Annotated in this window: 54 protein-coding genes and 1 tRNA gene (2 of these 55 running past the window's edge); 34 read left to right on the top strand and 21 right to left on the bottom strand. The window is 52.1% G+C overall.

All coding sequences use genetic code 11. The features are described from left to right. Both DZC79_RS13225 and DZC79_RS13220 read left to right on the top strand, forming a co-directional pair. Positions 1-449, top strand: the 3' portion of a protein-coding gene (locus DZC79_RS13225; protein ID WP_118952066.1) for a MarR family winged helix-turn-helix transcriptional regulator. The gene continues 253 nt to the left of window position 1, outside the view; 449 of the gene's 702 nt are visible here — the last part of the coding sequence; its start codon lies off the left edge, out of view; the stop codon is at positions 447-449. Positions 450-523: 74 nt separating this feature from the next. Further along, the gene (locus DZC79_RS13220) at positions 524-883 is read left to right on the top strand and encodes a SnoaL-like domain-containing protein (protein WP_118952065.1); all 360 of its coding nucleotides are present in this window, start codon (positions 524-526) and stop codon (positions 881-883) included. 579 nt (positions 884-1,462) lie between these two features. Here the strand turns inward: DZC79_RS13220 and DZC79_RS13215 are convergent. Next, positions 1,463-1,536 (bottom strand) — tRNA-Arg (locus tag DZC79_RS13215). Between the two features lie 86 nt (positions 1,537-1,622). Beyond that, positions 1,623-3,740: a gliding motility-associated C-terminal domain-containing protein gene (locus DZC79_RS13210; RefSeq protein WP_157977129.1), complete on the bottom strand. Its 2,118-nt coding sequence runs from the start codon at positions 3,738-3,740 to the stop codon at positions 1,623-1,625. A 155-nt stretch (positions 3,741-3,895) separates the two neighbouring features. Between DZC79_RS13210 and DZC79_RS13205 the strand changes: the two genes are divergently transcribed. Continuing rightward, positions 3,896-5,899: a tetratricopeptide repeat-containing sensor histidine kinase gene (locus tag DZC79_RS13205; protein ID WP_118952063.1), complete on the top strand. Its 2,004-nt coding sequence runs from the start codon at positions 3,896-3,898 to the stop codon at positions 5,897-5,899. A 5-nt stretch (positions 5,900-5,904) separates the two neighbouring features. Then, positions 5,905-6,549 (top strand): response regulator, encoded by a 645-nt coding sequence (locus DZC79_RS13200; protein WP_118952062.1) that lies wholly within the window; start codon positions 5,905-5,907, stop codon positions 6,547-6,549. 104 nt (positions 6,550-6,653) lie between these two features. On the opposite strand, the gene DZC79_RS13195 is transcribed toward DZC79_RS13200, so the two are convergent. Continuing rightward, entirely contained in the window at positions 6,654-8,489 is a 1,836-nt protein-coding gene (locus DZC79_RS13195; protein ID WP_118952061.1) for a T9SS type A sorting domain-containing protein, read from the bottom strand. 349 nt (positions 8,490-8,838) lie between these two features. Here DZC79_RS13195 and DZC79_RS13190 point away from each other — a divergent pair, with 349 nt between their 5' ends. Together DZC79_RS13190 and DZC79_RS13185 are read left to right on the top strand one after the other, a co-directional pair. Then, positions 8,839-9,582: a class I SAM-dependent methyltransferase gene (locus DZC79_RS13190; RefSeq protein WP_118952060.1), complete on the top strand. Its 744-nt coding sequence runs from the start codon at positions 8,839-8,841 to the stop codon at positions 9,580-9,582. 36 nt (positions 9,583-9,618) lie between these two features. Further along, a complete protein-coding gene (locus DZC79_RS13185; RefSeq protein WP_118952059.1) occupies positions 9,619-10,053 on the top strand; it encodes an SRPBCC family protein in 435 nt (144 codons plus the stop codon). 151 nt (positions 10,054-10,204) lie between these two features. On the opposite strand, the gene DZC79_RS13180 is transcribed toward DZC79_RS13185, so the two are convergent. Both DZC79_RS13180 and DZC79_RS13175 read right to left on the bottom strand, forming a co-directional pair. Beyond that, positions 10,205-10,405 carry a hypothetical protein gene (locus tag DZC79_RS13180; protein ID WP_118952058.1) on the bottom strand — a complete coding sequence of 67 codons (201 nt, stop codon included), beginning with the start codon at positions 10,403-10,405 and terminating at the stop codon, positions 10,205-10,207. A 91-nt stretch (positions 10,406-10,496) separates the two neighbouring features. Next, positions 10,497-10,745: a class I lanthipeptide gene (locus DZC79_RS13175; RefSeq protein ID WP_157977128.1), complete on the bottom strand. Its 249-nt coding sequence runs from the start codon at positions 10,743-10,745 to the stop codon at positions 10,497-10,499. 563 nt (positions 10,746-11,308) lie between these two features. Between DZC79_RS13175 and DZC79_RS13170 the strand changes: the two genes are divergently transcribed. The 4 genes from DZC79_RS13170 (at position 11,309) to DZC79_RS13155 (ending at position 14,190) form a co-directional block, all read left to right on the top strand. Beyond that, positions 11,309-11,857: a porin family protein gene (locus tag DZC79_RS13170; protein WP_198666881.1), complete on the top strand. Its 549-nt coding sequence runs from the start codon at positions 11,309-11,311 to the stop codon at positions 11,855-11,857. A gap of 86 nt (positions 11,858-11,943) precedes the next feature. After that, positions 11,944-13,026, top strand: a complete 1,083-nt coding sequence (locus DZC79_RS13165; RefSeq protein WP_118952056.1) for a sensor histidine kinase — start codon at positions 11,944-11,946, stop codon at positions 13,024-13,026. Next, positions 13,023-13,739 carry a LytR/AlgR family response regulator transcription factor gene (locus DZC79_RS13160; protein ID WP_118952055.1) on the top strand — a complete coding sequence of 239 codons (717 nt, stop codon included), beginning with the start codon at positions 13,023-13,025 and terminating at the stop codon, positions 13,737-13,739. Before DZC79_RS13165 ends, DZC79_RS13160 begins: the two co-directional genes overlap by 4 nt. Positions 13,740-13,830: 91 nt before the next feature. Then, the gene (locus tag DZC79_RS13155) at positions 13,831-14,190 is read left to right on the top strand and encodes a hypothetical protein (RefSeq protein WP_157977127.1); all 360 of its coding nucleotides are present in this window, start codon (positions 13,831-13,833) and stop codon (positions 14,188-14,190) included. Between the two features lie 8 nt (positions 14,191-14,198). Here the strand turns inward: DZC79_RS13155 and DZC79_RS13150 are convergent, their stop codons facing one another. Both DZC79_RS13150 and DZC79_RS13145 read right to left on the bottom strand, forming a co-directional pair. Then, positions 14,199-14,825, bottom strand: a complete 627-nt coding sequence (locus tag DZC79_RS13150) for a class I SAM-dependent methyltransferase (RefSeq protein ID WP_118952053.1) — start codon at positions 14,823-14,825, stop codon at positions 14,199-14,201. A 198-nt stretch (positions 14,826-15,023) separates the two neighbouring features. Then, on the bottom strand, positions 15,024-15,482 hold the full coding sequence (locus DZC79_RS13145; RefSeq protein ID WP_198666880.1) for an SRPBCC family protein: 459 nt from the start codon (positions 15,480-15,482) through the stop codon (positions 15,024-15,026). Positions 15,483-15,628: 146 nt separating this feature from the next. On the opposite strand from DZC79_RS13145, the gene DZC79_RS13140 reads away from it, so the two are divergent. The 8 genes from DZC79_RS13140 (at position 15,629) to DZC79_RS13105 (ending at position 21,025) form a co-directional block, all read left to right on the top strand. Next, positions 15,629-15,901 carry a hypothetical protein gene (locus tag DZC79_RS13140; protein ID WP_118952051.1) on the top strand — a complete coding sequence of 91 codons (273 nt, stop codon included), beginning with the start codon at positions 15,629-15,631 and terminating at the stop codon, positions 15,899-15,901. 19 nt (positions 15,902-15,920) lie between these two features. Continuing rightward, entirely contained in the window at positions 15,921-16,106 is a 186-nt protein-coding gene (locus tag DZC79_RS13135; RefSeq protein ID WP_118952050.1) for a hypothetical protein, read from the top strand. A gap of 93 nt (positions 16,107-16,199) precedes the next feature. Further along, positions 16,200-17,168, top strand: a complete 969-nt coding sequence (locus DZC79_RS13130; protein WP_118952049.1) for an SGNH/GDSL hydrolase family protein — start codon at positions 16,200-16,202, stop codon at positions 17,166-17,168. Between the two features lie 317 nt (positions 17,169-17,485). Continuing rightward, positions 17,486-17,983 carry a DinB family protein gene (locus DZC79_RS13125; RefSeq protein ID WP_118952048.1) on the top strand — a complete coding sequence of 166 codons (498 nt, stop codon included), beginning with the start codon at positions 17,486-17,488 and terminating at the stop codon, positions 17,981-17,983. Between the two features lie 64 nt (positions 17,984-18,047). Beyond that, the gene (locus DZC79_RS13120) at positions 18,048-18,677 is read left to right on the top strand and encodes a GyrI-like domain-containing protein (RefSeq protein ID WP_118952047.1); all 630 of its coding nucleotides are present in this window, start codon (positions 18,048-18,050) and stop codon (positions 18,675-18,677) included. Positions 18,678-18,801: 124 nt separating this feature from the next. After that, positions 18,802-19,323, top strand: coding sequence for a DUF2911 domain-containing protein (locus DZC79_RS13115; protein ID WP_118952046.1), 522 nt, complete (start codon positions 18,802-18,804; stop codon positions 19,321-19,323). Between the two features lie 692 nt (positions 19,324-20,015). Beyond that, positions 20,016-20,615 (top strand): hypothetical protein, encoded by a 600-nt coding sequence (locus DZC79_RS13110; protein WP_118952045.1) that lies wholly within the window; start codon positions 20,016-20,018, stop codon positions 20,613-20,615. Between the two features lie 56 nt (positions 20,616-20,671). Further along, the gene (locus tag DZC79_RS13105; protein WP_118952044.1) at positions 20,672-21,025 is read left to right on the top strand and encodes a hypothetical protein; all 354 of its coding nucleotides are present in this window, start codon (positions 20,672-20,674) and stop codon (positions 21,023-21,025) included. Positions 21,026-21,094: 69 nt separating this feature from the next. On the opposite strand, the gene DZC79_RS21255 is transcribed toward DZC79_RS13105, so the two are convergent. Continuing rightward, positions 21,095-21,898, bottom strand: coding sequence for a CFI-box-CTERM domain-containing protein (locus DZC79_RS21255; RefSeq protein ID WP_157977126.1), 804 nt, complete (start codon positions 21,896-21,898; stop codon positions 21,095-21,097). A 198-nt stretch (positions 21,899-22,096) separates the two neighbouring features. On the opposite strand from DZC79_RS21255, the gene DZC79_RS13095 reads away from it, so the two are divergent. Next, a complete protein-coding gene (locus DZC79_RS13095; protein ID WP_157977125.1) occupies positions 22,097-24,490 on the top strand; it encodes an outer membrane beta-barrel family protein in 2,394 nt (797 codons plus the stop codon). Here DZC79_RS13095 and DZC79_RS13090 read toward each other — a convergent pair. Then, a complete protein-coding gene (locus DZC79_RS13090) occupies positions 24,483-25,925 on the bottom strand; it encodes an aminotransferase-like domain-containing protein (RefSeq protein WP_118952041.1) in 1,443 nt (480 codons plus the stop codon). The two genes, DZC79_RS13095 and DZC79_RS13090, sit on opposite strands and share 8 nt — an antisense overlap. A gap of 124 nt (positions 25,926-26,049) precedes the next feature. Between DZC79_RS13090 and DZC79_RS13085 the strand changes: the two genes are divergently transcribed. From DZC79_RS13085 to DZC79_RS13050, 10 genes are all read left to right on the top strand, one after another. Continuing rightward, entirely contained in the window at positions 26,050-26,967 is a 918-nt protein-coding gene (locus DZC79_RS13085) for a DMT family transporter (RefSeq protein ID WP_198666879.1), read from the top strand. Further along, positions 26,964-27,413, top strand: coding sequence for a DUF1572 family protein (locus DZC79_RS13080; RefSeq protein ID WP_118952039.1), 450 nt, complete (start codon positions 26,964-26,966; stop codon positions 27,411-27,413). Before DZC79_RS13085 ends, DZC79_RS13080 begins: the two co-directional genes overlap by 4 nt. Further along, on the top strand, positions 27,410-27,883 hold the full coding sequence (locus DZC79_RS13075) for a GNAT family N-acetyltransferase (RefSeq protein ID WP_118952038.1): 474 nt from the start codon (positions 27,410-27,412) through the stop codon (positions 27,881-27,883). The genes DZC79_RS13080 and DZC79_RS13075 overlap by 4 nt, the downstream gene beginning before the upstream one ends. Before the next feature lie 199 nt (positions 27,884-28,082). Beyond that, positions 28,083-28,253, top strand: a complete 171-nt coding sequence (locus tag DZC79_RS21250) for a hypothetical protein (protein ID WP_157977124.1) — start codon at positions 28,083-28,085, stop codon at positions 28,251-28,253. 24 nt (positions 28,254-28,277) lie between these two features. Beyond that, complete coding sequence (locus DZC79_RS13070; RefSeq protein ID WP_118952037.1) at positions 28,278-28,772, top strand: prolipoprotein diacylglyceryl transferase; 495 nt, start codon at positions 28,278-28,280, stop codon at positions 28,770-28,772. Between the two features lie 83 nt (positions 28,773-28,855). Further along, a complete protein-coding gene (locus DZC79_RS21470) occupies positions 28,856-29,083 on the top strand; it encodes a hypothetical protein (protein WP_198666878.1) in 228 nt (75 codons plus the stop codon). Positions 29,084-29,135: 52 nt separating this feature from the next. Next, complete coding sequence (locus DZC79_RS13065; RefSeq protein ID WP_198666877.1) at positions 29,136-30,476, top strand: two-component system sensor histidine kinase NtrB; 1,341 nt, start codon at positions 29,136-29,138, stop codon at positions 30,474-30,476. Positions 30,477-30,482: 6 nt separating this feature from the next. Then, complete coding sequence (gene nfi / locus DZC79_RS13060; RefSeq protein WP_118952035.1) at positions 30,483-31,196, top strand: deoxyribonuclease V; 714 nt, start codon at positions 30,483-30,485, stop codon at positions 31,194-31,196. Between the two features lie 63 nt (positions 31,197-31,259). Further along, entirely contained in the window at positions 31,260-32,309 is a 1,050-nt protein-coding gene (locus DZC79_RS13055) for a DNA topoisomerase IB (protein WP_198666876.1), read from the top strand. An 18-nt stretch (positions 32,310-32,327) separates the two neighbouring features. Next, positions 32,328-33,536, top strand: coding sequence for an NAD(P)/FAD-dependent oxidoreductase (locus DZC79_RS13050; RefSeq protein WP_118952034.1), 1,209 nt, complete (start codon positions 32,328-32,330; stop codon positions 33,534-33,536). Positions 33,537-33,540: 4 nt separating this feature from the next. Here DZC79_RS13050 and pdeM read toward each other — a convergent pair whose 3' ends face one another. The 4 genes from pdeM to DZC79_RS13030 all read right to left on the bottom strand — a co-directional run bounded on the left by pdeM (position 33,541) and on the right by DZC79_RS13030 (position 39,378). Next, complete coding sequence (pdeM, locus tag DZC79_RS13045) at positions 33,541-34,179, bottom strand: ligase-associated DNA damage response endonuclease PdeM (protein WP_118952033.1); 639 nt, start codon at positions 34,177-34,179, stop codon at positions 33,541-33,543. Beyond that, positions 34,148-36,613, bottom strand: a complete 2,466-nt coding sequence (locus DZC79_RS13040; protein WP_118952032.1) for a ligase-associated DNA damage response DEXH box helicase — start codon at positions 36,611-36,613, stop codon at positions 34,148-34,150. The genes pdeM and DZC79_RS13040 overlap by 32 nt, the downstream gene beginning before the upstream one ends. Further along, positions 36,606-38,204 (bottom strand): ATP-dependent DNA ligase, encoded by a 1,599-nt coding sequence (locus DZC79_RS13035; RefSeq protein WP_118952031.1) that lies wholly within the window; start codon positions 38,202-38,204, stop codon positions 36,606-36,608. Before DZC79_RS13035 ends, DZC79_RS13040 begins: the two co-directional genes overlap by 8 nt. Before the next feature lie 148 nt (positions 38,205-38,352). Next, a complete protein-coding gene (locus DZC79_RS13030; protein WP_118952030.1) occupies positions 38,353-39,378 on the bottom strand; it encodes a ligase-associated DNA damage response exonuclease in 1,026 nt (341 codons plus the stop codon). A 207-nt stretch (positions 39,379-39,585) separates the two neighbouring features. On the opposite strand from DZC79_RS13030, the gene DZC79_RS13025 reads away from it, so the two are divergent. After that, positions 39,586-41,823, top strand: a complete 2,238-nt coding sequence (locus tag DZC79_RS13025; protein ID WP_118952029.1) for a bifunctional alpha,alpha-trehalose-phosphate synthase (UDP-forming)/trehalose-phosphatase — start codon at positions 39,586-39,588, stop codon at positions 41,821-41,823. Here the strand turns inward: DZC79_RS13025 and DZC79_RS13020 are convergent. The 6 genes from DZC79_RS13020 to DZC79_RS12995 all read right to left on the bottom strand — a co-directional run bounded on the left by DZC79_RS13020 (position 41,810) and on the right by DZC79_RS12995 (position 46,284). Beyond that, the gene (locus tag DZC79_RS13020; protein ID WP_118952104.1) at positions 41,810-43,597 is read right to left on the bottom strand and encodes a glycoside hydrolase family 15 protein; all 1,788 of its coding nucleotides are present in this window, start codon (positions 43,595-43,597) and stop codon (positions 41,810-41,812) included. The two genes, DZC79_RS13025 and DZC79_RS13020, sit on opposite strands and share 14 nt — an antisense overlap. 96 nt (positions 43,598-43,693) lie before the next feature. Further along, positions 43,694-44,434: a metallophosphoesterase family protein gene (locus DZC79_RS13015; RefSeq protein ID WP_118952028.1), complete on the bottom strand. Its 741-nt coding sequence runs from the start codon at positions 44,432-44,434 to the stop codon at positions 43,694-43,696. 4 nt (positions 44,435-44,438) lie between these two features. Next, positions 44,439-45,182 (bottom strand): nucleotidyltransferase, encoded by a 744-nt coding sequence (locus DZC79_RS13010; protein ID WP_118952027.1) that lies wholly within the window; start codon positions 45,180-45,182, stop codon positions 44,439-44,441. 96 nt (positions 45,183-45,278) lie between these two features. Then, positions 45,279-45,734 (bottom strand): ferritin-like domain-containing protein, encoded by a 456-nt coding sequence (locus DZC79_RS13005; protein ID WP_118952026.1) that lies wholly within the window; start codon positions 45,732-45,734, stop codon positions 45,279-45,281. 29 nt (positions 45,735-45,763) lie between these two features. Continuing rightward, positions 45,764-46,009 carry a hypothetical protein gene (locus DZC79_RS13000; protein ID WP_118952025.1) on the bottom strand — a complete coding sequence of 82 codons (246 nt, stop codon included), beginning with the start codon at positions 46,007-46,009 and terminating at the stop codon, positions 45,764-45,766. Between the two features lie 32 nt (positions 46,010-46,041). Further along, on the bottom strand, positions 46,042-46,284 hold the full coding sequence (locus DZC79_RS12995) for a hypothetical protein (RefSeq protein WP_157977123.1): 243 nt from the start codon (positions 46,282-46,284) through the stop codon (positions 46,042-46,044). 271 nt (positions 46,285-46,555) lie between these two features. Between DZC79_RS12995 and DZC79_RS12990 the strand changes: the two genes are divergently transcribed. The 4 genes from DZC79_RS12990 to DZC79_RS12970 all read left to right on the top strand — a co-directional run bounded on the left by DZC79_RS12990 (position 46,556) and on the right by DZC79_RS12970 (position 53,168). Continuing rightward, positions 46,556-47,509 (top strand): bifunctional helix-turn-helix transcriptional regulator/GNAT family N-acetyltransferase, encoded by a 954-nt coding sequence (locus DZC79_RS12990; protein WP_118952023.1) that lies wholly within the window; start codon positions 46,556-46,558, stop codon positions 47,507-47,509. A gap of 584 nt (positions 47,510-48,093) precedes the next feature. Further along, positions 48,094-49,380, top strand: coding sequence for a DNA polymerase IV (dinB, locus tag DZC79_RS12985; RefSeq protein WP_118952022.1), 1,287 nt, complete (start codon positions 48,094-48,096; stop codon positions 49,378-49,380). Next, complete coding sequence (locus DZC79_RS12980) at positions 49,364-52,303, top strand: DNA polymerase III subunit alpha (RefSeq protein ID WP_118952021.1); 2,940 nt, start codon at positions 49,364-49,366, stop codon at positions 52,301-52,303. The genes dinB and DZC79_RS12980 overlap by 17 nt, the downstream gene beginning before the upstream one ends. 283 nt (positions 52,304-52,586) lie before the next feature. After that, positions 52,587-53,168: a peptide deformylase gene (locus DZC79_RS12970; RefSeq protein ID WP_118952019.1), complete on the top strand. Its 582-nt coding sequence runs from the start codon at positions 52,587-52,589 to the stop codon at positions 53,166-53,168. Positions 53,169-53,242: 74 nt separating this feature from the next. On the opposite strand, the gene DZC79_RS12965 is transcribed toward DZC79_RS12970, so the two are convergent. Further along, positions 53,243-57,622: a gliding motility-associated C-terminal domain-containing protein gene (locus DZC79_RS12965; RefSeq protein WP_118952018.1), complete on the bottom strand. Its 4,380-nt coding sequence runs from the start codon at positions 57,620-57,622 to the stop codon at positions 53,243-53,245. A gap of 7 nt (positions 57,623-57,629) precedes the next feature. After that, a protein-coding gene (locus DZC79_RS12960) for a choice-of-anchor L domain-containing protein (RefSeq protein WP_118952017.1) crosses the window boundary here: on the bottom strand, positions 57,630-57,671 show its 3' end. Its footprint extends 2,121 nt past the window's final position; 42 of the gene's 2,163 nt are visible here — the last part of the coding sequence; its start codon lies off the right edge, out of view; the stop codon is at positions 57,630-57,632.

The following is a 57,671-nucleotide window of genomic DNA, read 5'->3' as shown; positions in this document are numbered from 1 at the left end:
TAAACGCCATCTACCATTTAAAAGAGGCCAGAAAAACACAGATCATCCAATATAATTTCTCAGAACAAACCACGGGCATTGATGTTATTAACCGGTTGAAGGAGCTGGGATATGTAACGGAACGGGTGGATCCGGGGGATAAGCGGGCTAAGCTGGTACGGATCACAAAGGCGGGCGAAAAATTCCTGTTCAGGCTCTACCAGCTTTTGCATAAGCCCACGCTGCTGCTGTATGAGGGCATAGAGCATAAAGACAAACAGGTCGTCATTAATATCCTTAAGGATACAGAGCAAAAACACCAGGCCTTGCTGGCCGGTTCCAGGAACAAAACGATCGACGAGCTGCTGACAGAAGTGCTCGGCCCCGATAAAGCAGCCCGGCTGGCATCGGAACAGGAAGAAAGGATCGCCCGGTTCTCAGCTGCCAGGCGCGCTAAGGCTAACCGTTAGGATGGGAGCCTGAAAAAGGAAAGCACATAAAGCTATACGTTAATAATTTGATTGTTCATAAAAAAACGAGAACCATGACTGTAGCACAAATTGCCGACCGGCTCGCCGACTATTGCCGCAAAGATGAATTCAGCCAGGCGCAGGCAGAGCTGTATGCTGATGATGCCGTTAGTATCGAGCCTTTCGAAACGCCCGGCTTTGATAAGGAGACCAGGGGCCTAAAGGCATTAAAGGAAAAGGACAAGAAGTTCAGCGCTATGGTGGAATCCAGGCACGGCACTACCGTCTCTGCCCCCCTGGTCGCCGGCAATGCCTTCTCTTTTGTCCTCACGATGGATATTAAAATGAAAGGCAGGGAGCGCGAAAAAATGGAAGAACTTTGCGTGTACACCGTGAAGGACGGTAAAATTATTGCCGAGCAATTCTTCATGTAGCGTCCCGGCCGGTTTTCCGGCACATAGCGTTGCCGGCTAAAGAACATTCTTAATCATCTTTATCATAAAGCCTTCCACATGATGGAAGGCTTTATGATAAGACCGCTATCGGGGTTCCGAACAAATCTATATCCCCTCTTTACAATCATTTTTGTTCTACTACACCTTTCTTTTAGCTTTAGTTAGAAACATGGGAAGGGCGCCTCGCGGGAACGATTCACTGCTTGGTTATCGTCTTTTTCGAATCAAAATAAGATTAAATGTAGATTCAGAGCCAAAAACAATAAATGTGTCAAATTTAAGCTATTGTTTGTTCAAACTGATATAAGACTTGAATTCTTATCCAAAGTTCTTTGCGTTAGCAATTCAAAAAGCTATCGCTATCCTACAATTTGAATTTTATTCCATTGTTGTGTAATGAGTAAGAACTTTTCTTTTAAATCGGGAAGTGCGAACGTTGCGACTAAATTAGATTCGAACCTCAATAGAGTCATAACGAGCGACTTGTCAAATTGCTAAAAGTACTAAAAACAACAAAACCCGCTCTGGTGGCGGGTTTTAAAGGAGTATACAACGCTGTGATCCGGATTGGATTCGAACCAATGACCCTCAGCTTAGAAGGCTGATGCTCTATCCAGCTGAGCTACCGGACCCTACTGAACGGCCGCAAAGGTAACAAAAAAAACAATGCAGCCAATTTTCGGGGCAATTTTCGACTACAGCCGCCCTATTCCCGGAGCTACCGTAGCAGCGTCAGCTCACCTTTCTTCAGAAAGCGATCCCTGTGCTGATCCGCTCCATATTGAAGGGTAAAAAAGTAAACGCCGGCATCAGCCATTTGTCCGTTGTACGTACCGTCCCATCCTTTGCCGGCATCATGGCTGTAGAATATACGCTGACCCCAGCGGTTATAGATGCTGAGCTCGTATTTAACGACATAGGTACCACAAACGACGAGGGGTAAGTAAACATCGTTGCGTCCGTCGCCATTGGGAGAAAAGGCATTAGGTACAAAGGCCTTGCAGTCGCAATTATTGACCGCAACCCGGATACTATCGCTGCCGGTGCAGCCGTCCACTGTCGCCGCCAGCCAGTAGGTACCTTCCGATGAAGCGGAAAGGCCAGCTTCCGTGCTGCCATCCTGCCACAGGTACGCATCTGCGGCAAAGGGTGATCGCAACAGGAGCGGCTGATCGGCACAGATAGCCGTATCCGCGCCCAGGCTAAAGACAGGGACCGGTTTCTCTTCTATCTCGACCGTATCGGCAGCATAGCATCCTTCAAATTGCATCCTTACGGCGTAGCTTCCCGGGCCGGGCGCAGAAAAGACCGGTCCTGTGCTGCCGTCCTGCCAGGTGTATTGCGTTCCTACAATATTGGCAGCCGCGGCATCCAGCGTAAAAGGAAAAGCATCGGGACATAGTGCTGTATCAGTCAGGTCTGCGTCCAGCACGATCAGGCCGACATGAAAAGTATCGGTGATCCGCCGGCAATGGTTTTCATAAGTAACCCAATAGGTGCCGGGCGCAGTAACGGACATCATGGTATCGTATGAGCGCTCGCCTTGCCAGTAATAGCGAAAGAAGCCTCCCGGCGCCTGCAGCTGCACCTGCGCTCCCGGGCAGATGAGGGTATCGTGCCGGAAGGATTGCGTGTCCTGTATCGGGTACACGACCGGGTTGGGAAAAGAGGCGGTTATCGTTGTATTTGCCGGTAGTGAAAGCGGACCCGCATTGTAGCCGCAGGCTGTCCCGGCCGCATCCGGCGCATCGATGCGGTCGATCGTATTCACCGGCATAAACGACCAGCCCAGGCTCACATACACTTTACCATCGGGCCCCGTCGCCACATCGCTGCCAAAGGAACCGAAGCCCACTGCGGTTTTTGAAGCTCTTATTGCCGCGATCGTAGGCAGGCTGAGATCGAATTGCCATACACCACCGCTGTTGGATATCATCAAGGGGAGAAAAGGCGTCGTGCTGTACAGCTTGGAGCCGTCAGGAGAAAAGCCGGCGCCGAGTACATTGAGAAAGAACCCACCGGTAGAATCCAGCGTCACCGCGTTACTGACGACGCCGGTAGCCGGATCAAAATCATAGCATTCCAGCGCAGAGTAATCCTGCGTTACACCGTTCCAGGAACCGATCGTAAAGGTAGTGCTGGCCAGCTTTCGCCGGTCAGGAGCGATCTTTAGCACCCCGGCCAGGTAAGCGCTGGAGCCGGTATAGGCTCCCGACTGGGAAATCACCGGGTTGGCGCCGATGCCATTCACATCAATTTCATGAACCACGAAGCGGTTATTGTTATTGGTCGGAAGACCGGCAATATGATTGATGAGCCAGATATTGCAATGGTCGCCGGCCACCGTTGTCATGCCGCTGCCCAAACCTCCGCGGGCGTTACCATCCCATAGCAGCTGGTTCTTTTGCCCGGTAACGATCCCGCCCAGACCACCGTTCAGCGTCCTGTCCACTACAGAATAATACAGCGACCCGGCAGTATCGGTGCAGGTCAGGTGGAAGATATAATACCGGTTGGTGTCATTGACAAAGGGGACAACCACCACATTCTGAAAGTTGGAAGCGGTAATCAGGCCGGTACCGTTCAGCATCGGCGCATGGGTCCTGTCCCATACGGTATCGCCATTGGTATAGAAGAGAAGCATGCCGTTGTGGTCGGATACAGAAGCGCAGCCCGCATCGGTTTGCATACCCGTACCGATCAGTGCCGGGGCGCCGCCGTTGAAATCGAGGCCGGCGCCGTGGCCGAATGCCCAAACATTGTTCTCCTTCTGCGCCTGCACCCATCCAGGCATGAGCAGCAACATTAAAATGATAAAGTAGTATTGGTTCTTCATATGCATTAGAGGATTAGCAATCCGGATCACCCGGGACAGGATAAAAATACTTGCAGCAGCTTCCCGAAATCTCCGTACATACCCCTAAGTGCCGCCGCTAGCATAACTCCGTATTACTACGTATCTTAACCGTTTTTCAAAACCTTATATTCGTCATGTTTTCAGGTATGCGGGATATGCGATGGTTGTTCATCATCATCTGGGCGGGCTTGTCGGGGCTACCGGCAGGCGCCCAGGTGTCCTTTTTGTCCGGGGAGGCAGGCAGCCTCAAGGTAAGCGGGGAAGACAGCGCCTATATTATCGGTGAGCTCGAACGCTCGCAGAAATTTGAGTATACGCGAATGGATTCCGCCAGGGCTATTGTGGACAGCATGATGCTGCTCAGCAGGGCGAAAGGTTTCGGATACGGGATTGGTAATGCCTTTATCGCACACGCGATCTATGCTATGACCAGGGGCGCCTACCGGGAAAGCGATTCCCTTTTCAGAGCGGGCTATCCCTATTGCTACAGGAGCGCAGAGCCCGGCCGCAGCAACCGGCTGCTGGCCTTATGGTACGAGCAAAGAGGTATTCTTGCTTCATACCAGGGCGATTATGACAAGGCAATCGATTGCAGCTGCAGAGCACTGTACCTGCTTCAGCAGCAACCGGCCGATAGTGGCTTGTTTTCTTTAAAGATCAGTATTTATAATTCTATAGGCTCCGTGCTGCAATACCTGGGGCAGCAGGACAAAGGCATATATTATCTGAAGAAAGGAGAAGCCCTGGCTATAGCGCATAAGGATACCAACAACCTCGCACAGCTGTATGTCAACTTCGGCAATGCCTATTCGGGGCTGGGGCAACTGGAGCAGGCCGAAGCCGCTTTCCGCAAAGGAATATTGCTCAGTTCCGCCCGCAACAACGTTTTCGTGGAACAGGTCGCTCACTTGAGCATGGCAGAGATCGGCCGGAAAAAAGGAAAGTATGATGAAGCCATTGCCAGCCTCGACAAGGCTCTGAGCTTATCCGGCAACACCAATCCTTATATGTCGCGGATATTCCCTTATCTCCTGCTGGGTGATATTTACCTGGAAAAGAATAAGCCCGCGCTGGCGGTACAGTATGGCAGCGAGGCCCTGGCAATAGCAGAGCGGATAGGCGCGGCGCAATATATCGGCAATGCGAACGGCCTCCTGGCCAGGGCTTTCGGGGCACAGGGCAAATGGGAGCAGGCCTATGCGCACCGGGAAATCGAACGCAGCATCAACGACAGCATCACCAGCGCAACCAAGATACAGAACATCAACCAACTGGAAGTGCGTTCCAGGGTAGCCGAAAAAGACAAGCAGCTGGCTGAGCAATCGCTCTCCCTTAACCGCCAGCAGGCATCACTCAGGGAAAAGAACTTCTGGATTGCGGGCATTGCCTGCTGCACGCTGCTGCTGGCAGCACTGTTATTCAGCATACGGAAAGGCTACCGGCACCGGCGTAAAGCGCAGCAGGGACAGATGGAGCTGGTACGGCTTAAGGCCCTGGTAGAAGGCGAAGAGCAGGAGCGCGGCCGCATTGCACAGGAGCTGCACGATGGCGTTGCCAGCCAGCTGCTGGCCGTAAAGCTCAACCTGAGCACGGCGCTCAGCCGTCCCACACCGCAGCCGGAAGATATTAAGCGGAGCCTTCGTTACCTCGAGGAAGCCATGCAGGACCTGCGTCAGACCGCGCACAACCTGATGCCGGTAATGGCAGGTAACAACGACCTGCCCGGGATGATCGGCGACTTCTGCAATAAGGTAAGCCATGGTACCGACGCCGATATCGAATTCAGGGCGTATGGCATGGATGCGCCGGTAACGATAGACTATGCCCTGCCCTTGTTCCGCATCGTACAGGAGCTGGTCCAGAACGCCCTGAAACATGCCGCAGCGCGGTATATCCTGGTACAGCTGAACTATGCGCCCGATCTGCTCTGCGTTTCCGTCGAAGACGATGGCCGCGGCTTCGACGTACAGCAAAGCGGTGCAGGCCTTGCGGGCCTCCGGGAAAGGATCGGCCGGCTCAAAGGCACCTTCTCGGTAGAAAGCGGGCCGGGAGGCACCAGCTGTTACCTGGAATTCACCGGAGACATGAACGCTGGTATAACAAATAACATCAATCCGGGAACGGATACAAAAGGATAAACCATATGCCTATTAAAGTAGCGATCGCCGACGATCATCACCTGGTAAGAGAAGGATTACGCAATGTACTGGCCGCAGGCGAGCAGATACAGCTATGCGGCGCTTATGCCAATGGCCACGATCTTCTTGAAGGACTTGCATCAGGTACGCCCGATGTGCTGTTGCTGGACCTGCAGCTCCCCGACTATACCGGCAAAGCTTTGGCCCTGGAAGTGATGAAACGCCACCCGGCGGTGAAGATCATTATCCTTTCGGCGCGGGAAGAGAGCTATCATATCGAGGAGATGATGCAGATCGGCTGTGCCGGCTACCTGCTTAAAAGCAACACCGATCATAACCTCCTGCTACAGGCCGTAACCAGCGTTTTTTACGGCGAGCTGTTCCTCGAAGAAACGCTGAAGAAGCAATTGCTGACCGGCATTCTGCGTAAAAAGAAAAAATCAGAGAAAACAGCTTCTTTGCTTACCCATAAAGAAAAGGAAATCATGGGGCTCATTATGAACGGGCTTTCGAGCCAGGACATTGCCCTGCAGCTGGGCATCAGCATCCGCACCGTGGAAACACATCGCTTCAGCCTGCTTCAGAAGCTGGAAGTGAAGAACACCGCCGAGCTGGTAAGGGTCGTTGTAGAGCAGCACCTCTTAAGATAAATACAGCGACTGATACACAAAGACCGGAAGTAAACGAGCATTGAAAAACCTGGCTGCTCCTTTCCGGAGCAGCCAGGTTTTCTGTTTCCACACAGCCTTATGATTTACTTCGCGACCTTGTACCGGTACACCTGTCCCTGTGTTGTATATTCAACAGTATACATACCTGCAGGCCAGGCTGCTCCGGATTTCAGCGCGATCTCGTTGTATCCTTTCTGCAAAGTTACTGCCTGACGTACCAGTTGGCGGCCGTCGATGCTGTAGATCGCTACAGAAGCCTCGGCCGCTGCTGCCGACCGTACGCGGAGATTCAATACCTCATTAAAAGGCACAGGATAGAGCACAACACCTTCTTCATGCTGCAGGCTTACCTGGCGCACCACGCTGTATTCGCTGCGGCCATCGCGGTCTACCTGCTTCAGGCGGTAATACAGCGCGCTTACCGGTTGCTCCATCGCTCCGGCATCGCGCAGCTCATAATGATGCAGCTCTTTGGTGTCGCCGCTGCCTTTTACATGGCCCACGGTCTGGAATTGCTTGCCATCAGCACTACGCTCGATCTCGAAATGATCGTTATTGATCTCCATAGCGGTAACCCAGGACAACAGCACATCACTACCTGCAGGACTGGCGGTAAAAGAAGATAAGGTAACCGGCAAAGGAGCCTGTACCAGCGTGTACACCGTATCTACATTGTTCGTTGTATCCTGGTCCTGTATCGAAGCCGAGCTGATGCGCACCGTATTGCGTATCGATTGTCCTACAGTCAGCCCATTGATTACGCCCCTGAGGTGCAGGGTTACTTCCGAGTTGGCCGCAATGCTTGCTGTACCGCTCAATACACCGTTGCTGATGTTAAGATTGTTTACCGTATTGGCAGGGTTGCCATAATTTTCGATGCTGATGCCGGTATCCACGCTCAGCGCATATCCTGCGGGCAGAAGGTCCCTTACCTGGATATCATTCAAAGCTACAGTAGAGCCATTGCTTACTGTAATATCATAGCTCAGGTTGTTACGGCCGCCGTTCAGGTCGATGTATTCCGGCCCCTGTTTGTCGACAGAGATATTGCCGGGAGTAGTAATGATCAGGTTCCTGATCTCGTGAAAATTGTGCTGAGCGCCGGTTGAGGAGGCCAGGCCGAGCTTCAGCATCGCCGGTGGAAGGCTGGTCATGGTTACCGGCCCGAATAAAGTAGTAAACGGATCAGAAGCATGCTTTTTCCATTTGACGGTTACCCTGTAGGTACCATTATAAGGCTCCAGGCTGATCTGTACCCTGCGGTAAAACTGGCTCGCCGTGGGCCTTGTAGCCGTTGTGGTATTATAATCGATACCCCCATTGTCGCCATTGCCGGAATCATCGGAGATCACCTGGTTGCCCGAGAGGTAAGCGTAGTCCGGCGCAGGGCCTCTCAATGCCACTGCATTTTTAGTGAATCCCGGTCCGCCTACCCTGCCTTCCGTAGGATTGGAATAGTTGCCGAACTCGTCGAGCCCGAGCCCCAGGTAGCCACCGCTGAGGCCAGCCGCCTCGGTACGCTTGGAATAGCCCAGTGAACCGCCGTAGCCACCGGCATGAAACGACTCTGACTGTGCAGCGTCGAAAAGGAAAAGCGAGATACCATCGGCGCCATTGCCCGCACCGGGCCGGCTCCAGGTAACATACTCGAAATCGACGAGCACGCCCATCGCCGAAGGAAAAGCCTGCTGGATCACAGCATAGCCCGCCTGGTAGTTGCTGTCGCCTGTAAGCCGCAGCCAGCCCTGGCCCTGCGGATCGCCGGCGCCGGAAGTAAGGTAGGCATTGCCACCGAGCGTGATCCCGCTGCTGATGGTACTGTTACGGAATGTTTCGTTAATGCTGAATTGTGCCTGGGCAGTTTGAACCAGGGAGAAGCAGAGAGCAGCCCCGGTAATGATGTAGGATAGAAGTTTCATGTTTTAAACTGTTTCTTGAGTTTCGCAGTTCAAAACAAGTGCCATAAAATCCTGCTAATCACCCCAGGCTGATAATTTATACAATCGATCTATAATTCATAAATAAAGCAGGTGAATTATCGTAAAAAGAGATGTTAGATGTTAGACATTAGAAATTTGGGCGAAAGAAGGACATGTAAGCTATTGTAAGTATTGGGTATTGGGTATTGGGTATTGGGTATTGGGTATTGGGAACTGCAAACTGGTCTTGGAAATTGGTATTTGGTACTTGTACCTTGAAAGTTGGTATTTGGAATTTTGAATTTGGAATTTGAAATACCTTTACGCCTTCCATAAACCAATAACGCAGATGAAAGAGAACCCTTACGACGATCCGGACTTCTTCCTTCAATACAGCCATATGGACCGCTCGGTAAAAGGCCTTGAGGGCGCCGGTGAATGGTACCGGTTTCGCGAGATGCTTCCATCTTTCAAAGGCAAACGGGTGCTCGATCTGGGCTGCGGCTTCGGCTGGCACTGCCGTTATGCAGCAGAGCAGGGCGCCCTTTCGGTAACCGGTGTCGACCTTTCTGAAAAAATGCTCGCTGTAGCGCAGGGAAAGAACGGGCTGAACAATATCGTTTACCGGCAGGCGTCTCTCGGGGAAGTTGAATTTGCCGATGCTGCTTTCGATATCGTGCTCAGCTCGCTTGCCTTTCACTACCTGGAATCTTTCGCTGCGATCTGCCGTAAGGTAGCGCGCTGGACTGCGCCCGCAGCACATTTCGTATTCTCGGTCGAACACCCGGTCTTTACAGCGCAGGGCCCCCAGCAATGGATACTGGACCAGGAAGGCCGGCCGCTTTACTGGCCTGTAGACAACTATTATACGGAAGGCAGAAGGGATGCCGTTTTCCTGGGTAAACGCATCACAAAATACCATCGTACCCTGACCACCTATATCAACGATCTGCTTGAAGCCGGCTTCGCCATCTGTAAGCTTGTCGAGCCACAGCCCGCGCCGGAGCTGCGCAGCAATGCAGCGATGAAAGAGGAGCTGCGCCGGCCTATGATGCTTCTTATCGCCGCGCAGAAGACCGGCCAGGTATCCTAACATTATCTTGTCCCAAACATAGCAATACCTACCTCAATGAATACCGTAGAAAAACCGATCCTGATCAAAGCCGCGCCGCAACAGGTGTGGCGGCTGCTGACAGAACCTATGCTTATGCTGCAATGGATGGGCGATCCGGAAATGCAGCTGGAGGTCGATACCAGCTGGGAGGTAGGAACACCCTTTATCATCAGGGGGCGGCATCATATCCGCTTTGAAAACAGGGGCACCTTACTCTGCTACGAACCCTCCCGGCGCCTGCAATACAGCCAGCTTAGCTCCTTGTCGCGCCTGCCCGACCTGCCTGAGCATTATACCCTGCTTGATTTTATACTGGAACCGGACGGGGAAGATACCTTGCTCACTTTAACGCTGTCCAATTTCCCTACAGAGACCATAGAAAAGCACCTGGCCTTTTATTGGCTCGCCACTTTGCATAAGATCAAAAAGGCAGCGGAGGCGCTGGCCTGACGGAGATTGTGTCCATCACACCCTGCCAGGCATAACAGATGCACAACGCCTTTGTTTGCAGGCAGGGATATTGCATTTCGCTACAAATACAACGATGGAAAAAACAATGTGTCTCCGCGAGTGTAACGATAAAAAATAGCAGAGCTTACAACTATACCGGCCATTCCTGGCATACCGTGTTATCGGCAGCCCGTGGTGGCCAATGGGCGCATACGGTAGTATTGCTGTTATCCGAACCGCCGGTTGCCTTGTTACCGGCCACAACAGCGGCCTGAAGTGGCCGTTCCAGTGCATGGATGTGCTTTTTAAGCAGGATCAGCTTAGGGCGGGGGCCAGGATTCTTTTTATTCATGGGTATGGCTTGTATGGACAAGATCAGAGATAGGGAACATCATTTCCCCGGAAAGTGATCGAACAGCCTCCCGGGGAAATGTAAGCCTTCTTTAACAAACGCAACCAGGCATACCGCTAAAGCAGGTACCCGCGCAGGAGATAATGCAGGTATTCTGGTTACAGGTCTGCTTGATAGTGCCTACAGGCGTGCCGGTACAGGCATCGCAATTCGTCTGGCAGGCCGACAGCGCTTCCGTATTGGTTACACCGCCCATTACGCTTCCTCCCTGGTCGTCGCTTAGGATCATAATGGTCTTCTTGCGCAAAGATAGCCGGGCATTCATGGTTTTCTTTTTCATTTTTTTGGGTTTGGTTTTATGCAAGTTACATAGCCTTACTGCAGGAAAAATGCAGCATGCGGCATTATCTTTACCCTGACCTCATCATCAGAAAAGCAATGCCCCCCTGAATAAGGACTTTGTCCTGACACTGCAGCAACGCGCCCCGGGCAAACGGCTAAATCCTACGACTACTGCTCAGCCAGTTGCCCGCCATCCCGACCTTACCTGTAACCATGCTTCTTACTGGCACCAATACACCTGTCGCACCATACCCGCAGGAGGACACCAATGCCTGGAATGCTAGCACTCTTTGCGCTCTTAAAACAGGCGTCATCCCTGCAGGTCAGCGCCTGTTCTTCAGGGACCGGACAGCGTTAATATCCGTGGTATGCCGCTCATCAGGCGGCTTGGTAGAATAATTGTACCACTCCGTATAATAACTGGCAGGCGCCGACATGCTTCGCCTATTTTTACCGGGCTGTGCCACGCTGTCTTGCAGCACCGTACCTGCATGTTAACTGTCTGATCGGGCGCCGGACTGTCTTCCGGCAATACACATGATGAAGCAAACAACAGCAACATTGTTATTAATAGCATGTGCCGCTGCGGGCGCCAGGGCGCAATCCTTCGGTCTGGGCGCCAAGGGCGGAATGAACATCAGCGGCTATGCCGGCGGCAATATGCAGTCCAAAGCGCTGGTCGGCTATCACCTGGGAGGTATGCTCAGCTTCGGCTTCGGGCGCGTGCTGTCGCTGCAGCCGGAAGTGCTGTTCTCTACACAGGGCGCTAAAGTAACCACGAACGGGAAAAGTGAGACCCTCAGAACGCAATACATTACCTTGCCCGTAATGCTGAAGCTGAAGGCTTCCGGGGGATTTTACCTCGAGATCGGTCCGCAGTTTGGTTATCGCTCTTCTGAAAGGATACCGGAGCAAAGCTTCAGCAGCTTCACCCGCAACCTGGACCTTTCGGCAGGTATGGGCATGGGATACCAATCGGGAGCAGGCTTCGGCTTTGGCGCACGTTACCTGGCCGGGCTTTCAAAAGCCGGTGACTTTTCCGGACGCGATATCAGCCCCGACTTTAAGAACAGTGTGATCCAGCTGAGCCTGTTCTGGATGTTCCATTAACCAGGCAAAACGAGTGGTAGCCGGATTGACCTAATTTCGCCGCAAAACGTCCTCCTTTCATTTTATCCTTTTCCGAATTTGCGATCATGACTGCTCTTACCGATCAGGGACAGGCAAGGGACTTTGATCCCCGCAGGACCTATTTATACATTTTCCTTTTCGACAGGCGCTTCCGGATGCCCAGGCATGCGCTGGTAATTCTCATCCTGATGCTGGCTTTCTTTTCCAGCTTCAAAGAATTCCGCAAACCGGAAACTTATTTCATACAGCCGGCCAACCTGGTCTACCTGTTCCTGCTGCCACTATACACCAATATGTATTTCCTGGTGCCCCGCTACCTGTTCCAGGGCAAATATTTCCGCTATGTGCTCTTTGCCGCGCTGATGCTGGTCCTGCTGCTCCTGGGCGCCCTGGCGCTCGACGTCGCATGGGACCCCTACCGCGTAACACCCAGGGAACGGAACGACGATGCGCTCCAGGGATTGCTGGCGCTCATCATTGTATTCGCCGTTTTCCTGTTGTCTTCCACTGCGCTCAAACTGTTTAAGCGATGGATCGACGACAGCATTACCATTAACGAGCTGGAAAAATACCGGGTGGAGTCGGAGCTGAACCTGCTCAAGAACCAGATCACGCCCCATTTCCTGTTCAATATGCTGAACAATATCAATGTCCTTACCCACCAGGATCATAAAAAAGCCTCCGAGCTGCTGCTCCGGCTGTCGGACCTGCTGCGGTACCAGCTTTACGACAGCGCCAAGGCCAATGTCTTCCTCAATGCCGAGATACGGTTCATTGAAGATTTTCTTACCCTGGAGAAAATAAGGAAAGATTATTTCAACTTCACCATAACGGTAGAGGGCGATCCCGAGGCCATTATGATCCCGCCTTTCCTCTTCATCACCTTTGTCGAAAACGCCATCAAGCATAACGTTTTCGGCAACCGTGTCGCAGTCGTCGACCTGCTTTTTCATATCGAAAAAGATCATTTGCTTTTCCTTTGCATCAACTCCAAACGGGCCGCTCAAAAAAAAGTTCCGGGTAAAGAGGGGGGATTAGGGCTTTTAAGTGTCAATAGATGGTTGGATCTCAATTACGGGTCAAAACATGACCTGGTGATCCGTGAAACCGAGGAGAGTTTTTCCGTTACCCTAAAAGTACCCCTATGACCTGTATCATCATCGACGATGAGCCTTTGGCGCGTGAAGCCCTGAAGATCCTTATCGGCGACAACAAGGAGATGACATTGCTGGCCAGCCTGGGCGACCCTGAAGAGGCAGAGACCCTGATCCCTGCATTGCGTCCCGACCTGGTATTCCTGGATATTGAAATGCCGGGGCAAACCGGCCTTGAGCTGGCCCAGAAGATCAGCCCCGAAACCATGATCATCTTTACCACCGCGCACCCTCAGTATGCTGTAGAAAGCTATAATATCCAGGCGCTTGACTATATGCTGAAGCCGGTAAAGCCCGACCGCTTCCGCAAGGCGCTGGCCAAGGCGAAGGCTTATATTACCCTGCTCGGCCAGCATATTGCCGATCCCGGCGATTTCTCAGAAGATTATGTTTATATCAAGGCCGACCGTAAATTCATGAAGGTACAGTATGCCGATGTTCTATATATCGAAGCGTTGAAGGACTATGTCGTGATCCATAAAGCTGATCAGAAGATCATTACGGCCATGAACCTGAAGACCATTTACGAACAGCTGCCCAAAGGCCGGTTTATTCGTGTCAGCCGTTCTGCTGTAGTCAATAAGGATCACATCAGCTCTACCGACGGCTTTGTAGTCACAGTGCAGGAGCAGGAGCTGACCATAGGAGAAAGCTATAAGCATGATTTTTTTAAAGAGGTAGTGCACAAGCGGCTGATATCGCGTTAGTGCAGAATACAGCGAAAAGCAGGTTTGGTAGAAAAAACCGCGGGACTCATCGAAAATCCCGGTAACGCATCAGGCAGGACGTTAATTTTGAATGAAACCTTCAAAGCCTGCTTCTATGCAATACCTGGTCTATCATAAGCTGGACGGCCCGCAGCGATCAGAACAGCTGATCAGCTGTTTGCAGCCGGTAGCCGATGATCTATATGCCTGCAGGGAGCTCATTACGATCGATGCAGCAGCTACTCTGACACTTTCGGCAATGACAGATATTCTGCACGATTTCATGGCGCAATACCCGCTGGGGGACGATGATATCCTGTACCTCTTCTACCCGGATGCCGGCGGACAGATTGCCCTCTGGCCCTTTAAAAAGCAGGGCAGTGCCCGCCTGCGGAAACGGGATGCTGCGATAAGGATACATCCTGAAGAAGCCGGTATCCTGCGCCCCTGAGCGTATCGCTATTGTTTGCGGGCGACCAGGATCAGGTCGGATGTTCCCATCGGGCCGGGAGAAGATTGCTGCTGCTGATGAAACAGCTCAAAGCCTGCAGCTTCCATTGCCGGTACCAGGTCGGCCGCCTCGTAGTAATGCATATACACCTCGGTACCGTTAGAGGAAGTATAAGGTCCGGAGCTGCTGTAGGGGCCTTCGATGGTGCTGAGGTAAAGGATGCCCCCGGGCAGCAATAAAGCAGCGGCATCGGCGATCAGCTTCAGCGCTTCGTCCCGGTTCAGGTAAGGAAATGCAAAGCCGCAAACGATCCCGTGGTACCGGTCGTTGAGCTGGGCAATATCGCGGCAGTCCATTTGCGCGAAAGCAGCCTTTGGATTGTTGTCCCTGGCCAGGTCCAGCATAGCAGGCGCCAGGTCGAGCCCCAGCAGCCGCAGATCGGGCCTTTGCTGCAGGAGGTACCGGGTAATATTGCCGGGCCCGCAGGCAATGTCCAGCACAGCAGCTTCGCCGGGAGGCAAGGCATTGCAAAACAGATCAAGTGTGCTGCTGTAGAGGCTTTGATCCATGTATTTGTCCTGGTAGTTACGGGCTTGTTTATCAAACACCCCTACGGCTATGGAATTGTTGTCCATAAAAGATTGAAGAATAAATTAAGAGATGTATCCATAAAAAAGCCGTGGGCCGGCAGGTTAAGGAATTGGCTTGGGGGAGCCTTGCCTTACGCCGCCCCGGCTTTTTGGATACTATTTATCATAGCAGGCCTGTAAGACATTGAAGCGCTTACAGGTCTTATTTTATGGTGCATTGTATTAGAACAGTATCGGTTTCCGTCAGGGTTTCCGTATAAACTTATCCGCAACAAGGTTGAGCTCGATACCATGCTCGAGATAGGCCTTAAGCCCGTCGAGCACTGTAGTAAAGCCGCCGGTATTGTCGTTGATCGCCCTGACCAGCTCATCGCCCTGCTCCCTGAAGCCGTAATTCCGGATCACCACATAAGTCGTATTCTCCGTTTGGGCATCGAAAGTAAATTCGACGGTAACCGGCGGGTCCTGCCACTCTATGACGATTTTCCGGCCGGGTACCAGCTCCCTCACCTTCACTTCGGTCGACACCTGGTACATGCGCCATTCCCAGGTTACTGTTTTTCCTTCTTCCAGCATGCCACTGGCATGTGTAAACCAGAAGTGCGTGGTTATGGCCGGATCTATGAAAGCCTGATAAACCTCGGCGGCGGGCTTCCGGATCAGCATTTGCGCTTCAACGCTTGTAAAATGTGCTGCACTCATCGCTTTCCTTTTAGTGAATATAAAAATAACGAAACAACAATTAACGGCAACAGATGTTTGAGCAGTAAGATAGCGTTATCGCTGTTAAAATGTAAATTTCAGCGGCAAATAAAGCGCCCGCTCTTTTTTTTCTTTATTTTTAGGATATGATTTTTGAATTATCGCTTTCCGCACCCGAGCATGCCCATTTGATCGAGGGCTACCATGATTATTTCCAGGATAATCATGTATTTTCCATCGACTGGGCTTACCCCGCATTACCCGGTGTCGGTCATTCTTTCGACGAAGCCTATATCATTTCGCTGCTGCAGGGAAAGGTAAATACCGATATGCTCCCCCATACCTGGACCATCGTCGATCTCAAGTGGTATGCTGCCGGGGGTTCTATGCTGCCGAGACTTTATGTAGTGGGAAGATAATCTGCAGGAGCATTATTATATGGACCATAACGACGAGCAAAACCGGCGGCATAGGGATGAATGCGACGGGGCCGAAGACATCAGGGCAACCGTACGCCTGGCCAGATCCTTTATAGAACGGGGACTGATGACCCTTCCTGAAGCGCTGAAATACTTTAACCTGCCAGCTGCCGTATACGAAAGGTATGCTGAAGAAGTCTCTTAAAAGAGCAGCGCGAAAGGCCTGCATGATAATGCAGGAGCGGATTTTTGTTCCTGTATATAATAGTACCTTTGCTTCTGACCAAGCTTCCCTTCATTGACCGGAAGACCAGACAAAAAACATTCTCATTTCAATCTTATCGTGCTGCATCTCAAACGGATCGACAGAGCTTGCCCTGTAAGGCGCTTCGGATGGCTTTGCATCATAGCGTTATTTCTTTTTTCCTGCGAAAGGCCGGTTTCGGTACCCGCCGGAGGGCAGAAAGGATTCCTGTCACCGGCAATACCCCAGGCCCCGGCGGTAATAGCGCCCGAGGCCAAAGGCCCGAAAAGGATCTTCTTTGTGGGCAATAGCCATATCCGGTATTATATCAGCATCCCCTCGCTGTTTTCCAGCCTGTGCCGTTTCAACAATATCCCGATCAAAGAAGAGCAGGTGGTGGAAATGGGCATTTCGCTGCTGGACATCTACAAGGACCACAGGAAACAGCTCGACGAGGCCTGTGCAAAGAATGATCCCGATGGTAACTATTTCGACTATGTCGTGCTCCAGGAAAGGACGCCCGTGGTTACCAACAATTCAGAAGAGTACAAAGCATCCGTCCGGAAGCTCATGTCGCTGATTAAGCAAAACAGCCCCGGCGCCGTGTTCCTGGTATATGAAATGGCCCCCTCCCGCGACTTTGTACGTAACCAGGGCGAGTTCAGGAAACTCTACGATAATATTCTGAAAGTGAACCGGGAGGTCATCACCGAGCATAACAATACCAAGCTTTACCGCGTGGCCGAAGCCATTAATGCCGCCTATGAAGGCGAAAGCGGGTACCGTTACCTGGTCAACGGCGAAGATCGCCTGCGCCATGGCAGCCTGACCTTACACCTGCTTAACGATTCCGGCTTTATGGCTGCTGTACAGCTCTATGCCACCTTGTTTGGCAAGCTGCCGGAAATTCCTGCCGAAATGTATTTTACAGATAGCAGCCTCGATACGCAGCGCCTCCATCCCGTAAAAGATGCCGTATCGGACCCCGAAGCCCTGCTGCAGATCGCCCTGGCCTATCGCTGATCCCCTTTTTCAGATTGTTTTTATTGCCCGCCGTTCTGGCCGGCATGCATAGCGATCGGACACGCCCTCACTGTTTTGCCCCTACGGGGCAAGGATAAGCTTGCTCATCCTGCGACAAACCTTTGGCTCCTGCGGAGCCCGCTCTCCCTTGCACGGCAAGCCGGTCGGGACGCATAACGGCGGGAACGGCGGCTATACCCGGCCCACATCGGCCAGCCGGGACGCGTCGCATATTTTTTTCCGGCTGAAAAAAGGACTGCCATACTGTTGTCAGTGGACGGCGCTTATTTTGTTCCAGCAAAACAAAAAAACGCCTTATGTCAATGATCTCCATGTTCCGAAAAGAACTCGAACAAGAATCCGTTGTAACCCGCAAGATGCTGGAACGCATTCCCGACGACAAATACGACTGGAAGCCGCATCCCAAAAGTATGACCATTAAGCAGCTGTCTACCCACATCGCGGAGTTGCCCACCTGGATCACCATGGCCATCACTACCGATGGTCTCGACTTCGCTACCGCCCCTTACGACCCACCCAAGATTGCAAACACAGCAGAGCTGATGAGCCTGTTCGAGGCTTCCCTGAAAGATGGCTTCTCCGAGCTTAAAGAAGAAAATGAAGGCAAGATGGACGATCCCTGGACGCTGCGCAACGGCGAAGAGGTCTACAGCACCACCAGCAAGGCCGAAACGATCCGCATGGCGCTGAACCAGGTCACACATCACCGGGCACAGATGGGTGTCTTTCTGCGCCTGCTCGATATTCCCATCCCCGGCAGCTACGGACCCAGCGCCGACGAGATGAATTTCTAAACTTTATACTAACCATGGAGGCGGACCGGAACGCTACGGCCGCTTCTATGGCTAAACAGACATCATGACAAAGACTGATTTTACCCGGCAGTACCGGAATTACTATACCGCAAAGGAACAGCCCGAGCTGATACACATCGAACCTGCTGTTTACCTGTCAATCGAAGGCCGGGGCGATCCCGATGACGCTCCTTTCGCTGAATGCATACAAGTCCTCTACAGCATAGCCTATGCCATCAAATTTACCTATAAAGCACAGGGCGCCGACTTTGTAGTGCCCAGGCTTGAAGGCTTGTGGTGGTTTGATGAAGCACGCTTTGGCAGTCGGACTGCCGACAGCACTCCGCAGGAAGTACCCCGCAGCGAATGGTTTTTCCGGCTCCTGATCCGTATGCCGGAAACCATCGACAATGAAACGGTGGAAAAGGCCAGGGAACAGGTGATAAGGAAAAAGCCTTTACCCGGTCTGCAAGCCGTATCTCTGTACCGCATGCACGAAGGGCTATGTGTGCAGCAGCTGCATCGCGGCCCCTTTGCCAATGAGCCCCAATCGCTGAAGCAGATGCAGGCTTTTATGTCCGATTACCGCCTGGAGCGCAATGGGCTGCACCACGAGATCTACCTGTCCGATTTCAGGAAAACCAGTCCCGATAAATTGCGGACGATCCTCAGAGAACCGGTAAAGCAAGGTTGAGCAGCTTTAATGCCAACATACAAGCCGCTTGTTAGCATGGCTGAAATAAGCTTTCGTTAACAGGACATATCCTGAAACGCCATTATCTTTACGGGACATTTAACCAGCTAAAAAACAAATACCTATGAGAAAGATCGCTGCTTTCTGTACTTTATTGATGACTGCTGCAGTGCTCCAGGCGCCGGCGCAGGAAATGAAACATGAACAAGGCGCACCCAAAAGCCCACGCGTAACAGCTAAGAACGATATCGCAGAAATCAGCTACGGCCAGCCCTCCAAACGGGGCCGCGAGATCTTCGGCAAGCTCGTACCCTATGGCGAAGTATGGCGTACCGGCGCCAATATGTCTACCGACATTACGTTTAATACCGATGTACTGTTTGGCGGCGTTACCGTTCCCAAAGGCACTTATTCCCTGTTCACTATTCCTGAAAAAGAGCATTGGACCGTGATCCTGAACGGACAGCCGGCACAAAAAGGCGCTTCTGAATACGAAGCCAATAAGAGCAAGAACGTCGCTACAATACGCGCCAAGGTAGAAAAGCTGAGTAGCGTGCAGGAAGCCCTGGTGATCGAGCCCGGCAAAAATGCGCTGACCTTCAAATGGGATAATGTATCGGTTTCTGTACCGATGAAGAAAAAATAATACGTCGTACGATTTTATGTCGTATCGATATAAACGCCCTCCGGATCACCCGGAGGGCGTTTATATTTTCTGCCCCTGACGAGAAGTCAGGTTTTGAAAACTTGACTTCTCGTCAGGGGCTTTCAGGCAATTCGGAAAGCGCTGAATTAGCTGGCCTCGAATGCCAAAAGAACTAAAACCTGCTTCAATAATACCCCCTGTTGTACGGGCAATATAAGCTAGCACGATTCCGACTGCATATCCTTTCTCAATTAAGTTTCTGTTTGTTTCCCCATCTCAAAACAGGTTTTTTGCACCAGTACAACAAATATACTTACCGCTAGGTATAGACCCCACGAAAACCTCGTCGTTATTTTGCCTTAGAAAAAAAGAACCTACAGAAATACCCGCACCAAAAGAGGTAAAAGAACCTTCGCGCAATTAAGAACCAAGGCGGCAACAAAAGGCTACTAACAAAACTTGGGCGGATGCTAAAAGAGCAGTATCGAGCAAACAGAAAGACGATGAATAAATAAGTTCCAACAATGATTTAAGTCCGAAAAGGAGACGTATATCTTTGGTACATCAGGACGTCAGATGTATTTGTCGAGGCGAGAAAGCCGAGATAGATTGCTGGCGAAAACCTGTAGCAATCGAATAATACATATTTTAATATTGCAAAGCTTTTTTAACTTCAAAACCCACAATTAAAAATGAAAAAAGTAACAATCTTTTTTGCAGTCCTCACCATCACTTTCGCAATAGGATGCCAGAAAGAAAATCAAATCGGTAAGATGCAGCAGTCAGCTGTCGACGATAACAAAAAAACGATGTCAGCAACCGCGTCAACGAGTGAAATGCCTACCGATGGCCCTTATGCAAACTGGATAGCAAACGCTGTTAAGACAACAAACCCTGCCCGACTGGTGGCTTTCCAGCAGGTATTTAACCCAACAGAGCCACTTGCCCCTTATTTAAAAATGACTATGGTAAATGCAACTATTTCGGGCACGGGTATGGAAAGCATTGGCGTAATATTGGAACCCGATCACAGCCACGACAATCAGGTTCAGGATTGGGGGATATATACAGACCCTACCACAGGAGACCAATATTATTACGGCCATGTGCTTGGGAAGGATGGATTTTGGTACCCCGGTAGATTTTGGCTAATGAATGGACAGTGGTTCTTTATACCGTTCCAACGTTTTGAGATGGAGGGTAACGACAAATTCCCTATCGATAGCGGCATTGATATGGATAACCTCGCATTCAATCCGCTATTGAATATAACCTTCAGGCACATTGTATAGTTTTAATATACTCAATCAGGCAGAAGTCTCTGCCTGATTTTAATTAGATTTGAAGAATGAAGACAATTGCGCTTTTATCCGTCCTTGCACTTTCGAGTACCATCGTTTACGCTCAAAGTATCGATAGTATAGGCCGAAGGAGCATAATATCCGATCACAGGCTTATCGAAGGCAATTTAGAGAAAGACCCCCAAACCACATATGGGAAACTTGTACCTGCTATGATTATTATCCTAAATTACTCGCAGGTGATAAACATGGATCAATATTTGCAGATAAAAAGAAATAAGGACATTATTAAAGAGTACGATATAGATAAAAAGCATCCAGAATCCGGCGAAGTTGAAAAAATTAGAATTGTGGAATCGAAAAACAAAGACAAGTATAAAGATTTAAGCATAAAAGAGTAGCAAAACGGAAGATCACCCTAACCAAAAATGTACACTGCCAGCAGCGCTTTACACTTTACAAGATAGCCGCTATTTACCGATCCGCGCCATCAAGGGCGATAGCAGGCAGCGCCGTACCCAATTCCTGCGACTGGTGCTGCGGGCAATCCACGCGGCCAGCGGCGGCGACAGCCTGTAGTACGCCCGGATAAAGGCTCTGCCGGCGACCGAACCAGACAGCACCTCGTCCCGGTAGCGACGCAGCCGCACTACCTCGGGGGCATCTTCATCGCCATAGCAGGCCGTTGCAACAAAGCAGGCCTTTTTTGCCACCACATTCCGCTCCTTCATCAGGCGGTCGATATAAGCCTTGCCCTGGCTCAGGTTCCAGCTGGTACCCGTCGTTACATATTTGATCGCCTGCAGCAAGCCCTGGCTTTGCAGTATAGCGATAACCGCATCTGCATCGGGCCCACTTCCCGCAGGTATTGAACCTGGCGTTCCGGAAACATGATCCGGCTCCGTAAGGCGGTCAACATATTCTTTCGATTCCTTCAATCCCCAGCCATAGGTATCGCAGCAATACTTGATGGCCGTAATCTTGCCCTGCGTATTAACCATGTTAAGGATATAAGCATCGTTGGGATGGATCGAGGCTGGACTGCTACCAAAAGCTGGCTGCTGCAAGTTGCCACCTTCCTGCGACAACTTGCCCTGGCCGGGCTTGAAGACATGGCCGCAGGCACTGCATTTCAGCTCCATATTATTGTTGTCCACATTACCCGCAGGCATGGTCATAACCCCGGCAGCGCTGCTGCTGCTCAAGCCTTCCAGGTACATGATGAGATCGGGAGAATAGCAATAAGGGCAAATGATCTTTACAGGAGGGTTCATAAAAAGGACAATTGGTACAGCAAGATAACAATAAGCGGGCAAACAGGGTTCGCCGCATTAATTTATCCGTTTCAGCACACTGAAGCGGAATGTTCTCTAGCATTTTTTACACCAATTTTAATCGCCGGTATTTACCGATTCAACCAATACGCCTACATTTGCAGCCTTCCCCCTTTATACCTTGTAAACCCCAGTATAATGCACCCTCTGAAATGGTTTCTCTGCCTTGCAGGATACCTCTTGCTCTGTGTTTCGCTCCATGCCCAGCAAAGGCTGACGGGTAAAGTATATGAGCAAAAAAAACCGCTGCCCTTTGCCAATGTACTGCTCCACGATGCACGCGACAGCTCATTATTATTAGCCCCTGCCTTTACCGACAGCAGCGGCGCCTTTGCGCTCGCGCTGCCCGATCCCCTGCCTGCAAGCTTTATCGAGATCAGCATGCTGGGCTATAAATCTTTTATAGCGCCGGTAAGCGCCGGCAGCACACCGCTTATGGTAAGCCTGGAAACAGACGGTACCTTGCTGGACGATGTCGTCATCAGCGATAAAAAAGCATTGATCGAACGCAGACCCGACCGCACGATCTTTAACGCGGAGCAAAGCATCGGCGCCGTTGGCAGCGATGTATATGAATTGCTAAAAAAGACGCCGGGCGTACAGGTTGGCAGCGAAGGCGTACGGATCGTGGGCAAAAGCACCGTGAACGTTATGATCAACGACCGGCCGGTGCAGCTGACCGGCGACGAGCTGGAGTCGATGCTGCGCAGCCTGCCTTCAGGCGATGTGTCCCGTATCGAGGTCATCACCGCGCCACCTGCGAAATATGATGCGGAGGGCAACTCCGGTATCATCAATATCGTTACCAAAAAGAAACGGAACAACGGCTTCAACGGCACACTGAACCTGACCTATGAGCAAAGGACCAGGCCCGCACAGGAGCTCGAAGGCCTCTTTAATTTCCGGAAGGATAAACTCAATGTATATGCCACCCTCAGCGGCGGCCGGGAGCGTTATATTTCCCGGCAGCAGACCAACACTTTTTACCCCGGGCAGGAACAGGAGCTGGTGCTGAACCAGGACAACCGGCCGATTTACACTTATTCGCAGGCAGGTATAGATTACGACCTCGGCAGCAATATGACCCTGGGCCTGCAATACACCCTCGGCTCGCTCGATGCGAAGAGAGATGAGCTGATCAGGATCAAGGTCTGGCAACGCCCCTCCATGCAACTCGATTCGCTGATGAATACGGATGCCTATGCTACAGAAAAAGCCCGCAGGAACGTAATCAACCTTAACTACGACTGGAAGATAGACAGCGCGGGCCGCCGGCTCACGCTCAATGCCGAATATTTTAACCGGCGCAGCGACAAAACACGCAATTTCACCACCGGCAATTTCTTTACCGACGGCGCTACAACCGGCACCAGCAGCGATAACCATACCAGCGGTATGCAGCTGACGCGGATCACCAACCTCCGCGCCGACCTGGAATGGCCTTCGCAGCTGGTCAATTTTTCTGCCGGCGCCAAGGCCACCTTTATCCGCAACAACAGCGACAACGCTTTTGAATACCTGCTCGGACAAAGCTATGTGAACGATCCTGGTAAGACCAACACCTTCGACTACCAGGAAAACACCCAGGCCCTGTATGCCAGCGCTCAGCGCTCGTGGGGCAACTGGCACCTGCAGGCCGGCCTGCGCGCAGAATATACCCAGACAAAGGGCGTCTCTCAAACCTTAAACCAAACTAATACCAACGATTACCTGAAGTTTTTCCCATCGGCTTACCTGCAATACAAGCCCAACGAGACGCATAGCTGGAACCTGAACTATACCCGCCGGATCAACCGGCCTTCCTTCTGGAATATGAACCCCTTCCGGGTGTACAGCACTGCTACAGCCTATGAGCAGGGCAATCCCTTCCTCCAGCCTTCTTTCAGCAACAATATCGAGCTGGGCTATACCTATAAATCCATCCTGACGGTTAACGCTTTTTTCCAAAAGGTCGATGCTTTTGCGACCAGGGTATCCGATATCGACACGGTCAACAGCACCTTTTTCTTCTTCCAGGCCAACGCCGGCAACGAGGTAGAATACGGGATCAGCGCCAGCCTTACCTTCAGCCCCCTGCCCTTCTGGGAAACGGCCACGCAATTCTTCGGCGTCTACAACCGCTTTCATACCTCCTATTACAATACCGGGCAACCTTCCTCGGGCAGGCCCGGCTTCTCGATAGAAACGGATCATACTTTTACGCTCAACCGGTCAAAGACCCTGTTGGCGCAGCTTCACGGCAGCTATTACGGAAAGGCTCAGGACGATGTCGATATCCAATCGGCCTATGGCGCGCTCGATATCGGCGCCAAGTGGCTGGTTTTTCAGAAGAAAGTGGCTGTATCGGTATATGCGTCTGATCTCTTCCGCACCGACATTTCAGAATTCGTCAATGCTTATAACGGCACCTTCCAGCACCGCTACTACGACAGCCGGAGCCTGAGGGTATCGTTGAGCTGGAAGTTCGGCAACAACGAGCTCAAAACAAGAAAGGCCAGGAAGATGAACGAAGATGCGGGCCGCGCTAACTAACCAGCATACTTTTGATCAGGTTGCCCAAGGTCTTCAGCGTATTGTCCAGCTGCTCGTTCCAGGGCATGCCGTAGCTGATCCGCATACAATTATCAAACTGCCTTTTCAAGGTGAACATACGTCCCGGTGCAATGCTGATCTTTTTCTTTATCGCCCGCTCGTACAGTTCCATAGTATCGATCCGCTTGTCCAGCTCAACCCATAGCACGAAGCCTCCCTGCGGGCGGCTCACTTTGGTCCCTTCGGGGAAATAATCGGAAATGGCGCGGATATACTGCAGGAAATTGGTGTGCAGGGTTTGCCGCAGGCGGCGCAAATGGCTCTCGTAACGACCATTCTCCAGGAAGTCCGCGATCACCTCCTGGGTCAGTGTTGTCGACGAAATAGAATGGACCTGCTTCATACGGATCACATCGTTCTTAAACTGCCCGGGCGCCACCCAGCCTACGCGATAGCCCGGCGCCAGCGTTTTGGAAACGGAACCGCACCAGAGCACCAGGCCGCTTTCATCAAAGGTCTTGCAGCACTTGGGCCGGCTGTCGCCGAAATAGACATCGCCATAGAGATCGTCTTCGATCAAGGGTACGTTATAATGCTGCAGCAAGGCGACCACAGCTTTCTTATGCTCATCGGGCATACAGCTGCCCAGGGGATTGTTGAAATTGCTGACCAGCAGGCACAGCTTGACCTTATTGGTGGCCAGCGCCTTTTTCAAAGCATCGATCTCGATCCCGGTCTTCGCATTGGTAGGCAGCTCCAGCACATTCAGGCCAAGGCTCTCGGCAAGTCGGATGATGCCGAAATATACCGGGCTCTCCACCGCGATCGTATCGCCCGGCCGCACCAGCGTCATCATGGAGAAAGAAATGGCATTCATGCAGCCGGCAGTAGTGATCAGGTCCTGCTCGCCCAGGTTGCCGCCCCAGTTGAACGACCAGCGCGCAATATCCCGGCGCAGCTTCTCGTTACCTTGTATCGGTTCGTATGCCGTACCGCTGCCGGGAAGGGTCCTTATCGCCTGCACCACGCCCTTGTTCAGCTTGGCAATAGGCAGCAGCTCATCGGCGGGAACGCTCAGCGAGAACAAAGTGATATCATTATTACCGATCGTACGGAATACCTTGTCGACAATGTCGCGCGGGTTATGCGCTCCCGGCTGGCTCGGCCGGCTGGTCTCGGGAAAAGCCGGCTGCCGGTGCGGGCAATAGGATACATAATAGCCCGACTGCGGCCGTGATTCAATAAGGGCGCGGCTTTCCAGCTCAAGATAAGCCTGCTGCGCCGTGCTCATGCTTACGCCATGCTGCCGGCAGACCATACGGATGGAAGGCAGCTTGTCCCCTATTTTAAGCAGCCCCTCATGGATCTGCCGCTCTATGCCCCGCGCAATGCGCAGGTACAAAAGATCCTTCGATTTCCTGACAATTGTTTTCATCGTATCAACGAAACTGTACTGGTCAAAATTAACATAATTGTATCTGTATTGGAAAATAAATTTCCCACACCTTTGTGTGGCTTTTCTAAAAAGACGTCAATAGTCGACCGACATCCGCAACAACATGAATCAATCGAAAGCGTACCTGGCCCTTCTTGTTATCTGTATCGTATGGGGAACCACCTACCTGGCCATGCTCATTGGCGTCGCCAGCTTCCCTGCATTTTTATTCTCCGGTCTGCGGCATACCATCGCCGCTGCTATCCTGTGGCTGTCCATGCCCCTGCTGAAGAAAAAGATCAAGCTCAACGCCCGTGATGTAATGAGACAGGTCATTCCCGGTGTGCTCATGCTGGCCCTGGGCAACGGTACTATAGGCTGGGCCGAAAAATACATACCCAGCGGCCTTGCGGCGCTCATCGTTTCGGTGATGCCCGTCTATGTGGTCCTCATCAACTTTGTCACCGGCCGGGGTAAGGGTACCCTCAACGGCAAAGTCATTCTCGGCCTTCTGCTCGGCTGTGTCGGCATCGTGCTCATCTTCAGAGACAACCTCTCCGACCTGGTAGACAGCCGTTACCTGATGGGCGTGCTGGTTTGCTTTGCCGCCTCGCTCAGCTGGGCTGCCGGTACAGTGTATATGAAACATAGCGGCGCTACTACCGACTCCTATGTGAATACGGCGCTACAGCTGACCAGCGGCGGCCTGGCCCTGCTCATCAGCTCGCCCTTCCTCGACGACCTCGGTGAGCTGAAGCATATCCAGCCGGAAAGCCTGTGGGCCCTCGCCTACCTCATTGTATTCGGCTCCATCCTTTCTTTCCTGTGCTATATCTATGCCGTAAAGAACCTGCCCGTAGGCCTGGTGTCCATTTACGCTTACATTAATCCTTTTATCGCAGTTAGCTTGGGCTTCCTGCTCAAAGACGAGCGGGTGACCTGGATCACTATCATCGCCTTTATGACCACGCTGGGCGGCGTGTTCTGGATCAACAGAGGCTATAAAGTCAACAACAATCAGCTTAAAACCGTATCCAAATGACAGCAGAACAATACGCCTGGCTATTCCGCCAGGGCATCGACAATGTAAAGACGGAGCTCAGCGCCTATCCTGGCGAAGAAAGTCTCTGGATCAGGGACCGAGCCATCAACAATTCGACGGGCCACCTGGCGCAGCACCTGGTGGGCAACCTGCGTTTGTTCGTAGGCAAAACCATGGGCAAGGTACCCTATACGCGCGAGCGCGACAGGGAATTCAATGAGCGGCAATTTGACCGGGGGCAGCTGCTGAACATGCTCGAAGAGACGGCCCTTATTATTGAACAGACCTTGGCGGGCAGGGACGAAGCCTTTTTTGCGCAGGCCTTCCCTGCCGATGTCGTGAGCATCAGGGAGGGGCAAACCTTTGGCTTCATGCTCCACTACCTTTATGCGCATCTCAATTATCACCTGGGACAGATCAATTATCACAGAAGGCTTTTATCATGACAACCACCACGAACATTACGATAATCCCGTATCAGAAGGCATACCAGGTTCACTTCGAGCGGCTGAACAAAGCCTGGCTGGAAGCTTATTTCAAAGTAGAGCTCGTAGACGCCTGGGTGCTGGGCAACCCCGAAGAGGCTATACTTAAAGATGGCGGAACGATCCTTTTTGCCGCCGCAGGCGAAGAGATCATCGGTACTGTAGCGCTGAAATATATGGCGCCCGGCATTTACGAGCTGACCAAAATGGCCGTGGACGAATCTTTTCAGGGCAACGGCGCAGGAAAGCGCCTTTGTGCCGCCGCAATAGACAAAGCCAGGGAACTGGGCGCCGGCGAACTGATCCTCTATTCGCAAACCAGCCTTAAGGCAGCCATCGGCATTTACCGCAAGCTCGGCTTTACGGAGCTTCCGCTCGAGCCGGGCAAGTATGAAAGAGCTGATATTAAAATGCGTTTGCTCCTTCGCTGAGACTTTAGTCCCGAACAGAACATTTATACCCTTGTGCACTGCCCCGCCCGGCAGTGCATTTTTCATGATACGGGCCGATGACGACAGCCAACCTAATGCCTTGATATTTGTTGAACAAAGAGATAGATAACGAATACAGTGCGAAAGAGCAGACGTTAAAATAGAAAAGGGACGTCAACCATTTAATCAATTATAGGTTATGGATACAGAACAGCTAAAGCAGGAAATAAAAGATAAAGAGCTGCGGCTGAGCCAGCTGAGAAGCATGGATACCCATCAGCTCCGACAGAAGGACCGCACGCTCATCAGCCAGCTGGAACAGGAGCTCGGGCAGCTCAGGGAACAGCTGGGCGAGGATCAGGAAATGTAGTTCGTTACCCAAAACCGGCAATTTATGGCTAAAGAGAACAGAAGTGAACGTCGGGAAGACGAGGCAGCACAAAATAAAAGGAAAGCAGACCCTTCCGGCGGGAAGCAGAAGGCTGCTCCGGACAAAGAGCAGAAGGAAACAGCCCGGGAGGAAACAACTTCAGGTGAGCAGAAAAATGCGGCACAAGAAGATAAAGACCCGCACAGAGGTATCACCGGGAATCCGGTAAGGTCCACTCAGGAACCTACCGCAGAAAGCAAGGACAAAAAAACAGAAAAAGAGGAGCTACCTTCTTCTGGCAAAGCCGGAGAGCAAGCTGCGTCCAGTAAGAAGAAAAACGAGCTGCAGGAAGATAAGGATCCACATAGAGGCACAGCCGAAACCCTTTCCCAGCACAGGAATCTTGACCCTGATGGAGAAAGAAATAACGATGAGAACGCCGATGAAGGCCACGCACCAGGAGAAAAGGCTGAAGCTAAGCCGGGTAAAAGCGGGCGTTCGGATCCGGAAAAAGAATAACAATAACTGCCGGCCCAACCGGCATTTTATTTGCCGTTACGTTCGCCAGGTAAATTTACATATTCACCCATAAATGATCTGATATGAAAGCGACCAACCTGCTTTATTCCGTATTACTGCTGACCACCCTGGTACTGACCGCATGCGCCGGCGACCCGGAAAATACCAATGCCCGCAGCCTGAATGTAGATAGCAGCAATGTCCACGGCACGGCGCCGGTACAATATGGCGCCGATGATCCGGCCGATACAACACCAAAGCTGCAAAGCAGCGATGACACCGGTCGCAGAGCCAATACCGAGCAGCGATAATGTAACGCGATGCTTCATCGCCCGGCTCAGCAAACACAATAAATCCAACCAGATGCTCAAGGACAAACCGGTGATCAGGATCAGCGATGCCAGCGCTGCCCAGCTCTCGCAGCTGGAAAGCTGGCTGAATGACGAATACACGATCAGTACAGACGAAACAAAGGATGCCCGGCTATCCATATCGTATGCTACGGAGTACAGCTCGGGAATAGGAATGCCCTTTATCCGGTTTGAATCGGTAAACACAGGCGACCTGCGTTCCATAGTGTCTTCTTACCAGCTACCGGAACAGCACATCACACCTTCCATCATTAAAGTGATCGTGGGCCTGCTGCTGCATTCCGACACGAAAGAGCTGGACAACAAGAATTACCGGATGGCTTTCGATCGCGCTCATGATCTTATCCTGCTGGCCGATTGTGAGCACAATATCCTCCGCGCCAACGCGTCGGCGGTCAGCAAGCTCGGGTACAGCGAAGCCGAGCTGAAAGAAATGAACCTCGCCGACTTGTTCTATACCGGGGCGGCCGGCGAGGACTTTATCAGCCATATCTGTGAGCAAGGGCGCGTGGTACATTGGGAATACCAGCTGAAAACGAAAGAAGGACGCCCCGTAGATGTGATGATAAGCGCCGATATGATGAATGAGGAAGACAAGATCTTCCTGTGCATTGCGCAGGATATTTCCGTGCATAAAGAAGCCCACAGGCAACGCAAGCAGGAAGAGCATCTCGTGATCATGGGTAAAATGGCGCAGATGATCGCTCATGAAGTGCGCAATCCCCTGAATAATATCCTGCTGGCCCTGAGTCAGCTCAAGGCCCGGCCCAAACCGGAGGAAGAAGAGGAGAAAACGTTCCTGGACATCATCGACCGTAACTGCATGCGCATTAATGCGCTGGTAACCGAGATGCTGGACCCTGTACGTGTCCTGGATATAGAGCTGAGCCCGGTGTCCCTTATAACCGTCGTACGCGAAGCCCTTTATCTTAACGAAGACCGGATCAGCCTGCGTCAGATAGCAGTCACCCGGGATATGGAGCAGGATGTACCCCTGATGATGGATAAGGAAAAAATGGTCATCTGCATTTCTAATATTCTCGTCAATGCGATAGAAGCCATCGACGGCCCGGGCGGAAAGATCGAAATCAGCACCCGAAGGAGCGGGGACCGTATCTACCTGAGCATACGGGATAATGGCAAAGGCATGACGGAGAATGAAAAGAACAATATCTTTAACCCCTATTTCACGACCAAACCAAGGGGAACGGGCATGGGTATGGCGGCCACTTTGCAGATCGTGCGGGCGCACGACGGTGCGATCGACGTAGTTAGCGAAAAAGGCAAAGGCGCCGAGATCATCCTCTCCCTTCCCCTGTCACAGGAACAATAAGTATTTATGGATCTGTCTGCTTACGATACCCTAGACCTTCCTTCTGCAAGGGCACTGCAGGAAACATTACGTAAGAACATCAGCCTGCTGCCCCTGCAGCAGGAGATCAGGACCATCGCCGGCGCCGACATTTCCCTGAACCGCTTCAGTGAGGTGATCTATGCCGGCCTTGTCCTGCTGCGTTACGACACCTTGCAGCCGGTTGCATATTCGCTGGTCAAAGGCATCACGCGTTTCCCATATGTACCAGGCTTCCTGGCTTTCCGTGAGGTACCGGCGCTGATGCGTGCGCTGGAGCAAATGCCCGTTAAGCCCGATGTCATTATGGTCGACGGGCATGGCATTGCACATCCGCGCCGCCTGGGTATTGCAGCCCACCTGGGTGCGCTGGCACAGATACCGACCCTGGGCTGCGCCAAGAAGAAGCTGTTTGGCAAATACACCGAGCCGGAGAACAGCAAAGGCGCTTACGAACCCTTAAAAGATAAAGAAGAGACCATCGGGTATGTATTGCGCACCAAAAACCGGGTCAAGGAAGTCTTTATTTCTCCAGGCAGCCATATGAGCCTGGACGACAGCCTGCGCATTGCCCAGCATTGCACCGGCAGCTACCGCCTGCCAGAGCCTACGCGTCGCGCGCACGAATACGTCAATCTGCTGCGTACCGGGCAGATACCGGAAGGCTACCATGAGCTTCCCGAAGGAAAAGCGCTCTTTTGAACATAGATCCCTTCAACCTTCAGCTGCAGAAACTGTTATCCTTCGACGAAATATTGAGTGTGAATGATGACGACTACGGCAATAGCCCCGAAAGAGATAGCAAGAGCCATGCAGCTGCGCTATATCCGTCCGGGCCAGAAAGGCTACCAGCGCAGGAAGAAGGGGAAGACCTTTATTTACCTGGACCAGGAAAACAAACAGATCACCGATCCAGAGATCATTGAGCACATACAAGGCCTGGTGTTGCCGCCGGCCTGGACCGAAGTATGGATATGTCCCTTTCCCAACGGGCATTTGCAGGCTACGGGCATAGATGCCCGTGGGAGAAAGCAGTACCGTTATCATTCCCGTTGGTCCAGGCTCCGGAACGAACATAAGTTTGATCGTCTTTTAGCCTTTGGCAAGCAATTGCCACGGCTGCGCCGGCAGCTCCGCCGGGACATCAGGCAAAAGCGCCTGGTCCGGGAAAAGGTTGTTGCCATTGCGCTCAGCATCATGAATGAAACCTATATCCGGGCCGGCAATACCGCTTATGAAAAGGAATACGGCTCTTACGGGCTCACCACACTCAAAAATAAACACGTATCGATATCGGGCAGCAAGGCCTTCTTCCGCTTTAAAGGAAAGAAAGGCGTCATGCACCAGGTAGCTCTGAAAGACGCTTCCCTGGCTCGTTTGCTGAGAAATGTACGGGAGCTTCCCGGGCAGGAGCTGTTTCAATACTATGATGAAAAAGGTGAGTTGAGAAAGCTCGAATCCGGCGATATCAACGATTACCTTAAGGCACATATGGCGGCAGATTTCAGCAGTAAAGATTTTCGTACCTGGGCCGGCTGCGTCGCCGCGCTGCAGCTGATGGCCGAAGTAACGGATTTCAGCTGCGATGTCGGTTGCCGGAAAAACAGCATCGCCATTATCGACGGTGTAGCGGCGCAGCTGGGCAATACCCGTGCGGTTTGCCGGAAATACTATATCCATCCCCTGCTGCTGCAGGCTTACGAGGAAAAAAAGCTGGATGAGGTATTGCTCATGCTGCAAAAAGCGAAAGATGCCCGGTCCCTGAATACAGCAGCAGAAAAAGCATTGCTGTCCTTTTTAAAAGAATTACACTAATCATTATCCCGATCTGCTATGGATCTCTATGCAGGCTATCCTTTCTGGCTCATCAAAAATCCGTTGTATAACTATATCAACGAAGCGGAAGACGGCATGCATACCGATGTGGCGATCATCGGGTCGGGTATTACAGGCGCCCTGGTCGCTCATGAGCTGTGCAGCAGCAGTATCTCCTGCGCTATTTTTGACAAAAGGGCTATCAGCACCGGCAGCTCGGCAGCCAGCACGGCCCAGCTGCAGTATGAGATCGATGTGCCGCTCTGCCGCCTGCTTGAAAAAGTGGAAGAGAAAACAGCGGTGATTGCTTACCGTGCCAGCCTGCAATCCATTACCGATATCGAGCAGCTGTTCCGGAAGACCAGGATCGACGCGGAATTTGAGCGCCGCTCCAGCCTTTTTCTGGCCAGTGATAAAAAAGGCTGCAAAGAGATCAAAAAGGAATACGAGACACGCAAGAAATACGGGCTGCCGGTAAGCCTGCTCGAACAGGAGGCGCTCCTGCAAACCTATGGCATCAACCGGCTGGGCGCGCTCTGGAATGAAGAGGCCGCCCAGATGGATGCCTACCGCTCTGCGATACTGCTGCTTCAGCACCACCAGCGGAAGCATGACCTTCGTCTCTTTCCCTATACCCATATTGTGCGCCACGATGCCACGCGCAACGGCTATATCCTCTATACTGATGATGGTAAGCAGATCAGCTGCAATTACCTTATCATAGCCGCAGGATACCAGGCCAGCAGCTTCCTGCCCAGGAAAGTAATGGACCTGAGCAGCACTTATGCGTTGGTGACAGAACCCTTACATGCCGACCAGCTCTGGCACGACAGAAGCCTGATATGGGAAACAGCCTTTCCTTATTTCTACCTGCGTACAACAGCTGACAACAGGATCATGATGGGTGGTGAAGATGTATCATTCAAGAATGAACGGCTGCGTGACGCATTGCTTCCCCGGAAAACGAAACGGCTGCTCGAAAAATGCAATGAGTTGTTTCCTCATCTGCCGGTCCGCTGCGACATGACCTGGTGCGGCACTTTCAGCAGCACCAAAGACGGCTTGCCATATATCGGCGCCTATCCCGGCAGCCGCAACCTGTTCTTTGCCCTGGGCTATGGCGGCAATGGCATTACCTTCAGTATGATCGCCGCCCAGGTGATCCGGAATAAGCTTAAGGGCGTCAGGGACGAGCGGGAAGCTGTCTTTGGCTTCAACAGGAAATAGAAAGTTACAAAAGCACAATGCGCTCCGGCAACACGGCGAAAATGCTGGCCCTTTTCGTCATCTCCATCAGGTAAAGGCCGGTAAGTGCACCGAAGGCCGGTAGCAGCAGGATCTGTTCGTAAAGATAAAAGCAGGGCAATCTCAAGCTTTGACGCCCCAAGCCCCGCAGCAGGCAGCCGGGATGGATATGCCCCGCGACATTGACCTTACCTGACGCTATATGTTCCAGCGGCTCGTGCGAAAAGACAAGATCACCCAGCACAAGCCTTTCCGGAACGACATCGATAGACAACGCTGTATAGTGCTCCGGCGCCAGGATATCGTGATTGCCCCTGATCAGCACGAAATGCACATCGGGATAGGCCAGGATAAAAGCCTGGAGCAGCAGCCAGTCGGAATTGTGCACGCTATGGAAGAGGTCTCCCAGGAACCATACTTTCCGGGGACGATAGCGAAGCATCAGCTCATGCAGAACAGTATAGTCTTTTTCTGCACTGCCCGGAGGGATAAAGATCCCGGCCTTCCGGAAGTGCATGCCCTTTCCCAGGTGAAGGTCTGCGATCACCAGCAAGCTATGCTGCAGCAGGTATATCGCTCTTTGCGGTAAGAGTTCAACGACGGCGTTTCCCAGTACGATCTCCATGCTTAGGTTCTTCTTGCTCCAGTTGTGCTTTTAGCTTGTTCATTCTGTCTTCCAGGCTTTCATTGCTGAACTTCTCCCGGAAAACTTCTGCAAAAATAGGAAAGGCGAAGGGAGTAAGCTGCTCCGGCTGTTTCAAGATGACCTCGTGCGTGCTGATCCGCTCAAAAGCCTGGCGCATCCTGACAATTTCCAGCTGAAAGTCATAAACTTCCTCATAAGCCTGCTTCAGCAGCAGATTATCGGGATCGTAGTCCTGGAACACTTTGAAGAACAAGCCGGAGTTGGCTTGCAGATGACGCGCTTTAACCTGCTTGCCCGGATAACCCTGGAACACCAGCCCGGCAATGCCCGCGATGTCCCGGAACTTGCGGCGTGCCATTTCCGTCGTATTGATGCTACCGGCAATATCCGCGCTCAGGTTATCGGTCGAGAACAGCTCCTGTAGCAGCGCTTCCTCCACCGGTATATCCTGGTCGCTCAGCAGCTCAAAGCCATAGTCGTTCATAGCCATCGAAAAGCTGAACGGCCGTATCCGACCCAGCCGGTAGGCAATGATCGCCGCCATGCCTTCGTGTACAAACTTTCCTTCGAAGGGATAAACAAAGAGGTGGCAACCTTCTTTGGTCCATACTTTTTCGATCAGCAGCTCCTGTTCCGCAGGGAGGTATGATCTTCTTTTCTGCTCTTCAAACAAAGGTTGCAGAAAATCCAGCTCCCGGTCTTTTACCTGCTGTCGTGCTTCGTTCAGCTTATGGCGTAAAGCATCGGTCAGGTAAGAGGATAAAGGCAGGCGACCGCCCATCCAGGAAGGTACGATCCCTTTCTTCTTGCCGGAAGGCCGCACGATAGCCTGCATGTCCTTTACCCTGACGAGTTCCAGGTTGCGGCCGGCAAACCAGAAACTGTCTTCAGGCTGCAGGCGGGAGATGAACCACTCCTCAATACTGCCGAGGTATTTGCCGCCTAAGAATTTTACCTGCATCATCACATCGCTTACTATAGCACCGATGCTCAGCCGGTGCCGCATAGCAATGCGCCGGTCGGTAACCTTGTATAAGCCATCTTCGGCAACCACTTTATGAAACTCGTCATAAGCCTCCAGCATACGGCCGCCCCTGGTGATCATCAGCAGGCATTCATCAAACTCCTTCCTTGTCACTGAGGCGTAGCAATGTGTCTGCCGTACCTGCTCAAACAGTTCATCGGCGCGGAAGCCATCGGATACAGCCAGGGTGACCATAAACTGGATCAGCACATCGAAGGAACGGATATAAGGCAGGCGGCTTTCGATCATCTGGTGGCCGGCTGCATAACGCAACGCAGAGCCTTCCATGATCTCGAGAGAATGCGTAGGCACAAAATAGATCCTGCTGGTGGCGCCGGGGTGATGCCCGCTGCGCCCGGCACGCTGCAGGAACCGCGCAACACCTTTGGCCGAGCCTACCTGGATAACAGTATCCACTGGCCGGAAATCCACGCCCAGGTCCAGGCTGCTGGTGCAGACAACCGCTTTCAAAGTGCCCTGGTGCAAAGCCTCCTCTACCCATTGCCTGATCTCTTCGCCGAGCGAGCCATGATGCAGGGCAATAGCACCCGCGAGGTCGGGATGCACCTGTAGCAAGTGCTGATACCAGATCTCGGCCTGTGAACGGGTATTGGTGAAGATAAGCGTGGAGTGGCTGGCATCGATGATCGGCAGTATCTTTTCTGCCAGGCGGATGCCCAGGTGTCCGGCCCAGGGGAATTTTTCCAGTGTATCTGGCAACACTGTTTCGATCAGCGTCTTCTTTACGATATTGGCCCTGATCATGGTTGCGTGAGGATGCTCCGCGCCCAGCAGGATATTCCTGGCCTCATCGATATTGCCGATCGTCGCTGATATGCCCCAGATCTTCAGCTGTGGGTTGATCTGCTTCAGCATGCTCAGCGCCAGCTCGACCAGCACACCCCGCTTGCTGCCCAGCAGCTCATGCCATTCGTCGATCACCACGAACTGCAGGTCCTTAAACGCATCGGCATAGCCCTTCTGCGACATCATGATATGCACGCTTTCCGGCGTAGTGATCAGCGCTTCGGGCCATTGCCGTTTCTGGCGTGCCCGCTCAGCTGCAGAGGTATCGCCTGTACGCAATCCTATTGTATAAGGGAGATCGAGGTCTTCACTAACGGTGGTTGTGGCATTGAGTATTTCCTTGGACAAAGCGCGCAGCGGCGTAATCCAGAGACAATGCAGACCGGAACGCTTCTTCTTTCCCGCATAGCGTTTCTGATGATCGGCCAGCACACCGAACCATATCGCATAGGTCTTACCGCAGCCCGTCGGTGCGTTCAGGAGGCCGGAATAGCCGCCCGCTATAGCTTTCCAGGTATTGCGCTGAAAAGGATAAGGTTTCCATCCTTTGAATTCAAACCAGTCTTCTGCCCATTTATTCATTACGCTGTGCCGCTATCAGTTGTAAAAGGTCTGCTTTGGTATTGGCTTCGGAAGCTGCTTTATCCCTGCGCCAGCGCAGGATGCGCGGAAAGCGTAAAGCCACGCCCGATTTATGCCTTGAAGATAAGTTAATCCCTTCAAATGCCAGTTCAAAAACCAACTCCGGCCTTACGCTGCGAACAGGTCCGAACTTATCGATGGTATTTCGCTTGATCCATTGATCGGCCTCCAGCATTTCTTTATCCGTAAGACCGGAATAAGCTTTGGTAAAAGGGACCAGCACATCGCCGTCCCATACGGCAAAGGTATAGTCGGTAAAGAGATTGGCCCGCCGCCCGTGCCCCTGCTGTGCATAGATCAGCACGCCATCGACCGTTAGCGGATCGACTTTCCATTTCCACCAGTTGCCTCTTCTTCTCCCTGTTTCATACATACTGTCCTTCCGCTTCAGCATAACGCCCTCATTGTTGTTACTGCGCGAACGGGACCTCACCGCACGTACTTCGTTCCAGGTAGCACAGCCGATCACCGGTGACAACACCAGTGCTACCGGTGTATTCAATCCCAGCAGCAGCCGCTCCAATTGTAACCGGCGGTAATGCAAGGGCTCGTTCCGGATATCGCGTCCTTCCAGTTCAAGCAGGTCATAGCAGACCATGACCAGGGGCGCATCCTGCAGAACCTTACGGGTAAGGCTTTTGCGGCCGATCCGTGTCTGCATCACGGCAAAGGGCAAAGGTCGTCCCTCCTTCCAGGGAATGATCTCGCCGTCCAGCACCGTACCGTCGGGCAATATCCCCGGCAAGGCTGTGAACTCCGGGAACTTATCGGTCATCAATTCCTCGCCACGGCTCCAGACAAAAAGCTCCCGGTTGCGGATAATGATCTGCCCCCTGATCCCGTCCAGCTTTTCTTCAACCTGCCAATCCTCTACAGGGCCGAGAGCTTCAGGCTCCTCTTCCAGCTGATAGGCCAGGAAAAAGGGATAAGGCTGGTAATGACGCGCTGAAATTCCCTCGTCCATCAGCAACGCCTGCAAGGAAATCTCAGCAGGATCCCAATGCCCCATCAACCGGTGCGCTACCTGCTGCTGCTCCATACCGAAATGCCGGGACACGGCTTTGATGACCAATTGCCGGGACACGCCCATCCGGAAATTACCGGTGATCAGCTTATTGAATACGAAGCGCTCTGCGGGCTGCTGCTGCATCCAGCGACCGGTTACAGCCACCTTCTTCTGCTCGTCACTATAGCTACCCAGCAGCTGCAGGAAGCTGACCGTCTCCGAAAGCGAATGATTTTCCAGCGTACTTGCTTCGGGAAGAATCAGGGTAATGGTCTCTGCCAGGTCGCCTACAATGGGATACGACTCCTCGAACAACCATAAAGGCAGACCCGCCAGCTCCGCCGCCCAGGCCTTCAGATCGGCTGTCTTCAACTGTCGCTTCAATGTCTTTCCGATCAGGATGCTGATGCACCACAGGCTGTCCTGTTCGGAAGCTTGTGCAAAATACCGCACCAGCGCCTCGATCTTGGCGTTGGTCTTGGTCGTTTGCTCTATGGCCGTAAACAGGGCTGCAAATGCTTTCATCCGGGATTAAATCAAATTATCTTGCGTTGTGTGTAGCGACGTTGTATGCAACATCTTCGCCTGGTGATGTTTCATTGCGTGCAACGTCTGTATTAATATTTCAACCAACAAATCATGCTGTAGAGACGTTGCATGCAACGCCACAAGGTCAGGTTTCAGCCGTACCGGACATGATTTCATCCGTATCTTCCCCGCCCTCCGCTGCATACAGGGTTTCAACCTCGAAGGCCTGCAATCCCCGTTCTTCCTGCAGCCAGCGGGCAAATATCGATTTGTAGCCATGCGTTACGTAGACCTTCTCCGCACCGGTTGCTTCAATAGCGGCATTCAGCTGCAGCCAGTCGCAATGATCGGAAAGCACGAAACCACGATCCGCCGAACGACGACGGCGTGCGCCTCTTAATTGCATCCATCCGCTGCAGATGCCCAGGCTATAAGGCAGGAAACGCTTCAGCCAGGGACTGCCGATCGCAGAAGGCGGCGCTACGATCATCGCCTTTTGAATCTCTTTCTTCTGGTGTTCAGGTATTACTCTTATTGTTGGCTTAAGCAGAAGGCCATTGGCCAGCAGCACCTGGTTGACATTATCGACAGCCCCATGTACATATACCGGGCCAATGCTTTCGTCCAGGTGCCGGATGATCCTTTGCGCTTTACCCAGGGCATAGCCGATGAGCACGGAATTCTGGCCTTCCGCTACATTCTGCCGCCACCAGCTGTTGATCTCCTCATGAACCGTATCCGGCTCCGGGAAACGGTATACCGGCAATCCGAAGGTGGATTCTGTAATGAAGTGATGGCAACGCAAAGGGTCAAAGGGTATTGAAACACCGTCATGCTGCAGCTTGTAGTCACCGGAAACCACCCAGACGGCTCCCTGGTATTCCAGCCGGATCTGTGCCGAGCCGATAATATGACCCGCCGGGTGAAAGCTGATCCGGACACCATTAAGAAACAAAGGTTCACCATAACCGATACCTTCAACACGAATACCGTCGCCAAGACGCAATTTCAGTAAGGGAACAGTATCATGATGACATAAATAAGCCTTGCTTCCGGGGCGCGCATGATCGGAATGCGCATGTGTGATCAGCGCTTTGCTCACAGGCTGCCAGGGATCGATGTATACATCAGCGCGGCTGCAGTAAATGCCTTTGGAATCAAACTGTAACATATGGATTACTGCTGGATAACAAGCCCGGCAGGGAATTGTTCGCACAGTACCTATGCCCCGGAGACACCTTATATATTCCCTTTTTCTAACGATTATAAATCGCCCGGAACCGTACCAGCAAAGGCTTCGGGCAGTCTGTAAGTCAACTATTTTACTTATTATTTGTATTTAACGATACCACAGCCAATATCCTGTACAACGAGTTTTATGGAACAACCGAAGATTATTATCGTCTCTAACCGCTTGCCCGTACGTGTAGAGATCAAGAATGAAGAATGGGTCTACCATTCCAGTGAAGGAGGATTGGCCACCGGCCTGGGAAGTATGTACAAAGAAGGCAATAATATATGGATCGGATGGCCAGGCGCTTATATTGAAGATGACAAGATACAGCACATCATCCGCCAGGACTTCATGAAGCAGAACCTTTACCCTGTCATGCTTTCCGAATACGAGATCCAGCATTATTACGATGGCTTTTCCAATGATACCTTATGGCCTCTGTTTCACTATTTTCCCAGCTATGCCAGCTACGGGAAAAAAGATTGGGAAGTGTACCAGAAAGTAAACCGGAAATTTGCCAGGGCTATCACGGAGATGGCTTCGCCCGGGGATACGATATGGATACAGGACTACCAGCTGATGCTGGTACCCCAGATGGTAAGGGAAAGCATGCCGGAGCTGAGCATCGGCTTTTTCCAGCATATCCCTTTCCCTTCCTATGAGGTATTCCGGCTGATCCCCTGGCGCGACCAATTGCTGAAAGGATTGCTGGGCGCCGATCTTATCGGCTTTCATACCTTCGACGATGTGCGGCATTTCATGAGCGCAGCCACCCGTATCGTACATGCGCCTTCCAATGCGAACGAACTGAACCTGGACGACGAACGCTCCGTGATCGTCGATGCCTTTCCCATGGGCATCGATTATGACAAATACCGGGACAATGTTTTTAACCCGAAGACCAAACGGAACGAGACCAAGCTGCACCAGCTGATGGGCGACCGCAAGCTGATGATTTCGATCGACCGGCTCGACTACAGCAAGGGTATTCCGCAACGGCTGAAAGCTTACGAATTGTTCCTGCGGAAACACCCTGAGCTAAAAGAAAAAGTAATCTTCATTCAGCTGGTCGTTCCCTCGCGCGACCAGGTAAAGCACTATGCTTCGCTGAAAGAAGAGATCAACCGCCTGGTATCGGAGATCAATGCCAAGCATGGCACCTTATCCTGGCAGCCGATCCATTATTTCTACCGTTCCTTTCCACTGGAAATGCTGTCGGCACTGTATGCCGCAGCCGATATAGCCCTGGTCACCCCGCTGCGCGACGGTATGAACCTCGTATGCAAAGAATATATCGCCAGCCGCGTAGACAAGACCGGCGTGCTGATCCTGAGCGAGATGGCTGGCGCATCAAAGGAACTGTACGAAGCGCTGGTCATTAATCCTACCAACGAAGAAGCCGTAGCCGAAGCCATCTATGAAGCCCTTACCATGCCGGAAGAGGAGCAGATGCGCCGCATGGAGGCCCTGCAGCAAACGGTAGCTAAATTCAACATACATCACTGGGTAAACAATTTCATGGAGAAACTGAAAGAAGTCAAGGCGAAACAGGAACTACTGAGCACCCGTACACTCACCGAATCCTTTAAAGGAATGCTGCATGACCGATATATGGCTGCCAACAAGCGCCTGATCTTCCTCGATTACGACGGCACCCTGGTCAACTTTACTCCCGATCCACTGAAAGCCTTACCAGACAATGATCTCAAAGACCTGCTTCATGAGCTGTACAGCGATGAGCGGAACAAGCTGGTGCTCATCAGCGGCAGGAAGAAAGAGACCCTGGAAAACTGGGTAGGCGATATGCCCATTGATATTATTGCCGAGCACGGCGCCTGGCTGCGCGAGGACGGTCAGCCCTGGGTCATTGCCAACGACCTGAATACAGACTGGAAAGAAGAGTTCATTCCGCTGCTGAAACAATTCGATATGCGAACGCCCGGCTCCTTCATCGAAGAAAAGGATTATTCCCTGGCCTGGCACTATCGCAAAGTAGATAAGGGCCTGGGCGAATTGCGGGCCAAAGAGATGACGGGCAATCTTAAATATGCTGCGGCCAACCTCGGTCTGCAGCTGCAGGAAGGCAACAAAGTGATCGAGATCAAAAGTGCGGCCATCAACAAGGGCAATGCCGCCCGCGAATGGCTGAAGCGCTATCCTGCTTCCTTTATCCTGGCCATCGGTGACGATCATACCGACGAGGATACCTTCAAAGCCATGCCGGAAGGTGCCATCACCATCAAGGTAGGCTCCGGTATTTCTGCCGCTACATATTTCCTCAAAAATCCGGAAGAAGTACGCAATTTTCTCCGAAAACTTATCCGGAGCGGATCGGGTAACAGCCATAATGAAGAAAAAAATACCGCCCTTATAAAAAATTAGGGCGGTCAAGCTTCATCGCGATGCGGTAGGCTGCATTCATAAGACCCACATGGCTGTAGGCCTGGGGAAAATTGCCCCATTGGCTGCCGGTAGAAGCTTCCACATCCTCGCTCAGCAGGCCCAGGTGATTGGTGTAGCCCAGCAGCTGCTCAAAGCGTTCCCGGGCTTCCTCTACCCTGCCAACGCAAGCCAGCGCTTCCACATGCCAGAAGGCCGTGATGAGGAAGGTCGCCTCGGGCTTTCCGAAATCATCTTCATGCTTATAGCGGTAAAACAAACCGCCGGGCGCCGACAATACTGACTCTACTGCCTTTAAATGATCTTTAGCCTTATCCGACGCCGGGTCCAGGTAGTGCATCATAATGAGCTGCAAAGTGCTCGCATCCATGTAGGAGGAATTGATGGCCTGCTGGTATACCTTACGCTCCGGATCGTAGCAGGCCTCAATGCGGTCGGCTGCTTTCTTAGACAGGCGTCCGGCCCAGCGCTCCAGCTTCTTATCCCTGATCCGCTGTGCAATGCGGATGGCCGCCTGGCAACCCGCCCACTGGAACAGGTAAGTATAGCAAAAATAACCGCTGATATCCCGGAACTCCCAGAGCCCGGCATCTTCCTCATCGATCACCGTCTCGATCATCTTCAGCACAGAAGAGATCCAGGATGAAGAATCGGTACGTTCTTCAAACACAAAACGCTCATCCGTATACAAGGGTAGCAGCGAGATCAGCACCTGGCCGTAGACATCATTTTGTATATGCTCGCTGGCCTGGTTGCCGATACGTACCGGCTGGTTACCCAAATAGCCTTTCAGCGGGATCTCGATCTCCTTCAGGTATTTTTCACCGGTAACGCTGTAAAGCGGCTGGTAGCGGCCTTCTTCCTTGACTGATATATTGGCGATAAAATTAAAATAGCGTTCCATCTCTTCGAAGTGACCGATATGGTTGAAGGCCTGCAGCGTGTAGTAGGCGTCGCGCAGCCAGCAGTAACGGTAATCCCAGGTACGGCCGCTGCCGGGGTATTCGGGCAGGCTGGTGGTGCTGGCGGCAATAATAGCGCCGGTATCTTCATACTGATGTATCTTCAGGACCAGTGCGCTGCGGATCACCGAATCCTGGTACACATTACCGATGCTCGTCTTCTTGATCCACTGCTGCCAGTAATCCTTCGTGCGCGTATAGAAATCCTCGACCGTACTTTTCAGCGGCGCCTCCAGCGGCGTACCGTAGGTCAGTACCAGGTATTTTGTTTCGTTCAGCACAGCATGATGCTCGTCGAGGATATGATTGATGGAAAAATTGGTGGTGAGCCTTATGGTGCTGGCTGCACCGAAGTATTCGATATGGTTGCTGGCCGGCGCCGCCCGCAGCACTTCTTCCCCATACTCCGTTACCGGCTTGCAGCTAACCTTTACGCGCGGATTACCGCTGAGGGGCTCGATCTTACGGATCAGCATCAGCGGCTTGAAATAGCGTTCAAAGAGATAGAAGCGCGGCGCAAAATCTGTGATCCTGTATTTACCATCCTTGCAGTCGATCTCCGTGCACAGGATATTTGTATTCTCTACATAGTATTGTCGAGATGTGAATTTACCATCGGGCAGTACAGAAAAAGTGCCGCCTTTTTGCCGGTCAAGCAGGCTGCCGAAGATGAAGCTGCTATCGAAACGCGGCCAGCACATCCAGCTGACATTAGTATCGGTACCGATATGTGCAATAAAAGAACAGTTGCCCACGATACCTGACGGGTACAGGTGCTTTTTTGCTTTTGCCATATACATTTGCCGGAATTGGTCCGGTTGAGATAAACCGATTCCCGGCAAAAGGTTCATCGCAAAGCTGTAATTAGCAATTGTTTAATAAACGATGATTCATATCTCAAAAACAAAAAATCCGTCTGCTACCCCTTCTTTCTGCAATACGGGCTTTGCCACATTAAATATCCGCACACCCGATATTTCCGCATCCAGGTTGCCGGCATGCGCATGTCCGTGGAAGGCCGCGACCACACGCCGCCGCACCAGCGGCTCAGCCAGCCTTGAAGAGCCGAGAAATGGAAAGATCACTTCCGGTTCACCGATCACTGTTTCGCTCACCGGGGAATAGTGCATCAGCGCTATTTTCCTGATGCCTTCATGCTCCTGGTCCAGCCGTGCCAATGCTCTTTCCAGATGAAGGGCCTCATCCACCGCTTCCTGCACAAAGGCCTTCATCGCCTGCTCGCCGAACATCGACAACATATGGTTATCAAAGCCGCCCCCAAAGCCCTTTACACCGGCAAAGCCGATGCCGCTCAGCACAACGGATTCTCCATCCAGCACATGCAGGTGGGCGTGCTTCTGCAGTATCTGGCGGATCATCTTCTGGCGCCCTTTTTCATAATCATGGTTACCTAATACTACAACAATAGGAATGGTGCAGGCCCTCAGTTCTTCCAGCAATACCTCTGCCTCCGACTCATCGCCGGTATGGGTCAGGTCGCCTGCGATCAGGAAGACATCGGCCGATGCCGCTACCTGCGTAAAATAATCTTTCCACTTTCCTTTGTCCGACTCATGCACATGAATATCGCCCACAGCAGCGATTCTTACTTTCTTTTCTTCGGGTTCCATAAGCTTATACCGTTTTTATCGTATAGGATTTATAGTCCCACTCCTTAATATCTACCTGGTATTGGGTCTGGTCGATCCATGGCCCGCGACATACCTTTTCCACGGGGGGCGGCAGATCGTATTGTTCGCGGGCACGCTCCATCAATTCATCAAACAGCCATCGGGGCAGTATCCGGAAATGATCGGCAGGATAAACAAACTGGAACAACAGGAAGCAGGAGAGGAGGAGATGCCAGTTGGGCTCCATCAGCTGCTTCAGGAAAGTCCAGTCTAAGCTTTCACCCTGCCTCAGCAGCAGGTGATTGACATCGGCGCCATCGTAACGTTCCCGGTTCATTACATAGATCTTTCCCCAGATCAGGTGTTCGGGAGAAATGAGCAGCACCGACATGTCGAACACAACAGCTTCATGCGCATAGTCAAACCAACTGTTATCGACACGGCATATATTGTTGACCGTATCAAAAATAATATCGATGAACCTTCCTTCATCATTGAAGACCTTCGCCAGCCAGCGCACATCCGTCAGCTGTGTTTCATAGCCTTTTGCAGCAAAAAATTTAAGGATCTTGGGGTAGTCTTCGGCACGGCAGTAAATATCCATATCCTTGGTATCGCGAGTGGTGCAGGTGTATTCGAATACAGCGAAGGAGCCTCCGATCATGAACGGGATGCCGCTATCCTTCAGCAACAGCAGTATCTGTTTGTAGAACATCGCTGTTTTATTGTATTCTTCATTGGTCTTCATTGGTCCTGATTTATATTGGGATAACATCTGAAGCAGGAAAAAGATCACAAAAAAAGTTGCCCTTCGGGGCAACTGGGAATATCGGTACACCAAGCTCTATTGAGCGTCTCTCAACGCTTTTATGCGGTCGTGCATCGACAGAACGCCTTCCTCCTGCCGTTTCAATACATTGTACACGGTCCCTGCATCCGTATTTACGCCGTCTTCCATTACAGCACGATAAGCATTCAGCGCAACATCCTCGCCACGTTCGCAGCTTTGCAGCACCGCTTTTGTATTGTTCAGCGACAAGGCCGATTTCACATCCATCCAGGTCCGGTACAAGTCTCCGGCGGTAGAAGTATCGGTTTCCGGTGCACCGCCGTGCTGGATCACAATCTGCCTCAGCTCATTAATGTTTTCATTGCTTTGCTTGCAGCAAGCTTCGAAGAGCGTCTTTAGCTGTGGCTCTTTAGCCTGGTCAATAGCTTTTTCATAGCCTTCGCGACGATCGAGATTTGTCTGAATGATCTTGTTGACTTGTGTTACCAGGTGTTCATTCGTGTGCATCATATACAGATTTATGGTTAGAAAAAAACACTTTATTGCTTCCGTATTGTATCGGGTGGCAGCGGCACCGGCTGGGGCCGTGGTATTGGCGGCGTATCCCTTTTATTGAGTACATCGGGATCGTTGGTGATCGGGATCCTGGTGTTCGATTGGGTATCCGTATTCTTTTGCTGTGTCTTCCGGCTTTCTCCCTGCGGGTCGCCGGGCTGGGCAGTTACCGCCGCCGAGCCGATGCCCAGCAGCAGTATAAGGACAAGATTCAAAAGGAAGGTTTTCATATCGTTCGTTTTATGAGATGAAGCAATAACCACTATTTAGGCGGCATGGTTCCCTGGCGGGCTGCCGAATCCAGCGCAGGATCGAGACGTGGTGTTGCCATCGTATCGCCGGGCTTTCCGGGAGTCGTTTCAGGAGGTTGCGGCGCGCTTTCGGCTGGCAAGGTATTGACGGAAGTATCAGTTTCCATCTGATCGGTGTTGTCGTGGTTACCACAGGAAACAGCAAAAAGAAAAGAAGCCGCTGCGGTAAGCACGATGAAAAAGTATCGTTTCATATTCATGTCGATTTTAGTCAGGAGTTATGTCCGGCATAACCCGGTATAAAAGAACCAAAAACCATACCAGGGTTAAAAGCCCACTAGGAATCAGCATCTTGCTTATCGGCACACGCTTAGTACTGTGGAATTCCATTACCATTATTCGCGGTTTTTCCACACTATAAGAGCAGTAAAATATATACAAATGGAATTGTTAAAGGAAATTGAGATTTGATTATAAAAGTACTTTCCTATTTTTGTGAAAGTACTTTCATAATTATCCGGAATAATGACTGATCTTATTACGCAGCTGGGTCCGCTTGCCGGCGCTACCCGTTTTCGCCGCATCAGTGAAATGCTGTATGCTGACGGTGATAAGCTATACGAGTCCCTGGGATTTGCCTTCAAAGCCAGCTGGTTCCCGGTATTCTATGCGCTGGCTTCCGGCACGAAGCCGCAAACGATACTCGAATTGGCCGGCAGCATCGGCTATACCCATATTCATGTCAGGAATATCCTGCTGGAGCTGGAAGCCGGCGGCCTGGTCAGCATAAAGATCCATCCCACAGACAAACGTGCCCGGCAGATCAGCCTGACTGCTAAAGGCAGGAAACGATTTGAACAGCTCCGGGAAGTATGGATTCCCTTCACCAAAGCCCTGAAGCAGGTGCTGGATGCCGGCCACCCCGACATACTGAACAGCCTCGGCCGCATAGAGCAGGCATTGATCCATAAACCGCTACAGGAGCGCATTACAAAGCCGGAAGCACCTGAACCTGTTGTGGTCGACTACCGGCCTTCGCTCAAAAAGTACTTTTATAAGCTGGCCGGCCCCTGGCTGCTCGGGGTATTGGATGGCCAACTGGAAGATGAGGACCGCTTTACCTTGCGGCATCCCGACAAAGCTTACCTTGCTGAAGGCGGCTTTGTGTTCTTTGCTGTATACCAGGGCCGGCCTGTCGGTTGCGTGGCCCTGAAAAGACTGGACGACCAACGCTTCGAGTTTGCGAAATTGTTTGTCGATCCCATGGCAAGGAAGCTGGGGGTCGCGACCCTGCTGATCCAGCGCTGCATTACCCGCTGCCGGGAAAACGGTGCGACACAGCTCTGGCTGCAAACGACCATGCGCATGCCTGAAGCCCATCGTCTCTATGACAAGCTGGGCTTCCTGGATAAAAAAGCCCCCAAGGCAATGACGGTATTGCAACGGACGGAAAAGATCATGGTGCTGCCTCTGGCATAGCTAACAGGGAGTTTATTTTCCCGCAGCGGCGTTATGTCGCTGCGGGATTTTTTGTTACTAGCCCATGATGGTTCAGGCCGGTCTAAATGCAATAGCGGTCTGAACGGCGAATGGCCGGCCTACTTTTCCCGCAGCAATTTTGTTGCGTTCAAAGGCTCGGCGGCACAAAGAAAAATATGATGTCTATTTTCCTGCAGCGATGCCGTGCTGCTGCGGGATTTTTTGAGTTCCTCATCATGATGCTACGTGCCGGTCGGAACGCGATAGCGGTCTGAACGGCGAAAGAGTTGATGAGCCTTTTCCCAGCATGTGCAATAAAGGAATCCGGAGCCTGCTTTTTCTTAACGCCATTGTCATTCGGCGTTGCCCTAACAGATATATAAAAAATTACTTACTCCCACTCCTTTAAAAATCATATGCGCTGAAAAAAATTTTGCGGTGTATTCAACAATAGCTATTTTAGATGACAACAAAACGACACTTAAAGTGTCAATAAAATATTCAAACCAAACAACAAGGCCTGTGACGCTGCCTGCCGGAAACAGGTCCGGCAGGCTTTACCTTTCAAAAAGAAGATCCGACAAATGGAACGGCATATCGTGCACCTGGACCTGGATGCTTTCTTTGTAAGCGTCGAACGGCTGCGAAACGCTTCCCTTAAAGGCATTCCCCTGCTGATCGGCGGCATGGGCGACCGCGGCGTGGTAGCGGCCGCAAGCTATGAAGCCCGCCGTTTCGGCGTGCATTCGGCAATGCCGATGAAGCTGGCGCGCAAACTTTGCCCCGAAGCGCGCGTGATCCGTGGCGATGCCGAAGAGTACAGCAAGATGTCCCACGTAGTTACCGATATTATCGCGGCAAAAGTACCGGTGTATGAAAAAAGCAGCATCGATGAATTCTATATCGACCTCAGCGGCATGGACCGCTTCTTCGGCTGCTCACGGTATGCCGCGCACCTCAAGCAATACATTTTAAAAGAATCGGGCCTCATTGTTTCCTATGGCTTGTCGACCAATAAGCTGATCAGCAAGGTAGGCACCAATGAAGTGAAGCCTGATGGCGGCGAGGTTATTCCTGCAGGCGAAGAGAAGGCCTACCTCGCCCCGCTTACTATAGACAAAATGCCGATGATCGGCAAGAAAACAGCGGACCTGCTGTACAGTATGGGCGTCAATACCATAAAGCTGCTGAGCGAGATCCCTATGCCTATGCTCGAAAATCTCCTGGGCCGGAACGGATCGGAGCTGTGGCGGCGGGCCAACGGGATTGACGATACACCTATCGTACCTTATAATGAGCAAAAAAGCGTGAGCGCTGAGAATACTTTCGGGCAGGACATTACCGATACCCAATGGCTCAAGGGGCAGCTGGTGCGGCTTACGGAGCGCGTAGGCTTCGAGCTGCGCGAGCAGCATAAGCTGGCGGGCTGCCTTACGGTGAAAATACGGTACTCAGGCTTCGATACCTATACCAAACAGGTCGCTATTCCTTATACGGCTATGGATCATATCCTGGTGGAAAAAGCCAAAGAGCTGTTTGACCGGCTCTACGACCGGCGGCAGCGGGTGCGGCTGATCGGCGTAAGGCTCTCCAGGCTGGTCCCCGGCAATTACCAGATCAATATGTTCGACGATACCGGTGAGAAGATCGCCCTGTACCAGGCGGTCGACCAGATGAAGCACAAGTATGGCAGTCAATACCTGAGCAAAGCGGTAACGGGACTGAAGCTTAGCGATGAGCTGCAATCGCTGCACGCGCCGGAAGAATCCCTCATGCAAAAAGAAGCCCGACTGAAGGCCAGTAAACAGCAGATCAGGAAACCTTATTTATCCGAACTCAGAAAAAGAACCCGCCATGTACCTCAATTGTAAAACCTGGTTCAGCTACCGCTACGGCGTCTATAAAACCAAAGACCTGGTAGCCGATGCCCGCCGGCAGGGTATTTCAGCGCTCGCGCTCACCAACATCAACAACACCACTGATACCTGGGATTTTGTAAGCGCCTGCAGGGAAGCGGAGATCAAACCGGTAGCGGGCGCGGAGATCCGTAACGGAGACAAGCTCCTGTACCTGCTCCTCGCACGCAATGCACAAGGCTTCTTTGCGCTTAACCGCTTTTTGAGCGAGCATCTGCAGGCGGGCAAGCCCTTTCCGCAGAGGCCTTTCTTTGAACAGGAAACCCTATGGATCATTTATCCGCTCGGCGCTATCGATCCGCTGATCCTGAAGCCCTGGGAAAAGATAGGCGTAGCGGCGGGAGCGTTGAACAAGCTGTACCGTTACCACGACCAGGCTTATGCCGATAAATTCATCATACAGCAGCCCGTGACCTTTCGCGACCGGGAACATTATAACATTCATCGCCTGCTGCAGGCGGTGGATAAAAATACCCTGCTGAGCAAGCAGGACCCTTTGCAGCTGGCCGCAGCAGAAGAGATTTTCGAAACCGAAGAGCAGCTGCTGTCGCGGTTTGCCGGCTACCCACAGCTGATCGCGCAGACCCGGATGGTGATGGACAGCTGCACGATCGACATGGATTTCAGAATACCCAAGACCAAAAAATGCTTTACCGGGAGCGCGGCCGGGGACAAGGAGCTGTTACAGCAGCTGGCGATCGAAGGCATGCAATACCGCTATGGAAGCGACAATGCGGAAGCATTGGCCCGTATCGATAAAGAGCTGACCATTGTCGCCAACCAAAAATTCAATGCTTATTTTCTCATCACCTGGGACATTATCCGCTATGCGCAGGAACGGGGTTTCTTTCATGTGGGTCGTGGCAGCGGGGCCAATTCGATGGTGGCCTACTGCCTGCGCATTACCGATGTGGATCCCATGGAGCTGGACTTGTATTTCGAGCGCTTCCTGAATCCGCACCGGGCAAGCCCGCCCGATTTCGACCTGGACTTTTCCTGGCAGGACCGCGACGAGATCATCCGCTATGTCTTTGAAAAATATGGCAGGGATCACGTATGCCTGCTGGGTATGCACAGCACTTTCCAGCAAAGGGCGATCACCCGTGAGCTGGGAAAAGTTTTTGGTTTATCCAAAACCGAGATCGACAGCCTGGTCAATAATCCCTACGCCAGCTATGCCGATGACTCTTACCAGAAGACGATTGCTTTTTATGCTAAAAAGATAAAAGATTTTCCTAACCACCTGTCGATCCATGCCGGCGGTATGCTGATCAGCGAAGAGCCGTTGCATCAATACACGGCTACCGAGCTACCACCCAAAGGTTACCCTACTTCACAGATCGACATGCACGTGGCGGAGGCCATAGGCCTGGACAAGCTAGATATCCTGAGCCAGCGCGGCCTGGGCCATATCAAGGATACAATACAATTGGTGAGAGAAAATAAAGGTGTAGCTATCGATATCCACGACATCAAGCGGTTCCAGGCAGACAGGCAGGTTGCTGCGCAGCTCCGGAATGCAGAGAGCACCGGCTGCTTCTATATCGAAAGCCCCGGAATGCGCCAGCTGCTGAAGAAGCTGGAATGCGATACTTATCTTACGCTGGTGGCCGCCAGCTCGATCATCAGGCCGGGTGTAGCGCAAAGCGGCATGATGCGGCAATATATTTACCGCTACCACAACCAGAACAGTATACCTCACCTGCACGAAAAGATGAAAGTTTTGCTGGAAGAGACTTATGGCGTAATGGTCTACCAGGAGGATGTGATCAAGGTGGCGCATCACTTCGCCGGTCTCGACATGGCCGAGGCCGACGTATTGCGCCGGGCCATGAGCGGCAAATACCGCGGCAATGAAGAGATGCAACGCATCCGGACCAAGTTCTTCGACAATTGCAAGACTTTCGGCTATGATGATGCGGTAACGCAGGAAGTATGGCGGCAGATCTCCAGCTTTGCCGGCTTCTCCTTTTCCAAGGCCCATTCGGCCAGCTTCGCCGTTGAAAGCTACCAGAGCCTGTACCTGAAGACGTATTACCCGATGGAGTTCATGGTGGGTGTGATCAACAACTTCGGCGGCTTCTACAATACCGAGCTGTATTTCCATGAGCTGAAGAAGACAGGCGCACGCCTGCATGCGCCTTGTGTGAACCATAGCCGGCGGCTGACGCATATTGAAGGAAAAGATGTGTATGTGGGCCTGATCCATATACAAGGACTGGAAGATGCGCTCCTGCTACGGATAGAAAACGAGCGGAATCATTGCGGCAGCTTTCTCAGCCTCTACGATTTTATCGAACGTACCGGCGCCGCACCCGAGCAGCTGAACATCCTGGTACGGACAGGCGCGCTGCGTTTTACCGGGAAAAACAAAAAGCAGCTGCTGTGGGAAGCGAACTTCCTGAGGCGCCGGACGCCCGAACCTGTGCCGATGGCTACCGACAGCCTGTTTGCCGAACAGCCGGAGATACATGGGCTGCCTGAGCTCTACCAGCATCCCCTGGATGATGCCATGGATGAGCTGGAGCTGCTGGGCTTCCCCCTGGGCAACCCTTTCGACCTGGTGGATGATGACATCCGTCGTTATGCGGCAGCGGATACACTGGCGGAACATGTGGGCGAAAACATAACCCTCCTGGGCTACCTGGTCACCAGCAAACCCATTCATACCCTTAAAGGCGAACGTATGTTTTTCGGGACTTTTCTTGATGCCTGGGGCAACTGGCTTGACACGGTACATTTCCCGGCAATCGCGTACCAGTATCCCTTATCGGGCAATGGCTTCTACCGTATCCGTGGAATCGTGACCGAAGAATTCGGCACCTATAGCGTCAATGTCGGGCATATGGAGAAGGTGGGTATCCGTTCCAGGCGCTGAGCCTTTTTTATTGCAATATTTGTTGCTTCAAGGCAGGGAGAAGAATCGTAAGTATAATTGTTCCCGCAGCGGCGATACGTTTACCGGGCATTCGCCGCAGGCTGGAGCAAAACCCATCGACGGCCGGATATGCGGTACCGGGTCTTCTGTTCCCGGGCAGCGCAATATACGGGGCAATAAACGGATTGGCATAATAAAATAACTGTAAGGCAGGGATACAGCTATCTAAAATTTACGGTGCTTCCTGCATTTTTTTAAGCAGCTTTGCCTTTATTTGCCGATTATGATCTTACCTATTGTCGCCTACGGGGCACCGATATTGCAGCAAAAATGTTTTCCCCTACCGGATAGCTACACGGCACTTCCCGAACTGCTCGCCTGCATGTGGGAAACCATGTATGCTGCGTCCGGCTGCGGGCTTGCTGCTCCGCAGATCAACCTTCCCGTACGCGTGTTCATTGTCGACAGCATTATGGCTTATGAACAAATGGAGCCGGAAGAAAGGACGTTGTACTTCAACCAGGATACGGGAATCAGGCAGGCCTTTATTAATGCCGAGCTGGTATCCGTTTCCGATGAGCAGGTATGGGATGATGATGAAGGTTGCCTCAGCATTCCCGGATTATCGGCAACAATACGACGCCCCTGGGCGATCAGCATCCGTTATTTCGATGAGCAATTGAATGAGCGCCAGGATACGTTCAGCGGCCTTACCGCCCGCATGATACAGCATGAATACGACCATACCGAAGGCCGCCTTTATCCCGATCTGCTTGCACCTGAAGCACGTAAAGCCATAGGCCGTAAGCTGACCTATATCCGTAAAGGAAAATTCAAATCCCATTACCCTATGACGAGGGAATAAAGCAATACCCACATTGGTGAAAGAAAGCGCCGCTTCTTGTTTATCAGAAGCGGCGTTGCTATGCCGGTCCGGCCCTAACGGACTAAAGTAAGGTCTCCGCGCTTGTCGAGCAATTCGCCGTTCACGCATTTGCCGGTGATCCGGTAATGATAGGTATCGATATTGGCGGGCTTACCCTTAAAAGTTCCGTCCCAGCCATCAGCAACGTTATAAGAAACGAATACCATGGTACCCCAGCGATCAAAGATACGCAGAGCATACTCCTTGGGATGCCCGGTGGTCTCTGGCTTGAAATGGTCGTTGAGCCCGTCCCCGTTGGGGCTGAAGGCATTGGGCATCCACAGGTTACAGCAGGCCTGCGCTTTAATGGTGATCGCGGCTGTATCGCTGCAACCGTTGGCATCAGTACCGGTTACCGTAATCGTGTTGACATAATCGGGCAGGTATACCTTATTTGCTGTACCTGTGCCGATATCGACGCCAAAGGTATTGACCCAGCGGTAGGCATCATTACCCTTCATCGCCAGCTCGATAGAATCACCTACGCAATAGCTGGTTTGATCCGGCGCCTCAAAGGCAACTACAGGCGGGGTGTTGACATCAAGCAGAAGCACAAAGCTGGAGTCGCAGCCTTGTGCACCGGTATAGGAGGCTTTATACGTCCCGGCAGCCTGGTAATACTGTCCATGAAACTCATAGCCCTGCCCCGCACATATAGTCGCTGTTACCGTATCGGTCTGCAGCTGCACTACAGTCACGGTAACCGTCCGCTCCAGGCTGTCACAGCCATGCACGTTGGTAAACATATGCTGCAGCACGGTAGAGGAAGTATAGCTTGTACCTTCGAACATTACCGATCCGCAACCGGCCGTATCGATATGCAGCTGCGCCGGCGTATTGTTGTACACGGTAATATGGATAGTGCGGAAAACACTGTCGCAGCCGTTGATGGTTACCAGCGTATCGGTCAATGTAGTGCTTGTCCAATATTGGGTACCTTCAAAAGAGACCATACCACAGGCTGCAGTATCTCTGGTGAGCGAGCCGGGCGCCGGAGCAATGTTGAGCGTCAGCGTAACGCTGCTGTCGCAGCCGGATGCTGCAGTAAAGACCTGGTTGTAGACACCGGCCGCCGTCAGCGTTTGTGTCCCCCACAGGTAGCTGGCGCCATAGCAGATGCTCCTGCTGGCATTGTGTGTAATCTGGGGCCTGATGTACAGCTGCAGGGTAACCATACTATCGCAATGTACTGCGGCAGTGAAGGTCTGGGTATAAGCGCCGGCAGCCATCAGCGTTTGCGTACCCCAGGTATAGCTTTGTCCGAAGCATACCGTATCGGCAAAAGTATAGGTGATCTGGGGCCTTACCCACAGGTGCAAGGTCACATTGCTGTCGCAGCCGGCAGCAGCAGTAAATACCTGGGCATAGGTACCGGTGGCGCTCAACATCTGCGTACCCCAGGGGTAAGTACTGCCGAAACAGATGGTATCGGCAACGGTGCTGTTCAACTGAGGCGCCACAAACAGGTTCAGGGTGACGGTACTATCGCAGTTTACGGAAGCCGTGAATACCTGTGTATAGGTACCTGCGGCAGTCAGTACCTGCGTACCCCAGGGATAGGTTTGGTTTGCACAGATGGTATCGGCTACGATCTTTATAATCTGCGGACGGACAAAGAAATTCATCGTCACAACGCTATCGCAATTCACTAAAGCAGCAGTAAACGTTTGCGTATAAGTGCCTGTAGCCGTCAGCGTCTGTGTGCCCCAGGTGCGGCTTTGCCCGAAACATACCGTATCGGCTACCGTGTGGGTGATCTGCGGGCGGACAAAGAAATTCATCGTCACAACGCTATCGCAATTCACCGAAGCCGTGAAAGCCTGGTTATAAGTGCCTGTAGCCGTCAGTGTCTGTGTACCCCAGGTATGGCTTTGCCCGAAACATACCGTATCAGCTACTGTGTGGGTGATCTGCGGGCGAACAAAGAAATTCATGGTAACGACACTATCGCAATTCACCGCAACAGCAGTAAACGTTTGCGTATAAGTGCCTGTAGCCGTCAGTGTCTGTGTACCCCAGGTGCGGCTTTGCCCGAAACATACCGTATCGGCTACTGTGTGTATGATCTGCGGGCGAACAAAGAAATTCATCGTCACAACACTATCGCAATTCACCGCAACAGCAGTAAACGTTTGCGTATAAGTGCCTGTAGCCGTCAGTGTCTGTGTACCCCAGGTGCGGCTTTGGCCGAAACATACTGTATCGGCTACCGTGTGGGTGATCTGCGGACGGACAAAGAAATTCATCGTCACAATGCTATCGCAATTCACCGAAGCCGTGAAAGCCTGGTTATAAGTACCTGTGGCCGTCAGTGTCTGTGTGCCCCAAGTACGGCTTTGCCCGAAGCATACTGTATCGGCTACGATCTTTATAATCTGCGGACGGACAAAGAAATTCATGGTAACGACACTATCGCAATTCACCGAAGCCGTGAAAGCCTGGTTATAAGTACCCGTGGCCGTCAGTGTCTGTGTACCCCAGGTGCGGCTTTGCCCGAAACATACCGTATCAGCTACTGTGTGGGTGATCTGCGGGCGAACAAAGAAATTCATGGTAACGACACTATCGCAATTCACCGCAACAGCAGTAAACGTTTGCGTATAAGTGCCTGTAGCTGTCAGTGTCTGTGTACCCCAGGTATGGCTTTGCCCGAAACATACCGTATCGGCTACCGTGTGGGTGATCTGCGGACGGACAAAGAAATTCATCGTCACAACGCTATCGCAATTCACCGAAGCCGTGAAAGTCTGGTTATAAGTGCCTGTGGCCGTCAGTGTCTGGGTGCCCCAGGTGCGGCTTTGCCCGAAACATACCGTATCGGCTACCGTGTGGGTAATCTGCGGACGAACAAAGAAGTTCATCGTCACAACGCTATCGCAATTCACCGAAGCCGTGAAAGTCTGGTTATAAGTACCCGTAGCTGTCAGTGTCTGCGTACCCCAGGTACGGCTTTGCCCGAAACATACCGTATCGGCTACCGTGTGGGTGATCTGCGGACGGACAAAGAAGTTCATGGTAACGACACTATCGCAATTCACTGAAGCAGCAGTAAACGTTTGCGTATAAGTGCCTGTAGCCGTCAGCGTCTGTGTACCCCAAGTGCGGCTTTGCCCGAAGCATACCGTATCGGCTACCGTGTGGGTGATCTGCGAGCGGACAAAGAAATTCATCGTCACAACACTATCGCAATTCACCGAAGCAGCAGTAAACGTTTGCGTATAAGTGCCTGTGGCCGTCAGTGTCTGTGTGCCCCAGGTGCGGCTTTGCCCGAAGCATACCGTATCGGCTACCGTGTGGGTGATCTGCGGACGGACAAAGAAATTCATGGTCACAACGCTATCGCAATTCACCGAAGCCGTGAAAGTCTGGTTATAAGTGCCTGTAGCCGTCAGCGTCTGTGTACCCCAGGTGCGGCTTTGCCCGAAGCATACCGTATCGGCTACCGTGTGGGTGATCTGCGGACGGACAAAGAAATTCATGGTCACAACGCTATCGCAATTCACCGAAGCCGTGAAAGTCTGGTTATAAGTACCCGTAGCCGTCAGTGTCTGCGTACCCCAGGTACGGCTTTGCCCGAAACATACCGTATCGGCTACCGTGTGGGTGATCTGCGGATGGTAGTTCAGGTGAATCGTCACCATACTGTCGCAGCCGCTACTGTTGGCAAAAGTATGCGTCAGCGTTTGCGGCGTTGTATAGATATTGCCGTTCCAGGAAAAGGGAATGCCATAACAAAGTGTGGTGTCCTTTACGGTTGGCGGAGAAGGTGTACAGGAATACATCTGAAAATCGTCAATCGCATTACCGTTGTCGCTGCCTCCGCCATCAGCGCAAGCCCAGCGGATGCCAAATGTAGCACCAGCCGCGATGTTCAGGCCGGCAAGGGTGATCGACTTAGGTGTTGTGGTCACCACACCGCTGGTTCCTGTTAGCGCACTGGCCGAGTTGAGACCGGACAGAACTGCAGTGCTCAAAGCACCCGTACCGGTTACGGTCCATCCTATTGTATTGCCGCCCGCATAGCGCCATTGTTCATATTTATACGAGATCACCAGCTGTGTGATTACAGCGCCGGTGTTGTTGGTAAAGCTGGCATTGTAGGCGATGTTGGGAGAAGAGCCCGACCCCAGGTAACCCAACGAATAATCCCCGGCGGTACCATAAGCCCAGGCTCCACCTGAATTGTTGGTACCTGTGCCTTGCCCCCGCCAGGAGAACGCGCCCGTTGCTGTCCAGCCGTAGGGAAGCGAGGCCGCGCCGCTACCATTGTAGGTGTTAAAGTTCTGGGTATAAGTCATACCCGGCATAAAGAGGATCTGCGCCTGCACCCTGCCCCATGCCGCAGACAACAATAGGGCAAACAGGTAAAGGAGCTTATGGTAACGTTGCTTCATAATCTGGTTATTTTACGACGAGCACTTCTCCTTTTTTCCGGATCAGCGT

It is taken from the genome of Taibaiella helva (genome assembly GCF_003545695.1).
Lineage (GTDB): Bacteria > Bacteroidota > Bacteroidia > Chitinophagales > Chitinophagaceae > Taibaiella > Taibaiella helva.
Note: the sequence above shows the minus strand (reverse complement) of the source record. Positions and strands in the feature narration are given on the sequence as shown.

Excerpts from the sequence above, each read along its gene's own strand:
- DZC79_RS13220 (WP_118952065.1), top strand. The coding sequence starts at position 524 with ATGACTGTAGCACAAATTGCCGACCGGCTCGCCGACTATTGCCGCAAA.
- DZC79_RS13210 (WP_157977129.1), bottom strand. The coding sequence starts at position 3,740 with ATGAAGAACCAATACTACTTTATCATTTTAATGTTGCTGCTCATGCCT.
- DZC79_RS13205 (WP_118952063.1), top strand. The coding sequence starts at position 3,896 with ATGTTTTCAGGTATGCGGGATATGCGATGGTTGTTCATCATCATCTGG.
- DZC79_RS13200 (WP_118952062.1), top strand. The coding sequence starts at position 5,905 with ATGCCTATTAAAGTAGCGATCGCCGACGATCATCACCTGGTAAGAGAA.
- DZC79_RS13195 (WP_118952061.1), bottom strand. The coding sequence starts at position 8,489 with ATGAAACTTCTATCCTACATCATTACCGGGGCTGCTCTCTGCTTCTCC.
- DZC79_RS13190 (WP_118952060.1), top strand. The coding sequence starts at position 8,839 with ATGAAAGAGAACCCTTACGACGATCCGGACTTCTTCCTTCAATACAGC.
- DZC79_RS13185 (WP_118952059.1), top strand. The coding sequence starts at position 9,619 with ATGAATACCGTAGAAAAACCGATCCTGATCAAAGCCGCGCCGCAACAG.
- DZC79_RS13180 (WP_118952058.1), bottom strand. The coding sequence starts at position 10,405 with ATGAATAAAAAGAATCCTGGCCCCCGCCCTAAGCTGATCCTGCTTAAA.
- DZC79_RS13175 (WP_157977128.1), bottom strand. The coding sequence starts at position 10,745 with ATGAAAAAGAAAACCATGAATGCCCGGCTATCTTTGCGCAAGAAGACC.
- DZC79_RS13165 (WP_118952056.1), top strand. The coding sequence starts at position 11,944 with ATGACTGCTCTTACCGATCAGGGACAGGCAAGGGACTTTGATCCCCGC.
- DZC79_RS13160 (WP_118952055.1), top strand. The coding sequence starts at position 13,023 with ATGACCTGTATCATCATCGACGATGAGCCTTTGGCGCGTGAAGCCCTG.
- DZC79_RS13155 (WP_157977127.1), top strand. The coding sequence starts at position 13,831 with ATGAAACCTTCAAAGCCTGCTTCTATGCAATACCTGGTCTATCATAAG.
- DZC79_RS13150 (WP_118952053.1), bottom strand. The coding sequence starts at position 14,825 with ATGGACAACAATTCCATAGCCGTAGGGGTGTTTGATAAACAAGCCCGT.
- DZC79_RS13145 (WP_198666880.1), bottom strand. The coding sequence starts at position 15,482 with ATGAGTGCAGCACATTTTACAAGCGTTGAAGCGCAAATGCTGATCCGG.
- DZC79_RS13140 (WP_118952051.1), top strand. The coding sequence starts at position 15,629 with ATGATTTTTGAATTATCGCTTTCCGCACCCGAGCATGCCCATTTGATC.
- DZC79_RS13135 (WP_118952050.1), top strand. The coding sequence starts at position 15,921 with ATGGACCATAACGACGAGCAAAACCGGCGGCATAGGGATGAATGCGAC.
- DZC79_RS13125 (WP_118952048.1), top strand. The coding sequence starts at position 17,486 with ATGTCAATGATCTCCATGTTCCGAAAAGAACTCGAACAAGAATCCGTT.
- DZC79_RS13120 (WP_118952047.1), top strand. The coding sequence starts at position 18,048 with ATGACAAAGACTGATTTTACCCGGCAGTACCGGAATTACTATACCGCA.
- DZC79_RS13115 (WP_118952046.1), top strand. The coding sequence starts at position 18,802 with ATGAGAAAGATCGCTGCTTTCTGTACTTTATTGATGACTGCTGCAGTG.
- DZC79_RS13110 (WP_118952045.1), top strand. The coding sequence starts at position 20,016 with ATGAAAAAAGTAACAATCTTTTTTGCAGTCCTCACCATCACTTTCGCA.
- DZC79_RS13105 (WP_118952044.1), top strand. The coding sequence starts at position 20,672 with ATGAAGACAATTGCGCTTTTATCCGTCCTTGCACTTTCGAGTACCATC.
- DZC79_RS21255 (WP_157977126.1), bottom strand. The coding sequence starts at position 21,898 with ATGAACCCTCCTGTAAAGATCATTTGCCCTTATTGCTATTCTCCCGAT.
- DZC79_RS13095 (WP_157977125.1), top strand. The coding sequence starts at position 22,097 with ATGCACCCTCTGAAATGGTTTCTCTGCCTTGCAGGATACCTCTTGCTC.
- DZC79_RS13090 (WP_118952041.1), bottom strand. The coding sequence starts at position 25,925 with ATGAAAACAATTGTCAGGAAATCGAAGGATCTTTTGTACCTGCGCATT.
- DZC79_RS13085 (WP_198666879.1), top strand. The coding sequence starts at position 26,050 with ATGAATCAATCGAAAGCGTACCTGGCCCTTCTTGTTATCTGTATCGTA.
- DZC79_RS13080 (WP_118952039.1), top strand. The coding sequence starts at position 26,964 with ATGACAGCAGAACAATACGCCTGGCTATTCCGCCAGGGCATCGACAAT.
- DZC79_RS13075 (WP_118952038.1), top strand. The coding sequence starts at position 27,410 with ATGACAACCACCACGAACATTACGATAATCCCGTATCAGAAGGCATAC.
- DZC79_RS21250 (WP_157977124.1), top strand. The coding sequence starts at position 28,083 with ATGGATACAGAACAGCTAAAGCAGGAAATAAAAGATAAAGAGCTGCGG.
- DZC79_RS13070 (WP_118952037.1), top strand. The coding sequence starts at position 28,278 with ATGGCTAAAGAGAACAGAAGTGAACGTCGGGAAGACGAGGCAGCACAA.
- DZC79_RS21470 (WP_198666878.1), top strand. The coding sequence starts at position 28,856 with ATGAAAGCGACCAACCTGCTTTATTCCGTATTACTGCTGACCACCCTG.
- DZC79_RS13065 (WP_198666877.1), top strand. The coding sequence starts at position 29,136 with ATGCTCAAGGACAAACCGGTGATCAGGATCAGCGATGCCAGCGCTGCC.
- nfi (WP_118952035.1), top strand. The coding sequence starts at position 30,483 with ATGGATCTGTCTGCTTACGATACCCTAGACCTTCCTTCTGCAAGGGCA.
- DZC79_RS13055 (WP_198666876.1), top strand. The coding sequence starts at position 31,260 with ATGATGACGACTACGGCAATAGCCCCGAAAGAGATAGCAAGAGCCATG.
- DZC79_RS13050 (WP_118952034.1), top strand. The coding sequence starts at position 32,328 with ATGGATCTCTATGCAGGCTATCCTTTCTGGCTCATCAAAAATCCGTTG.
- pdeM (WP_118952033.1), bottom strand. The coding sequence starts at position 34,179 with ATGGAGATCGTACTGGGAAACGCCGTCGTTGAACTCTTACCGCAAAGA.
- DZC79_RS13040 (WP_118952032.1), bottom strand. The coding sequence starts at position 36,613 with ATGAATAAATGGGCAGAAGACTGGTTTGAATTCAAAGGATGGAAACCT.
- DZC79_RS13035 (WP_118952031.1), bottom strand. The coding sequence starts at position 38,204 with ATGAAAGCATTTGCAGCCCTGTTTACGGCCATAGAGCAAACGACCAAG.
- DZC79_RS13030 (WP_118952030.1), bottom strand. The coding sequence starts at position 39,378 with ATGTTACAGTTTGATTCCAAAGGCATTTACTGCAGCCGCGCTGATGTA.
- DZC79_RS13025 (WP_118952029.1), top strand. The coding sequence starts at position 39,586 with ATGGAACAACCGAAGATTATTATCGTCTCTAACCGCTTGCCCGTACGT.
- DZC79_RS13020 (WP_118952104.1), bottom strand. The coding sequence starts at position 43,597 with ATGGCAAAAGCAAAAAAGCACCTGTACCCGTCAGGTATCGTGGGCAAC.
- DZC79_RS13015 (WP_118952028.1), bottom strand. The coding sequence starts at position 44,434 with ATGGAACCCGAAGAAAAGAAAGTAAGAATCGCTGCTGTGGGCGATATT.
- DZC79_RS13010 (WP_118952027.1), bottom strand. The coding sequence starts at position 45,182 with ATGAAGACCAATGAAGAATACAATAAAACAGCGATGTTCTACAAACAG.
- DZC79_RS13005 (WP_118952026.1), bottom strand. The coding sequence starts at position 45,734 with ATGATGCACACGAATGAACACCTGGTAACACAAGTCAACAAGATCATT.
- DZC79_RS13000 (WP_118952025.1), bottom strand. The coding sequence starts at position 46,009 with ATGAAAACCTTCCTTTTGAATCTTGTCCTTATACTGCTGCTGGGCATC.
- DZC79_RS12995 (WP_157977123.1), bottom strand. The coding sequence starts at position 46,284 with ATGAAACGATACTTTTTCATCGTGCTTACCGCAGCGGCTTCTTTTCTT.
- DZC79_RS12990 (WP_118952023.1), top strand. The coding sequence starts at position 46,556 with ATGACTGATCTTATTACGCAGCTGGGTCCGCTTGCCGGCGCTACCCGT.
- dinB (WP_118952022.1), top strand. The coding sequence starts at position 48,094 with ATGGAACGGCATATCGTGCACCTGGACCTGGATGCTTTCTTTGTAAGC.
- DZC79_RS12980 (WP_118952021.1), top strand. The coding sequence starts at position 49,364 with ATGTACCTCAATTGTAAAACCTGGTTCAGCTACCGCTACGGCGTCTAT.
- DZC79_RS12970 (WP_118952019.1), top strand. The coding sequence starts at position 52,587 with ATGATCTTACCTATTGTCGCCTACGGGGCACCGATATTGCAGCAAAAA.
- DZC79_RS12965 (WP_118952018.1), bottom strand. The coding sequence starts at position 57,622 with ATGAAGCAACGTTACCATAAGCTCCTTTACCTGTTTGCCCTATTGTTG.